The sequence below is a fragment of the Clostridium transplantifaecale genome, from assembly GCF_900626075.1.
Lineage (GTDB): Bacteria > Bacillota > Clostridia > Lachnospirales > Lachnospiraceae > Otoolea > Otoolea transplantifaecalis.
Window position 1 is genome coordinate 1,268,770 of the sequence record NZ_UYZY01000001.1, and the last position, 57,671, is coordinate 1,326,440.

Sequence of the window (57,671 nt, forward strand, 5' to 3'; positions counted from 1 at the left end):
CTTTAAATCGTAATCATGAATCACCACGGGAACCTTGTCCTTTGTCAGCTGGACATCCAGCTCAATCCCGTATCCGTTCTCGACCGCCTTCTCAAAGGCCGGCATCGTATTTTCCGGATGGCCGGATGCATTATCATGATATCCCCTGTGGGCAATATACTGCTTTTCAAACGCTTTCATCCTGTCTTTTCTGCTGACTTCCGGCATCATGCAGCAGTAGAACAGGGAGAGAAATGATACGGTTAATACTCCGGGTATTACTAAAACCAATTCTATCACCTTTCATTCTTTTCTTATGTTTCGTTGAGATGCGGGGACTTCTCCGCTCTCAATTAATTTTTCAGTGTTACATCTTTTTTACTATAGCACAAAAGAAAACGTGATTCCAGATGTACGGCTGCTTTTTTCTGAATTTATTTTGGCGGATGGAATGTGCTTCCCGTAAAGGCAGCATGCATCTTTTTTCATTAGTGAACGTGTCATCATTCCTCATTGATTTTGTAAATAATTCAAAGCCAAGACCCGCAGTCTGACCGCTGGTTTTGCTTCCATTCCTGCCGTATGGTATTGTCATTTTTCACAATTTTCATATCACAATCCATGCGTATAATCAACAAAGTTTTCTGTAAATACCTTTTTCTTCTTACGAAAATCTTTAAAAAATGATACAATTTCTTTAATAGCAACACAGATTTTTCATCTTAGTTTTAAGCTAAAACGAATCCTTATAAGGAATTTGGAAAGAGAGGTATGTAAAATGAAAAGAATAAAGGCGGCATGTATTACACAGACTCTGCATTTTATGCTAAAAGAAGATCTCGGGCATGACTATGCGGTGAAAATGGTCAGGGCTGACGTTGATAAGTACAAGGCTCACCTTGACAAAAGTGGGGCTAAATTTAAAATTCTGTCTGAAACGGTGGAGGAAGACGGCTCCGTTATGATGGAAGTTAAAAAGCAGTATAACGCATCACCAGTCGGCAGTTACCTGGACTGACCCGTTTTTTCCGGAACTGAGCTACAGCCTGAATCCGGACCAGGCCGTCTGTCCTGAACAGCGTCCGACAGCAGTGTAATGTACGAAAGTACGTTATGCTGCTTTTCTTTATATTAAGGAAAGTTCTGCAAACTCCCGCTCTCGTTCAGAGCCAATCCGGTCTTATAACCGGCCGCCTAACGGATCTTCGGCCGCTTCCGCGGCTTTTCCCGATAAAGGTACAAAGATTACCGTTCCAAAGATTGCCATTCCCCTCTTCATCTGCTATACTGAAATGGCATTTTATAAGCATTGTCTATATGGAAGATAACACCATTCAGGCAGATGCAATTCTGAATTATTTGGATCTTTAACTATGGATATCTTTATCCTTTAGAGAATTATGAACGGAGGTTGCTGCGTTGAAACATAGAAAAAGCTCAAAATGGTATCTTGTACTCCTCCCTGTTTTTTTGATTATTTCTGCCGTGTTAGTGTCCTATTTTTTGACGGTCCGCAAGGCAATGTATACGGAGAGTTCCGAGCATTTAAACGAAGTTTCCCAGCAGATGGCGACGTCTCTCAATAAACAGGCCCTGGACCAGTGGCGGCTGCTGGATATGATTTACCATGACTACAGGAACTCCTCTTCTCAAAATATGGAAGCATTCAGCAACACAATTCGGGAACAACAGGAAACCTGGGGTTTTGACAGTCTGTGTTTTGTAGACGAAAATGCAACGTACTATGACTCTGATAACCATTTTTCCCTGCTTTCCCAGGAGAATGTGACCGATAAACTTCTGATGCAGCAGAAGCCGGTCATTCTGGATAATGTCATTTTTGAAGACACACGGAAGTTAATTTTCCTGGAGCCCATCCCTGAAATGCAGCACGAAGATACGACATTCCGTGCAATCGGTTTTACCTACAACAGTGAAAACATCTTTGATATACTGAATATCGAAGCTTTTAACGGTCAGGCTTTACTGTATATCGTCCACGGTGACGGCGTTGTTCTGTTCCGCTCCGAGCAGGACGATCTGATCCGGGGATACAATCTATTCAACAGCCTGGCTGAAGATGCCTCCTTTCAACGCGGTTCCGTCCAGTTACTGCGTGATACCTTCAGTACGGAAAAACGTGCTCTGATGACGGTAAGTCTGAAAGGCAGTGAATACTACTTAAACCACACGCCGATCGGCGTGGACGACTGGCAGTTGATCATGCTGGTGCCGGTAGATGCGGTCAGCGGCCGTATCAAACAGGTGTCTGTCATCTCATTTGTCTGCCTGTCCCTGGTTGGAGGTCTTATAATCGCAGCATTTATCGTGATTCACACGACTTCTACCAAAAAAGTTCTGAAGGCCGAAGAGGAGGCCCGCATGGCCGCAGAGAGTGCAAACCTGGCAAAAAGCCAGTTTCTCTCCAACATGTCCCACGATATCCGCACGCCTATGAACGCAATTACCGGCATGGCGAAGATTGCAACCGATCATATCAATGAACCTGATGTGGTTACAGACTGCCTGAAAAAAATCAGCTTATCCGGCCGGCTTCTGGTGAACCTGATCAACGATATTCTGGATATGTCTAAAATCGAAAGCGGGAAAATGTCGCTGAACAACAGTACAGGTTCCCTGGCCGATGTCATCGATAATGTGGTGAGTATTACACAGCCGACGGTTCAGCAGAAAAACCAGGATTTTAATATCCGGGTGCATGACCTTGAGCACGAAAACCTGAGCTTTGACGCGCTGCGTCTGAACCAGGTGCTCATCAATCTTCTGGGCAACGCTGTGAAGTTTACCCCGGAGGGCGGCAGTATCAGCCTGGACGTGACGGAATGCCCGTCGGAACGTGAGGGCTTCGCCCACTTTGTATTCCGTGTTTCCGATACCGGTATTGGAATGTCACCGGAATTCTTAACACACCTGTTTGATTCCTTTTCCCGTGAGCGTGACAGACGGGTCGACAGGATTGAGGGCAGCGGCCTGGGTATGGCGATTACAAAAATGATTGTCACCATGATGGACGGTAACATCGCTGTAGAGAGCAAGCCGGATCATGGAAGTGTATTCACTATCGATCTGGATCTATGCGTGGCGGAGGAGCCCGACAAACTCAGCCTGCCTGCCATGAAAGTACTGGTAGCGGACGACGACCGGGATACCCGTATATCTGCCGTACAGTTCTTACAGGAGCTGGGTATTCATGTAGATACAGCCGACGATGGGGAAAGCGCCGTTCAAATGGCACTTGCCGCCCATGCTGCAGGAGCGGATTACCAGGTCATATTCCTGGATTGGAAGATGCCGGGACTGGACGGTGTAAGCGCAGCACGGGCAATACGGGAGCAGATTTGCGAGGAAATCCCTATCCTAATGGTCAGTGCATACGACTGGTCCAGTATCGAGTCCCAGGCCGCTGAGGCCTGCGTAAATGGTTTTGTCCAAAAGCCATTTTTTAAGTCGACACTTTACAATTGCATACAAAAGTATGTCCTGCATCAGAATGAGTCTGAGGATGAAGCTGAATCCTTTAAGCTTACCGGCAGGCATATTCTGCTGGCGGAAGACAATGAAATCAACCGGGAAATCGCAGTCACAGTTCTGGCTGATTTGGGGGCCGTCGTGGATGAGGCACAGAACGGGCTGGAAGCTGTAGAAGCGTTCAGGCATTCTGCCCCCGGTTACTACGATTTGATACTCATGGATTTACAAATGCCGGTTATGGATGGATGTGAAGCGGCCAGGACGATCCGAAGGCTCGACCGGGAAGACGCCGAATCCATCCCCATTTTTGCGGTTACCGCCGATGCTTTTACAGAAGATATTGAGTTGGTAAAGAAAGCCGGGATGAACAGCCACCTTGCAAAGCCCTTAAATGTTCCGGTCATGCTGAAGGAGATTCAAAAATATCTGCACCTATAGTGAGGTTATAAAAATGAAGAGACAAATACCGCGGTTTCTCGCTGGAGTTATATTATTGGTTTTTGCGGCTGTCCTGGGCGGCTGCGGCGGACCTAAAACGTCCACGGCAGATGAAAACCTGCTTGGCGCAGTTCCTGAGACCGTAGAGGATAAGGTGATTGTCACCGTAACAACCAGCGCCAGACTGGATCATTTTGCCGCCGCCGTAGAGGCAAAGTTCCCGGAGATTCATCTGGTACAGGACAGCTATATGGGGGAATTCCGTATCAATGAGCATATGGCCCGGGTCAGTAATCATGACTGTGGTGATTTGGTTATGATTATCGCCGGACTGGTTCCCAAGGTGGATTTGTCCGATCTGCTGATGGATCTGTCCACGCAGCCGTTCCCGTCCAGTTATAATTCCAACGCGCTGCAAATGGACACCGAGGGGCATATCTATCTGCTCCCCGGCCCACTCAACTTTAACTGTAATGTCTACAATAAAACCCTGTTTGATGAGAATGGCTGGGAAGTACCCGGCAGCTATGAAGAACTTATGGCATTATGCCAAACCATTGACAGAAGCGGTACCCGCGGATATCAATATGTCCTGCATGATATCGGAGGCCAGAGCTATCAAATCTATAATTACTGTGTACTCTCCGCCCTGGACACACTGACCCAGGTAGAAGGACAAACCTGGCATAATCAACTTATAGCCGGAAAATCTGTCTCGCTGGAGCCAATGGCAGTTTCTTTTCAAAATTTGCAGCGTTTGATTGACGCAGGGATGGTCCGTACGGAAGATTTGGAAGTCACGAATGATATTCGCATGCAGCGGATGGCCACCAGACAGGCCGCTATAACACCGGGAGCGGTAAGCCTGCTGCATCAGCTTGAAAATATGAGCACGGATGAGTACAGATTTATGCCACATTTCAGCATGACGGACGGAAACGGCTGGCTGTTGAACCTGGGTTACTATTTCGGAGCCAATCAGGAACTCCGGCAGGCCGGTAATGAAAAAAAGCTGGAGGCCGCAATGAAAATCCTGGAATTCGTTGCATCGGAAGAAGGACAGCAGGCGCTGATTGCGGATGAATTGGGTATAATACCGGCCACGCGCGGCACATCGACACTCAATGACCCTGAACTAAATGATATTAAGGTCCAGGCAGAAAGCGGACATTATGTTATGCGTCCCACCTATGAAATGTTTACCACCGTACTGGAGACGGAGATAGCCGCCTTCATTCGTGGTGAAACCACCAGCGATGCAATTTTGGCAAAGTGCCAGTCGCTCCTGGATGCAGGTACGCCTGCAAAACAAGCTGTTGCCCAGGCGTCATCCGATTTTACAGTCCTTCAGACAGGCCTGTTGAAAGCCGATGCCCTCCGAAGCGCTACAGGCGCAGATATTGCTTTGATAGGCATGGCAGAAGCAAATTGTTATGTCCCGGTGGGCGGTACCCGTTCAAGGCTCTACGAGGGGCCAATTACTGAGGATGACGTCATCCGGATTTCACAAATCTCACTCGGCGAGGCTCCGGCCTGCAGCCACGCATTCATGACCGGTGCGCAGCTGACGGCGCTTTTGGATTACGGGGCTTCCTCGGCGGAAGAACAGGCGGAAGGCCGGACAAGCCACTTTCACCCTTACGCGGTCTCCGGCCTTAAACTCAGTTATCAGTTAAACGGTGAGGCCGGACGGCACGTTTCCGATATCCAGCTGGAGAACGGGAAGCCGCTGGCCGCAGATACTGTTTATACGGTAGCTTTTCTGGAAGGAGCTGTTCCGGAAGAATATCTGTCAAATTTGCACAAGACCGAATATTCAATGACAGAAATATGTTTAGACTATATTAGAAAAAAACAGAATGTTACACCAGAGAAAAACCGCGTCAGTTTCAAATAAATAGGCTGTTTTCGCGGACAATTCACAGTTTACAGCCAGACGGCGGCTTTGGAAAATGGACAAAGCCGTCGTCTGGCTTTCTTTATTCTTTAATCCCTTCTTCCGCCGTCTGACAGCACGACATCTCCTTTTTAATCGTGTCAAACGGCATCGGCCGGTAACCGATGCGTTCCACGCAGGCGCAGAAGCTGTGGCCGGACTTGTCCCGGTACATCGGATTGCCGTGGACGTGGCCGAAAATATTGGCGTAGGGGCTATATGAACTGACATACATCGGCTCATGGGACAGCATGAAAAAGCCTTCGAGCACCACCGGCAGGGGATATACCTCCTCAAAGCCGATTTCCATCCACTCCCTGACTGAATAGTTCATGTCATGGTTTCCCTGAATCAGTATTTTCCTGCCGTTCAGTTTTCCCACAAGGATTTTCAGTTCCTCTTTCTCCATATTCCAGGCTACGTCACCGAGATGATAGACGGTATCCGCGCTGCCCACCGTCTCATTCCAGTTGCGAACCAGGGTCTCGTCCATCTCCCGTCCGCTTTTAAAGGGTCTTCCCTCGTATCTCATGATGGCTCCCTTATCTCCAAAATGGGTGTCTGATACCATAAATATTTCTGCCAATTTTCTCTCCCCCTCATATTTGAGTATTTAGCTTATCTGATTATCCGGCCTGTCTAATTATCCAGCTCCCAGCGGACAAAACTTCCCTTTTCATTCTTCTTCACCAGCAGCTTTCTATCAATCTGCTCTTTCAGCTCTGTCACGTGGGAAATGATTCCGACCAGTCTCCGGTCCCCGGCCAGTTCCTTCAGAATCCGGATCGCCTTTGTCCTCGATGCCTCATCCAGGGAACCGAATCCCTCATCCACAAACATCGCATCGATGCTGACCCTGCCCTCCGTATTCTGAATCACATCCGCCATCCCCAATGCCATAGCAAGCGCCGCCATAAAAGATTCTCCGCCCGACAGTGTCTTTACGTCGCGCGTCCGGTCCGTACTCATACTGTAGACGTCCAGATCAAGGCCTACCTCGCCTTTCATCCCCAGCGTCTCCATGTCACGGCACTGCAGAAGAAGCTGGTTGTCCGTCATAACGCGGAGCCTCTTATTGGCCGCATATATCATCTGTTTAAAATACTGTCTCTGGATATAAGTCTGGAAATCGATCTTTGCGGCTCCCGTCACTTTTCCGTCCGCCGTCGTATAGAGCGTCTCCATCTGCTGCTTTTCCGCCTTCAGTTTGCGGCGCGCCTCCATCAGCTTTTTAAGACTTCCGTATGCGGCCTCATTGCGGGTCCGTCTGGCCGACAAAAGGCCTGCCTCCCCGGACGCGTCGTTCTTCTCAGCCGTCAGCCGTTTGAGGTCTTCCAGGATGTTTGTCTCCTCCGCCCTCTCCTGTCCCTTTGTGTCCTCCCTGCGCTGCTGATAAATCGTGCCCGCCCGAAGAAGTTCATTGTTAAAATGCTCAAGCTCTGCGGCCAGTCTTTCCCTCTCCTCCTCCGGCAGGAAAGCGTCCCTGTACTCTTCTTCCGACTGGAATCCGGCTGCCTTAAGCGCCGTTTCCCACCGCTTTCTGCCCGCATCCACCTTTACTTTCAGAATTTCACGCCGCTCCTGCCCGGAGGACAGGTATGCCTCTTTCTGTGTAAATCCGCTTCTTAAGTCCGACGCGTTCTTCTCCGCCTGGTCAGCCGCCAGTTCAAGTTCTGCTTTCCCGGCATAAAGCCGGGCCAGTTCCCGCTCCGCCTCTTCGCGGCTGCTCCACAGAAGTTTTTTCTTCAGCTGTTCCGCTTCCAGATGGATTTGTCTGAGGTGTATTTCAGCCTCCTGAAGATTAGGCCGCAGTTCACGGAGCCTGTTTTCCAGCTTCTCCTTACGGTTTCCCAGTTCGGCCAGACGGCTCCTGTTTTCTTCCAGTGCTCTTACATCCTGTTCAAACTTCTTTCCGGCCACCGTAAGGTCCTGCACCCCCGCAAGGCATGTCTCTATCTCCAGGCGGACTCTCTCCGCCCTCCCCTCCTGTGCATAAGGCTCTGATCCGGCAGTCCGGTCTGCTTCAAACAGCTTTTTTTCCTGCTCTCTTATTTGCTGCTCTTTCTCTTCCCCCCGAACCAGGCATTTCTGGCTTTCCTCCGCCGCTCTGCGCAGGGAACGGTCTGCTTTTTCTCTCCTCTGCCTCGATTCTTCCACCTGACGTTCCGTCACATCCTCTGCCTTCAGTACGGCTTTTTGCGGATGGTGCAGGGAGCCGCATACCGGACATGGGACGCCCTCCGTAAGCTCCGATGCCATAATGCCTGCCTGTACGGAGATAAACAGGCGGTTTCTCCTTCCGTACTCCGCCTCCGCCTCGTCAAATGCACATTGGGCCGATATTACCAGTTCCTTATTACGGATAGAATTGTTTCTAAGTTCTTCTAATTGTAAAAGTCCTGACTGAAGCCGTCTTAATTCTTCAAGGCGCAGTTCCAGCGCCTCCTCCTGCCTGCGTACCTCCACAAGGGAGAGCGGGGCTTTTTCCAGCTCCTTTGCCTTTTTTTCCAGCTCTTTTGCCGTGTTCGCGTTCTGTCTAAGGAGTTCCTCCGTTTCCTGCAGTTCCCGTCCCAGTCTATCCGTCCTGTTCCGGGCCTTTCTCTCCTCGTCCAGTTTTTCGTCCAGCAGGCCATAGGACGGCATCGCTTCCTTGAGACGGCCGATGTCCACCTCCAGGGCAGGACGCTTTTGGGCCAGTTCCCGCCTTTTGTCCAGACAGAGCTTTTCCGACTGTTCAAGCGGCTCCCTCAGGGCCTGCAGCTCCTGTTTCAGTTTCTCCGTCTTCTCATCGGCCAGGGCCAGCTCCGCTTCATCCGCTTCACAGTTCTGCAGAAGCGGCCGGAGCGGCTCTGCGCGGCCGGCATTCTTAAGTTTTACAGCCATGCGGTCGTGCTCCGGAATTCTCTCCTTAAGCGATTGCAGCGTTCTTCCTGCCGCCTCGCATTCATCCAGGCGGCGGTTCTGTTCCTTCACAAGTTCCAGCTGCTGTGTGAGGACCGCCGTCTTTTCAATCAGCGCTTCGCTTTTTTCCACCGATATGCGTTCCTGCCGTCTGCTTTCCTGCGTGATATCTTTTAAAAGCCCAAGGATTTCATCGCCCTTTGTTTCCAGCTTTCCCGATATCTCCTGCCACTTCTGTGCCTGTCCGTCTCCGTCGTCGGGAACCGCTACCTGGGACAGTTCGTGAAAGCAGAGGGTTTCGTTGTCCTTCAGCCTGATATAAAGTTCATTGTTCCTGTCTTTTAATTTCTGCTGGATTTTCCAGTAAATGCCTGTATTGAATATGCGTGCAAAAATCTCTTTTCTCTCTTTTGAAGAGGCATGGAGCAGCTTCATGTATTCTCCCTGCGCGATCATGGCTATCTGGGCAAACTGGTTCCGGTCCACTCCCACGATCTCCCGGATCTTTTCATTGATGTCGCTAAGTCTGCCCGGATACTCACTTCCGTCAGGCAGATAAAAAGAGGCCTTTGCCGACACCGTCGTAATGGTGCGCTCGCCGTCCTTATTCCTGCGCTTGCTAATTCTCTGATAGGCGGGACTTCTCCTGACGCGGTATACTTCCCCCCGGTCGGAAAAGATAAGTTCCACCCAGGTTTCCTCCCCTTCTCCCGCATACTGGCTCCGCATCATTGTGCCGTCGCGGCTGTCGCTGCTTGTTTCACCGTAGAGGGCAAATGAAACCGCATCGAAAATCGTAGTCTTCCCCGCTCCCGTGTCACCGGTTATCAGAAAAAGGCCGTGACCGACCTTCTCAAAATCAATCTCCGTCACACCGGCATAAGAACTGAACGCAGACATTGTTATTTTTAATGGTTTCATCGTCTCACTCCTCTCATTCGGCCAAACGGCAGCCTCATTCTATCTCCTCCAGCACGCCGCGCAGAATCGTTTCCTGCTCCCCGGTCATGGGGCAGTGCCGGATTGCCTCATAGAACCTGCAAAATGCTTCAAAGGGGTCCGGAATCTTAATTTCCTCCCCGTCCTCCATCAGCTTTTTCCTGGTTCTCTCGTTATCAATCCTTATTTCCAGAATCCGGTCATATGCCTCCTGAAGCTGATCCTTCATATCGTATGCTTCCGTCTCGTCGGTCAGGGTAATGCTGACAAAATCTCCCCTTCCCTCCCCGTCGGACGCGGCCAGGACGTCCTCCAGGGGCCCCCTGATCCTGCGTACATCGGGACGGCATATCAGGGGCAGGCTCTCCGTCTTAAGCGTTCCCTTCTCCTCCAGCGTGACCATCATGACCGCCTTGTGATGATGCTCCTCGCTGACCGAATATTTGTAAGGCGTTCCGCTGTAGCGGAACCTCTCTTCCCCCACCTTCTGGGGGCCGTGCAGATGTCCCAGGGCCGCATAGTCGAATGCAGTCAGTGCGGATACATCGATCTGGTCAAGGCCGCCCGACGTCAACATGACGGACTCAGAGTCGCACAACGACGGATCACCGGTCCCCGATACAAAAAACTGGTGCGCCAGAAGCACATTTCTTTCCTCTTCCCTGATCTCCTCGCGCTCCAGCACGGCCCGGAATGCGCTGTCGTAACCCGTCACTTTTCCTTCTTCAAACAGATGGCGCACATAGCCTGGCTTGATAAAGGGAAAAAGATAAAAGTTCACCTTTCCCCACTCGTCCCCAAGCGTAATCTTTTTAAGCCTGTCCTCCGGCGAAGACGGCGGCAGGGCCGAGATATGGATCTGATGACGCCCTAAAAAAGAAGAGGCGTAGGAAAGCCTCTCCGGTGAATCATGATTGCCGGCTATAATCAGAACCGGCATGGACGGCCGGACGGCGGACAGACGGTTTAAAAATGAGTCAAATACCGTGTAGGCCTCGGCCGAAGGAACCGATTTATCGTAAATATCCCCGCAGATGAGGACGGCATCCGGCTTTTTGTCTGCCGCGTATTCAATAATCTGCGCCAGGGCGCTTTCCTGGCTGTCCTTTAAGCCGTATCCGTTCATCTGCCTGCCGATATGCAAATCCGATATGTGAAAAAATTTCAAACTTATGCCTCCTTAGCCGTTCAGCCGCTGTTTTTTGTAATATCAGTCCGGTTCTCCGTTTCGCTCTGACGTACGTTCTCCCGTCCTGATGCTACTTGTTTTCTTCCGTCATTGTTTCCTCTGTCACTGCTTCCCCTGTCCCGCTGCTCAGGGAATCCCCGCTCATACTGCCGGATGTCTCCGGTATCTGTCTGCCGGAAGGCAGAACTTCCAGCTGAATCACGCAGTCCGTCTCATTATCTCCGTAAAAGACAGGGATCCTGTATATTCCCGGCGTATTGAAATCGCACTCACTTAAATCATAGCTGAATTTAGCCGGATTCAGTTTGCCGTCGGGAAAAAACTTGGCGGCATTCAGAGCCGGTACATCTCCGGCCGTCGTCTTGGCATAGAGTGTAATCTCCGAATTCTTGTCATAAAGCGCGGCCTCCGCCCCGGTTCTCGTTTTGTAAATCATAATCAGCATGCCGGCCAGCACGATACCTCCGAACATACTGATCTGAAACCATCTTCTTCCCCCTTTTAAGCTCCCTTTCGTGCCTCCTGTCCTCTTTCTCATACCTGTCCCTTCTTCCAAATTCCATCCCAATTCCTTTGCTTTCAATAAAGCGGCATTTTCCAATATATTTAAAACAGGCCGCTGTACGTTACTGTGCAGCGGCCCGTCTGGCAGAAAGCTTCTATTCCCGCTTTCCGATATCAATCGTAAATAATCAACGCCATGAATACCAGATCCGTATCCCCCTTATTCGCCATGCCGTGGCTGTATCCGTTGGGGGTAAAAGTCCGATCTCCGGGTACCACTGTGCGGATCGTACCATTGTCATTGTACTCTCCCTCACCCCTTATAATGTAGTAAGTCTCGCTGTTGCCAACATGCTCGTGATATCCAAGGGAACATCCTGGTGCAATCGTCACTTCCGAAAACATCTTACCCTTGCCGTTCATCTCTTCTTCATTCAGAATATATTTTACCGAGATTTCTCCGTCCCCGCCGTTGGCATTCTTTTTGATTACCGTTTCCATCACTGTCTGCCTCCTCTTATAACTTTCCTTCTTATACTGTTTATTATACTTGTTCTTTTCAATCTTTTCAATCACAAACGCCGTCCGGTTTACTCATTTGTCAGCTTAAGTTTGTCCAGCACATGGAAAATCAGGCTCAGAATCATTCCGACCACACAGGCCAGGACCATTCCCGTCATCTGGATATTTCCGATGCTTAATTTGATACCCGAAAGACCGGTTACAAAGATAACCGACGTAAGGGCCAGATTTCTTGAGTTGCCGTAATCAACCCTTGAATCCACCAGAATGCGGAGTCCCGACGTACCGATCATACCGTAAAGCAGGAAAGAAATACCTCCGATAACCGGTCCGGGAATCGTGCTGATTAACATGGATAATTTGCCGATAAAGGAACAAACAACAGAAAGTACGGCCGCACCGGCAATAACCCGGACGCTGTAGACTCTCGTCACGGCCATGACTCCGATATTCTCTCCGTATGTGGTAGTCGGTACGGATCCGATAAAACCGGACAGCATCGTGGAAAAATTATCACCGAATAAGGAACGGTGAAGTCCCGGATCCTTTAAAAGGTCACGTCCCACAATCTTGCTGGTCACGACCTGATGGCCGATATGCTCCGACGTGATAACAAGGATGACCGGCAGAATAATCATAATCGCCTCCGGGTTAAATTTCGGGGAGGAGAAGTTGGGGATTGCAAAAATAGGAGCGTTAGCCACCGGGGCAAAATCCACCAGTCCGCAGGCAATGGCCGCCACATATCCCATAATGACTGCAATCAGGATTGGAATGACGGACAAAAATCCCCTGAACAAAATGGAGCCGAACACGGCAACACCCAGTGTTACGAGGAAAACAATCATCTTTTTCGGGTCGATCACTTCATCCAGAAGTCCCGCGTTGCTTGCCGCCGTTCCGGACAGTTCCAGGCCAATCAGAGCCACAACCGGGCCCATGGCCGCAGGAGGCAGCACGATGTCAATCCACTCCGAACCAAATTTGTAAATAATAAATGCAAGAATACAGCCGCAGAATCCGACCGCAACGAAACCGCCCAGCGCATAGGCATAGCCGAACTTCTCAATGACAATGCCGGCAGGAGCCAGAAATGCAAAGCTGGAACCCAGATAAGCGGGCGCTTTTCCTTTCGTCACCAGGATAAACAGCAGTGTTCCCACACCATTCATGAATAAAACGATAGCCGGATTGATACCGAACAGAAACGGAACCAGCACCGATGCGCCGAACATGGCGAACATGTGCTGGATGCTGAGGGGCACCAGCAGGTTAAACGGCACCTTCTCCTCAACCTGAATAATACGATGACTTTCCATTTTTACCTCCCATATTCTTTTGTAAGATTTAGTGCAGGAAAATAGCGCAGGAAGAAACCTGTAGCACGATACTTCGGCCACTGCATCCTCCTGCGCTTATTCTGCAAGTTTCTTCTACATATTATGCCATAGACGGTCATATTCGTAAAGATTTTTTTAGAAATGAACTTCGTATTATTTACGGCCGGTCAGTGACCTGATATACCGGTATCCTTCTTCCGCCGCATTCTTCGGAGGTTCGGGACGGTACTCAAACGCCAGGTAGCGCTCATAGCCAATCTCCTCCAGCGCCTGAATCAGCAGGGGATAATCGAATTTCGCTCCGTCCGGGCAGCTTCGATCTTCCCCGGACACGTCGACCTGGTAAATGAGATCCCCATATTTCAGAATCTGATGATAAATCTCTTCCTCTTCATACTTCATGTGCATCGTGTCAAGCTGAAGTTTCAGGCTGGGTGAGTTGACGTTTCGGATATAATTGGCCGTCTCCTCGATACTGATGTAGGCGTCCGTCTCAAAATGGTCATTTGCCTCCAGTATCGCCACAATTCCCTTTGATTCCGCATAGGCAACCAGCTCATCTATACTCCTATGAAGCTGCTCATAATAATCCTTCTTCGTCGGGGCATCTGAAGTCCATCCACGGATCGCACCGATAATGACCCTGGCGCCGCCCAGCTTCTTGGCCAGATCCACATGTTCCTTCATGCGTTTCACCGCCTGCCTGCGGCCTTCTTCCTCGCCGCATCCCAGGCTCAGTCCGTCCACGGTATATCCCCTTCCGGTTGCCAGGGCTGAAACCTTTACCCCGTAATGTGATGCGAGTTTCAGTATCCTGGACGGCTCCACCTCAGACGGGCGGTTCAGGGTCAGTTGAACCGCATCATATCCAATCTGGGCCGCCATCCGTATCGTCTCTTCATAGGAACCCTGCAGCGGAGCCGTCGCACATGGAAATGTGCCGTCCGCTATAATTACACTTGTTTTCATCATACCCTCCGATTCAATCAGATTTTCCGCCTGATTCCGAATGAGCCGCCCCGGCGTCCGATTCTTTCAGTCTTAAGATGATTGTACTTCAGCATGGCGTCACATTCCAATACTTCCTGTCTATCGGGGGGATAGAATCCTTCTATCCTGTTATCATTTTTTCATCTTCAGTTCCGAGTACGGTATCGTTACTTCCGGGAATCCTTCCGCATACGATGCGATTTCATACGGTGCATAATAGAAAACCACACCCTCCGGAGTGATATAAAAGTCCGAATCAAAGCTTACGTCGTCCGCGATTGTGTGCTCCAGATCTTCCGGGGATTCAAAGGCAAAGTTTGTCTTCTCCGCCAGCTCCCTGAATGCCCTGCCCACAATACTCTGGAGCTCTTCCACCGAATTATCAACAAGATCATTCAGCTTCATCTGCTCTCCCGTCTTACGGTCAAAGACAAAATAATCTCTGAAAGGCATACCGTGAGCTCCGCCCGAATATTCATAGCCGTCCGCCTCTACGCAGACCAGGTTATCATCGAGATAATTGATCGCCACAATCTCATAAGTAAGGGTAGACAGATGGAAATCGTCCCTGTAAGTCAGGGCTTCATCCAGGTAAGACGCCATCTCGTCACTATATGCCAACAGGGCGTCGCGGCGCCCCTCCATCGTGCGGTTCATCGCTTTTACCGCGTCACTGTCACCGTCAAATACCATTGTCTCAATATAAATTTCCATCGCCGTCGTCTCGCTGCCGGAGAACGGAATTTCTTTCTTCTCCGCCTCTACGTGGCCGAGTTCGCGGATTGATGACTGGTAGAGCGCCGGTTCCAGAAGTTCCTTCTCTTCCCCCGTGTCGAGGGCCGTCTTTCCGATATAAACACCGTAGTCCTTGAGCTCCTGACAGTAGATGGAATCCTCCGAGACAAAAAAGTTGCCGTCATAATCGTACATGTTGAGCGTTCCAGGTTCCGTATTGATGGAAGCGGCTTTTGTAACCTCACCGGTTTCCGCGTTCACCTTATAAAACCGGGTTCCCTCACTGACGGTCTGGTAAACCTTGCTGGTCAGATAATAGAGGTAGCCGTCCCTGTACTGAATCAGCTGCGGGTTGTCGGATGATGCAAAAAGAAGCGTCTTTTCAAGAGTTTTAGCATCATACCGGTAACACTGGGTATTTCCGCTGCCATCCTGGAACAGTACAAAAAAACCGTCTTTGTCAAACAGAACCGAGGAGGTGTTGGTTACCTCCGGCACTTCCTTCGCCCCGCTCCCATCGGCCCCGGCAATGACCAGACAACTGTCATTCTGCACCGGCATGTATCCATAGTGCTCCACCATAAAAGGCAGCATACCGCTGTAAAGCTCATGGCACCCTTCCGGGATGCGGCCGTACACGGTCTGATCCGAAGCCAGCTCTTCTCCGAGGCTGCCGTCCTCTTTCAGTGAAAATGCCTGATTCATATTATATCCCCGGATATAGAGGACGTCCTCCGATGCATAGATTCCGGAGGCCTGGTTCGCCAAAGCCGCCAGATGCGTCTCCTCCCCGGTCTCCAGATCCTTTTTATAGAGGCCGCATACAAAGGCTCCGTCCTCCCCATTTGCCGAACTTACGTCATAATACAGATTCCCCCGGTAAACCCAGAAGGAATCGTTCATCTCGCCCTCCTCAAATGTCTTTACCTGAGTCAGCTTGTCCGTCGCCTTGTCAAGGCTCCAGATAGAACCGTCATACTTAAAGAAAAGATGACGGCCGGATTCCACCATCGTCTCCGTGCTTCCCGTGGCCGTCAGTGTATCTTTCCTGATATCCACATCCTGAGCCTCCCCAGTCCCCGGCACGTTCTCCGTCTCTGCCGTAGCGGCCGTCACATCGACTTCCGCCTGCCGTTTGCAGCCGGTTACGGCAATCGGCATCAGCGCCGCCAGGGCCGTCACCGCGGCTGCGGCCGTATAGTTTTTAATTTTTCTTTTTATTTTTATTCTTCTCACGTTTATCTCCTTACTGGTTCAGTTACTTCTGATATTCTCCTGCTGCCATCCATTCTCTTCCAAATTCATGTTTGAATTTTCTCTTACGTCACTTACAATAAGTGTAACTTTTTTTCATCAGCTTGTCAAAGAATGGGATAAATATTAATAGAACAGTAAGGATTTTACGGTTCACAAATAATATCCCGCGAGATGTTTCCGCGCGCATTTTGCGTGAAAATCTCTCCGCTCTGTACGCATCCTGCCAGGAAGGCTTTTTAATATCACAGGAGCACTTTCCTATGATATCGAAAAACAGCCGGTTTGCAGCCGGGGCGGGAACCCTGACTGCAAACCGGCTGTCTCTCTTTATTCCGTCACTTTCATGACATTTCTCTTTACTGTCCTATCTAATTCCAGAAATCCGTCTCATCTTCAAGCTGAATATCAGCAGCCTTAAATACAGGATTCTTTCCTGCTTTTTTCTGCTGGATATAGTCGTTCATGCAGCGAACGGCCGGTTTTGCGAGAAGGATGATAACCGGGAGGTTAATGATTGCCATCAGGCCCATCAGAACGTCCGCCGTATCCCAGGCAACGCCGAATTCGATCGTTGCGCCGAAGCATACAATAATGGCAGCCAGAATACGGAATCCATGGAGCAGATTCTTGCCCGGTGTCTTATTACAGATGAAACCAAGCCCCATCTCTGCATAGTAGAAGTTTCCAATCAGTGTCGTAAATGCAAAGAGGCAGAGGGCTACCGTAATGAAAATCGTTCCGAAGCCGCCCAGTGAATTAGCTACTGCAGCCTGTACATAGCTCATACCTGCCATCTCTTTTGTCGGTGCAACACCCGAACAGAGAAGCATGAATGCGGTAGCGGTACAGATGACGATTGTATCGATATAAACAGAAAGCATCTGAACAAGGCCCTGTTTTACAGGATGGGAAACTCCGGCAGAAGCCGCAGCGTTAGGCGCGGAACCAACACCGGCCTCGTTGGAGAATAAACCTCTCTTGATACCCTGCATGATGGCGGAACCGGCAAAACCTCCGAAAATCGCCCTGAAATCAAAAGCGCCTTTTACGATGCTTGCAATCATTCCCGGAACCATGTTGATGTGGGTAATAACAATAAACAGTGAAACTGCGATATAGAATAATCCCATCACCGGTACGAGCACGCCCGTTACCTTAGAGATCTGTTTTCCGCCGCCGAAAATACAGAATAAGAAAGCAAGCGCCAGAACACCGCCCACAATCTTAGGTGTCAGTGACGGATCATAAAAGCTGTATGCTTTAAATGTATCTGCGATGTTGAATGCGGCTACCATGTTGAAACCGCCCATATAAGTTACGATTAAAACAACGGCAAACAAAATGCCGATCCAGCGTTTTTTCAGAACTGCCTGAATATAGTAAGCAGGTCCGCCGTAAGAACTTCCGTCATCTGCCCTTTTCTTGTAAATCTGAGCCAGGGTACTCTCCACAAATGCGGAGGCGCTGCCCAAAAGTGCGGTCAGCCACATCCAGAACATGGCACCCGGTCCGCCGATACAGAGGGCGGTGGAAATACCCGCGATATTGCCGGTACCGACACGCGATGCGGTGGAAACCATCAAAGCCTGGAAAGACGAGATCGATTTGTCATCATCTTTCGGCTCCATTACGACACGGATGGCCTCCTTCAAATAGCGGAACTGGATAAATTTCGTTTTCACGGTAAAATAAATTCCTGCTCCGAGCAGCAGTACAATCAGTATGTAGCTGTAAAGCCAGTTGCTGAGTAAACCAATAATTTTTGCGTACAATATATACACCTTCCCTTTCCTTTTTTCGCCCCATCATTCCCACTTTCCGCCAGAAACCCATTTCCCCGGAAAAGGTTATTCTGAAGCGTTCCCTACAGAGTGTCCTCGGCAAACATATGCAGCCGCAATTTCTCCGACAAATATTTTAACATATATCTGCCTGCAATGCTATTCCCTTTTTGATCCAGAGCGGGACCGTAGATTCCGATTCCCATCTTCTTTTCAACCACCGAAAGGATTCCCCCTCCCACTCCGCTCTTGGATGGAATTCCGACCTGCACGGCGAACTCCCCCGAACCGTCGTACATTCCACATGTCAGCATAATTGTCTTTACCACCCTCACTACATCTGCATCCAGCAGCCTTTCTCCCGTCTCCGGATGAATTCCGCCTCCGGCCAGGACCATTCCCAGTCCCGCCAGGCTTTCCGCCGTCACACTCAGGGAGCACATCTTCACATAGAGATCCAGGCTCTTTTCCACATCGCTGTCTATAATCCCTTTGCTTTCCAGCAGATAAGCGATGGCCCTGTTTCTCGCACTGTGCGTCATCTCCGAACGGCAGACTTTCTCATCCAGGACAATTCCCGGATCCAGACAGAGCTTTCTGGCAAATTGAAGCATTTCTTCAAAGCTGACCACCGGCATCAAATAGCTGGCCACAGCAATCGCGCCTGAATTAATCATCGGATTATATGGATAATTACTGGAAAGATCCAGCTTCACCAGGGAATTGAATGCGTCGCCGGAAGGCTCCATGCCCACTTTGGCAAACACCTTATCAAATCCGCAGACTTCCAGCGCCGCCGCCAGGGATATCACCTTTGATATACTCTGGATGGTAAAACGGATATCTGTGTCTCCTGCTTTGAATACTTCCCCTCCGGCAGTATAGATGCAGATTCCCAGATGATTTTTGTCCACATTGCCAAGCTCCGGTATGTAAGATGCCGTTTCTCCGTGGACAATTTCCTTCCTGCCTTCCTCCAATGCCTTTTCAAGCATTTCCTGAACCATTTCTTCTCCTCCTTTCTGCCCGATACCGGCCTGTTGATATAAATAATTATAACTCTTATTAACAAATTTGTATAATGCTAAATGAATATAACATTATAGCAAAAAGGTTGAACGGGGAGTGAAAAATGAGGACGCTGATGTAAGGATGGCGGACGGGTGGGAATGGTGGGGCTTCAGTCCCGGGGAGGTTGCCGCGTTCGGGGAAGAAGGGTGAAAATATTCCTACGGGGACTCGCTTGCGCTTGTGGAATGCACAGCGGATGCTAGCTTCGTGAGAAACCTCAGCAAGCACCGGCGGATTCCAAGGTCCCCTGCGGAATGTTTTCACCCTTCTTCCCCCTGTTACGTTGTGATAGGACTGAAGCCGGGGACGGATCGGCTTTGTCCGCCATCCTTACGTCGGCTGTATGTCTCAGTTTTCTGGGGGAGATGGAGTTAGGTTCTCTGTCCGGATTTTGTTTCAGGCCCTTGTCCAGAGAAGCTTGTTTTCTTCGAAGACGGCTGTGAGTTTGCCTGTGTCTTTTAGCCATGCGAGGTAGGATCGGACGGTGCTGCCTATGAGGACGTATTGTTCGAAGTTCATTGTCAGGCCGTAGGCTGTGAACAGGTTTTGCAGGAGGTCTTCGAAGGTGGTTGGGGTCTGGCAGAGGGAGATGATTTTTTCTGCGGTTTCCCAGACTTTGTCAATGTTGTATTGTGCGAGGGGTACGATGTTTTCTGTGGCTTCTGCATGGGCCGGGATGAAGATTTTGGCGGTCATGGTTTTGACTGTTTCGAGTGTTTTCAGGTAGGAGTCCACGTCATAGAGAAAGCTTATCTGGTATTTGTCCAGGGTCTGGCGGCTGGACAGGCAGTCGGCCAGGTAGACTGCGTCGTCCGGGGTCCGGAAGCCGACCATGTCGAAGTAGTGGCCGGGCAGCGGAATAATTTGAAAGCCGTCCGGCAGGGTTTCTTTTGTTAAATCGGCTGCGTCGCTCTCCTGGGCCATGAGGAATTTGTGGCGAAGATCTTTGGGCGGAAATCCGCCGTACAGGAATGCAGGTTCTAAAACCGGGTGTTTTGTGAATTCACAGTTGATGTCGGGCGCGTAGATTTTACAGCCGGTCTGTCCCTGCAGGTATTTATTGCCGCCGATGTGATCGGCGTTGGCATGTGTGTTGTAAATAGCGGTCAAATGCCAATTATGCGCTTCCAGAATCTGACGCACCTTGCGTCCCGCATCTTTGTCGCTGCCGCTGTCTATCAGGCAGACATCGTTCTCATTTAATTTGACGATTCCGATTTTAGACGGATTTTCAACATAGTAGCTCTGTTCCGTGGCTTGTATTAATTCGTACATACTGATTTCCTCCATTAACGGCTGGGATAAAATATCGTGTTGTAAATTGTGCAGGCTTGTTCAAATGGATTGTGATAGGAATGAGGGATGTCCGCATAAAAACGGACCGCCTGCTTTTCTTCTATAATAATTTCCTGCCCATTTAAAATAAGCTGCAGTTTCCCGGTTATTACAAAAACATGCTCTTCCACTCCATCATCGTGTTTATCGGAATGATGGAAGCAATCCGGGGCAAATTCAATGAAAAAGGTTTCGACATTGCGGATCGGATCGTAAGCAAACAGCGGATAGGCACGCATCTTTCCGTCCTCCTCCGTAACAGCCTCCACACCGTCAACGCCGACAACCGTGTATTCCACCTGCCTTTCTTCTAAAAAAGACGAAAGCGGCGTTTTCAGTCCCGTCGCAATTTTCCATAGCGTCGTAATTGTAGGAACCGACTGCCCACGCTCAATCTGCCCCAGCATAGGCTTACTGACTTTTGTCAGGAAAGACACTTCATCCAAACTCAACTTCTTCCTGGTCCGAATTTCCTTCAATTTTTCCCCGATTGTTGAAACTGGTGTAAGCATAAATCCTCCTTTCAGAAAAACCATATAGCATATTTTAATATACTATAACATATCTTCAATTACATTTCTACTCCCTTGCTTTTTTCACTTATCTTCATTTCCCACCCCCGCAAAGAAATAGAACACTTCGCAGGCCAAATGACGGCAAGGTGCCGCTCCCCTCCCGGCCAATATCCTCATTTCTCCCCACCCTATTTAAAACCCCCGCTCTTTGTGATATAATTGTCATAAAATGGCTATTGTATCTGCACATTCCGAAGTCATTGCAGGAGGGGTTTATTATGAATATGGATATCAACTTAAAGCACCTGGAATATTTCATCACCGTTGCCAGGCTTGGTTCTATCAACAAGGCCGCACAGAGTCTTTTTATCTCCCAGCCCTATCTCGGGAAGATTATCAAAGAGCTGGAGAATACGGTGGGCACCGTCCTTTTTCAGCGCACGAGAGGCGGCGTATCCCTGACCCCTGACGGGGAGGATTTTATGATACACGCCGAGAATATTATCCATGAGATGGAAAAGGTGGAAATGTTCCATGGCCCCGGAACCGATACCGACAGTTCACTTGTTGTGTCCATGACAAAATATTCCCACATTATGGAGAGCTTTATTGATGTCATCATAAAACACAGGGACAATCCCTCCTATATCCACAGGCTGAGTGAAGGAACCGCCGAGGAAGTAATAGAGGACGTTTATTCCGGCCAGGCTAATATCGGAGTCCTGCATTTTGACGGCAAACGCCACACGGAAGTGGCATCCAGACTTGCTTCCCAGTCTCTGGATTATAATTTTCTCTGCTATGTAAAACCCCATATCCTGATTTCCTGCAACCATCCCCTCCTTCAGGAGGGAAAGCCCGTCAATCTCCACACGCTGGCTCCCTATGGTTTTGCCAGATATCTCGGTCAGTGCGAGGATTTTACATACCGGATTTTCTCCCAGGATTCCCAATACAATTTAAATTACGGTTCCCGGATTGCCTATCTCACCAGCCGGGCGTCCTTGCTGCACCTGATTTCCAGCAGTGATTTCTATGGGATCGGAATCCACGATTTTACCACTCAGACTTCCGCCTATCAGGTGCTGTCCATCCCGATCGATGACTGCAACGACAGAATTGAATTCGGCTATATCCTTCCAAAGGGCGTTCCCGTTAATCCAATGACTCAGGAATTTATCGACGGGATTAAAAACCGGCTGAAAAATATAAAAGAGGCGTAGAGACACAATTTCCTATGAATTAAAAAAGAGTCCGCTCATTCAATCCATCAATGCAGCGAACTCTTTTACTATATTTCTTTTTTCTATTGTTCTTACGCAGTGCGAAACGGTGGATATCTGCTTATTCAACATGAAAATGGCTGATACCCTTCCCCTGTTTCAGACCGCGACAAGTCCCAGCCTGTAGGAATAAATATACCTTTCCTTCACGTTTTTCCCAAGCATCTGAGTCAGCGCTTTCTCATAATAATCAAGCTGTGTTTTGTAACGGCTGACCAAGACTCCTGTATTCTCCACATAATCTGTCTTATAATCGACCAGAACGAGGCCGTCTTCCTCCTCAAACCAGGCATCGATGATACCCTGCACCAGCACCAGTTCATCCGAGTCCCAGTCTCCCATTTCCCGGGCCGGAATTCCCATCACGAACTGTTTTTCCCGATACAGCTTTCCGGCTTTTGCCGCGGCGGCCATCCTTTTTCCAAGCTCCGTCGTGAAAAAGCGGTAGATATCGGGAGGCCATATCATCTCCCTGGCCTCCCGGGTCAGTTTTCCCGCCTCCGTAAAGCTGTCCAGCAGACTCCTCACATCACCCTCCGATGTGACTTTATCAAAAGGAAGAAGTTCCATAGCGCGGTGATATGCCGTACCTCTCGATGTGCCTCCCTCCCGCACCTCCTGCTCCTCCATAAAGACAGGCAATGTGGGAAGAAAAGCCATCTCTTCGTCTTCCTCCTCCATCCCTTCTTTTTTCAGTTCGGAGACAGACATCTTCGTATTCAGTGTGACATCGGCCTGACATGGATATTTGAAATAAAACGATGTTTCCAGGCGTCTGCGGTATGTCCTGTCGTAAACGCGGTCCGGATCCTGATTGAGCAGTTCCTCTTTGGAGCCTTTTCTGTAAAGTTGCTCCTCTATCTCGTGCACCAGCTGTTCCTGTGCTTTTACTTCGGCCACTCTGATCCGGCATCCTTCCCGGGAAATGCTCATCAGGATCCAGTCCAGGCAGGAACCCGCCATCGTCAGGATGGTAAAAGGTACCTGGCCGTGACAGAGGGAAATCTGCCTCCATTTTTCCAGCCTGTTTTCCAGGTTTTTATCTGAAGCCGTCATGATCAGCTTTTCCTTGGCCCTGGTCAGCGCCACATAGAGGACACGCAGTTCCTCCCCCAGCGCTTCCAGCTCCATTCTCCGCTTCATGACGTTCTTTTTGAGCGTGGGGCCTTTCAGGCGTTTTTCACTGTCCAGATAATCAGTTCCAATCCCAAATTCTGAATCGATCAGGATTTTCCCCCTCGTGTCCTGCCGGTTGAACATTTTCCCCATTCCGGCCACGAAGACAATAGGGAATTCCAGGCCCTTGCTCTTGTGGATACTCATGAGGCGCACCGTATTTCCCTGCTCGTTCACCGTAGCAGCCTCCCCGAAATCCGTATTGTATTTTTTCAGTTTCTCAATATATTTGATAAAATGGAACACGCCCCGGTAGCTTGTGGCCTCATAGGCGGATGCCTTTTCCACCAACATATCCAGGTTGGCTCTCCTCGTCTCCCCGGCCGGCATGGCCGATACATAATCATAATAACCCGTCACGTCAAAAATCCGGTAGAGAAGGCTGTGCATCGGCAGATAGACGGCCATTTTCCTGAGTTCCCCAAGAAGCTCCATCGTCTTTCTTAAAATCCCGCAGATTCGCTCATCGTCAAATGATTCACCGCCGCCTGACGGAACCGGAGCTGCATGTTCCGTCTCCCGCTCCGCCAGAAAATTTTTCACAGCCGGGTAGAGTCCTCTGTCGCGGCCCTTCTTTGCATTCTTTTTATAGTCCGCGACAATGTGGGCCAATTCCCTGTCCGTAATGCCGCAGAACGGCGCTTTTAAGACGGCAGCCAGCGGGATATCCTGTATCGGGTTGTCGATAACGGCCAAAAGGTTCAGCACCGTTTCCACCTCAACCGTGTCAAAATAGCCTGTCCTTGACTCTGCGAACGCCGGGATCCCCTGGGCCGCAAGGATTTCCGTAAAGCTCTCTGCCCAGCCGCTGACGCTCCTCAAAAGAATGACAATATCACCGTATTTTGCGCGGCGGTAACCATTTTCATCCTTGTCCCAGATCATCATACCGTTCTCTTCGTCCGTCAGCTCCCTGATCTTTCCTGCGACCATCCCGGCCTCCAGCTCCCTGGCCGTGTAATCCGAGATATCCTCATCCAGGGTTTCCAGTTCGCTTCCGGCCGTATTAATCAGAAGAAGCTCCGTATCCAGTTCTCCCGGTCCCCGTCCGTCGAGGGGTTCGAAGGACGCCCCCGCATGCAGGGCCGTCTCCTCGGTATATTCAATATTTCCGAGCTTTTCCGTCATAATCCTGAAAAAGATGTCGTTAATGCTTCCAAGAACCGTATCCCGGCTCCTGAAGTTCTGGTGCAGTTCAATTTTCTGATGCAGGCTCTCCTCAGCGGAATAGCTGTGGTATTTTTCCAGAAACAGCTCTGGGCGGGCCAGCCGGAATTTATAAATACTCTGTTTTACGTCCCCTACCATAAATACGTTCGGCGTTCCAAACCGTTCCCTGGAGACGCAGTGAATCAGGGTTTCCTGCACCAGATTACTGTCCTGGTACTCATCGACGAGAATTTCGTCAAACTGCCGGCTGAGTTCGTCGGCCACCGGACCCGGAATCCGGCCCTTATTTTCCCTTCCTTCGTCCCCGCCTCCCGCGGTGAGGACCTCCAGGGCAAAATGTTCCAGATCGCCGAAGTCCACGATGTTTTTCTCCCTTTTACGGGCGCGGAACCGCTCGCCGAATTCTTCTGCCAGGTGAAGGAGCGTCAAAATCGACTCCTTTCCCGCCTCCATATCCTCAAGTATTTTCTCCGGGGATTCAAACAGGTACTGATCCTTCAGCTTTTCCACTGATTTTTTAATTCTCTTCCTGCATTCGGCCACCGCTTCTTTTTTATCCGGATCCACCGTCACATTTTTCCCGCGTATGGCTGCCATCCTGGAAAATGTGAATTTCTCCGCCGCCTCGCTAAAGTCAAGGAAGGAGCCGGTGGACTGAATCAGTTCCCTGACATGGAGCAGATCCTCACTGATCATCGGAAGATAAGGCTCCGGCCCGTCTTCCTCCCTGCAAAGCTCCGAGGCCTCCATTAACTGCCTCTCCCATTCCTCCGCCTGCATTTTGACGTCATTTAAGAGAAACTGCATCCAGTCCGTGCCGTTCAGCTCCCCGAAACCGGTATTCTCAAGTTCTTTCCGGCACTGCTCAAACCATTCATCCGGCCACGGGTTACTCTGGGCAAATGTATACACCTGCAGAATATAATCCTCTATCCCTCCGTCTGCCTTTCCCGTGGAGTAGGTGTCCACAAAGCGTTCAAACGATTCCCCGCCGTTTGCATAGCTGTCTTCCATCAGCTCCTGCATGACGTCGGCGCGCATCAGAAGCATCTCTCCCTCGTCGCCGACTCGGAAAGCGGGATCGATATCCAGCCGGTCGAAATGCTCCCTGAGAATGTGGAGGCAGAAGCTGTCGATGGTCGTGATCTGTGCGAACTGCACCGTGACCGCCTGCTGCTGAAGATGTTCATTCTGAGGGTCTTCTCCCAGCTTTTTCTCAATTGCCGCCTGGATACGCTCCCGCATCTCGGCCGCCGCCGCCTTGGTAAATGTCATGACAAGCAGCCGGTCGATATCCGTCGGATTTTCATCCGTAATCATCCTGATAATGCGCTCAACTAAAACCGCCGTTTTACCGCTTCCCGCGGCTGCGGAGACGAGCAGATTTCTATTCCGGCTCTCAATTACCGCTTTCTGTTCCTTTGTCCAGTTCACCGCCATCTTCTGCTCCCCTCCCTTCTGCTCCGTATTTGTCAATTTCCTGCCACACTTCTTCCGGGCTTACCTTGTCAAGTCTCCGGTATCCGTACCCGTCTGTCTTAAGATCAAACCCGCAGACGCTGTGGTAGGGGCAATAATCACAGGCCGTCCTGTTGCCGCTCTTATACGGCGCAATCGAAACACGGCCGTCCAGAATCTCACGCCCCATGCTTTTCAGTTTCCGGTTGACAAATGCCCCCAGGGCCTCGAACCGCTTTTCGCCGGCCACCGATGACTTTCTGGCAATTTCATCGTTTTTCACCGAAACGGGAACCACCGTGGAATCCTCTCCTTTCGGCGACGAGAAATCCAGCCGGTTGTCCAGATGCACGATTGCCTCCGGCCTTCCGTTTACCAGTCCGTTCATGCGCAGCTCGCCGAGTATCGCCTGTTTCGTCTCCTCCTCGCCCATGCCTTTCTGTCTGTCCACCATCGGATCCGCAATATTATAGTAAAAAATCCCGGCCGGAACCACCTTTTTGTCGGGGTGTTTTCTCTGTTCCTTCTCCAGGGCGGCATCCATATAAACCACCAGCTGAAGCTGAAGCCCATAGTAGGCTTCCATCAGATCAAACTTTGTCTTTCCCGTTTTGTAGTCGATAATTTTCAGGTAGAGCAGATCCCCGTCCTCACAGAGATCGACGCGGTCTATCCTTCCCTTTAAATGGATTGCCTCTTCCCTGGACACCGGGATTTTCATCGCCCTCAGGTTATCTGCGGGGCTGAAGGTCACCTCAAAACCGGACGGCTCGAAGTCTCCCTTTTTAAGCTGCTCCGTCAATGCCCAGATTGTCCGGTCCGTGATGCGGTGGACCTTGCGCTCCAGATACTGGTTTCTCGCGCTGCTGGACATGATGGTATTGCCATAGTCCCTGGTTACACTTAAAACGCACTCGCCGACCAGCTTTTTTCTGTCTTCATCCGATATTTCGCGGAAGGAGCGGTTTTCTTCCTTCATCCTCTTAAAATAAAGATCAATGGAATTGTGGAACAGGTTCCCGATGTCCGCGGCAGCCAGTTCATAGACGGGACGTTCCGTAAGCTCCAGGCCATAGGCCAGGAAATGGGCATAAGCGCAGGATGCGTATTGCTCCATTCTGGTCACGCTGCCGTGGAGGATTGCGCTGTAAATCTCCTTTGCCGCCGTCCTGCCAATCCCGTGATCCTCATACGTATAAAACGACGCCTCGACCAGCTGTTTCATCGCTTCCCTGTGGTCCTCCGACTGTGAGAAAAAGCGGAACAGCTCCATAAAACGGCCGTCCTCCCTGTTTTTGCCGTAATCTTTTAATCCCTCTATCACCCGGCGTTTTCCAAGGGGCAGAGACCAGGCGGCCATCTGCCTTTCATCGGCCGACATCACATGCTTGTCGGGAAACATTTTTAAGACCTGGCCAATCAGGCCGGATGGGCGCAGGCTTTTTCCGTCGCAGGAGGATAAAGCGTAGGACAGATAGAGGCGATTAGACGGTTTTGTCATCACCAGGTACAGGTACAGTCTCTGCAGAAATCCCTCTTCCCTGGCAGTCGGGGCCAGTTCTATCTGATGCTTTTTAAGATTCCCTCGCTCGGCCTCCGTAAGGATTCCTCCGCGTCCCGTCACCGCGGGAATAATTCCGTCATTTACTCCTGCGAAAAAGAGAACCTTGATATGGGAAAGTCTCGTTCTGGTGATATCTCCGACTACAACGCGATCTACAACAGCCGGAATGAGGCCGACTTTTATCTCCTCAAATCCGGCATCCAATATGTCCGAATACTCTTTTTTCCCCACGGTTTCATCGCCCAGAAGCGCCGTGATTCTGTCAAACAGTTCGATGACAAGGCCGTAAACCTGGCTGTATTCCTTCTCCAGGCTCACCTCTCCGGCAGCGCCGAATTCCTTCTCATATCCTTTGAGCTTTTCTTCAATATGAAGCGCCTCCAGAAAATACACAAGAGCCGCAGTCTTATCCTTCACCGTAGATTTTCTGTCCCCGAACACCTCTTTTAACGGGCGAAGGGGTGCCAATACTTCCTCCCTGAACAAATTCAGCTCGTCCAGATTAATAAGCTCCGCACCTCTGTAAACAGACTCCCAGGGCGAATCCCACCGCTTATAGCTGCGGATTCCAAGAGCCAGCACGTAATTTTCCAGGCGGCTCACCATCTCCTGGTCCTCCGTCACAAGACCCGTTTTTAAATACCGGAACACCGTCTCATAGGAGAAGTTTTTCTCCATAAGTTCCAGCGCCGCACGGAGAAGCTCAACCATCGGATTTCCCATGATGTTTTTCTTAAAATCAATAAACGCCGGGATCCGGTTTGCCTCAAACTGGCGTACCACCTCCCTGGAATAAGTGTCCAGGGCTCCCGTGACTACGGCGATGTCACGGTAACGGTAGCCTTCCAGTTTGATGAGGCGCTCGATTTCTCCGGCAATCATTTCCACTTCTTTTAAAGGAGTGTCGGACTGGAATAATACGATTCCCGGATTCTTTGCGGCTTTTCCGGCCGTCTCCTCCGTTTTCCCGTCTTTTTCAGCGGCGTATTTCCGGCCGTGATACCGGAACAGCTCCTTTTCGATAAATTGAAGCTCCGGACTGTTTTTAAACCGCCAGGCGGGATATTCTTTCAGGAGGATATCCTCCTCCCGGCCCGCTCCGGTCTGTACCGCCAGATCCGTCAGCTTGCAGACCGTATGTTTGCTCATGTGGAAGAGATGCTGCGGTCCGCTCTCCTTATAAGGATTCTCCTCAGGATCCATTGTGATGGTCACAACGACTCTCTTACAGTAAGTAAGAAGCAGCTCTAAAAGCCGGTACTGGACCGGGGTAAAACCGGTATAGCCGTCCAGTGTCACCACACTGTCTTTGATAAGCTCCGACTGGGGCAGAACCCTGCACAAAAGCTCCAGGATTTCTTCCTTGACAATGCATTTTTTGTCTTCCGTATATTCCTTGAACGCCCGGTGCAGAACCGTCATGTCATTCAGTTTCTGCCTGAGCATGGCGCTCCAGTTTTCCTTCTCAGCCTCCACCAGCAGGCCGTCCAGGATCTCGGCCGTAATTCCGTACTGGAAGAACTCCGACAGCATGGATTTCAGCTCGCCGATAAAACCGATCTTTTCCAGGTGGCCTCCGAACAGCTTTAATTCTTTTTTCCTGCCTGCTGCCACTTTACGCAGAACCATGGATTTACCCATGTCATCCAGGACTGCCAGGTTCTCCACCGCCAGCTCTTCGAATATTCTGTATGCCAGCCTCTCAAAGCTGACGATATCGATGTTCATCACACCGTGGCAGGGGTGCAGCGTCACAATGTCTTTCTGGGTCTGCATGGTGAACTGCTCGGGGACGACGGCAAAATAGCGGCCGTCCGGATCATTTCCGGCCTGCCGGATTAAATCCTCGTACAGGCGGCGTGTCTTACCGGAACCGGAACCGCCGATGATAAATTGTAATGACATTTATGTTCTCCTCCGGTTATCATATGCCTGAAATCGTTATCATTTCTGTAATTATGAGGATACTGAATAGTTCCTCTTTTCTTTAGATTTTTTCAACAGTTTTTATAAATGTTTTATCCCCTGCACATATTTTAGTCACATATTTCCTGTATCATTATAAATGAACAAGGCAAGAGCCTTAGACAGACTTTTTCATACTCCGGCCAGCAGGTTTTACCTGCTGGCCCTCCCCCTTTTCAGGGCTATTACCGTTACTGTTCACTCCGTTCCCGGTAATGCATTACAACGTATTCTTACGTTCGAATACCTTTCTTCCTGACGCATCGGCGATTCCGATGGCCTCCCTGTACTTCGCTACCGTTCTCCTCGATATCGAGAATCCGGCCTCCCCCAGTTTTTCCGCTAATATCCTGTCGCTGTAGGGCTTCTTTTTGTCTTCGCCCGCGACAATAATTCTGATCTGCTCCTTCACCGCTTCCGCTCCCGCGCCTGCTCCGCCGTCGTTTCCGCCCGCCTCACGGCTCATGGCTCCGGTACTGTTCTCCTGGCCCTGCTTTCTCTTTGCGTCCACCGGGATACTTCCCCGGGAGAAGAAAAACTGCAGCGGGAAGATTCCCCACTGGCATTGCAGGTATTTTTCCCGGACGGCACGGCTGATGGTGGATTCATTTAATTCCAGTTTTTCCGCCACGCTCCTCTGGGTCAGGGCGGTAAGTTTTCCCCTGCCCTCTTCAAAAAAGGCAAGCTGCGCCTTTAAAATTTCCCGTACCAGCAGATAGAGTGTCCTGTTCCTCTGTTCTACACAGTGGCATACCCACTCCGCCTGTTTTACTTTATTTTTAACGTATCCTGCCGCTTCTCCCGAATTCTCCCCCTTCATCAGGGTCAGATAATAGGGATTGATCGAAAGCTGTGGATATGTCTCATCATTCATAATAATCTCAAAGTGTCCCTCCGTCTTGACAACCAGCACGTCAGGGACAAGGTATTTCTGGTATTTTCCGCTCCCGTATCCGCTTCCCGGCCTCGGGTTTAACGCCCGGATCCGGTCGCTGGCGGAAAGAACCTGGTCAATGCTGCATTTCAGCTTTCTGGCAATGACCTCCATTCTGTTTTTCCCCAATTCCTCCAGATAATCTTCAATAATCCGTCGGGCCAGCTTCTCCTCGTCGCTGTCTCCCTCCAACTGGATTAAGAGGCACTCCCTGAGGTTTCTGGCTCCCGCTCCTTTGGGCTCCAGCCTCCAGAGAACTTTCAGCAGACGCTCCCCCTCTTCTTCCGTGATCTTAAGTTCCCGGCACAAAAGAGGCAGCTCTTCGGTCAGATAACCATTGTCATCCAGATTTAAAATCATGTACTCTAAAATGCGGAACTCTTCTTTTGATATTTTCATATAAAGAATCTGTTCCAGCAGGGATTCCTTCAAATCCATCTCCTGCCGTTCAGCCGGTTCAAAACGGCTGGCTTCATCCTGTTCGTCCTGATAATACTGGCGGTTTTGAGCGTCTAAGCTCTGAAGTTCCTCCAGTTTCCTGATAAAGTCCTCGGTACTCTCCCCCTTGTCGTCCGACGTCTTCTCAGTGCGGCGCATTGCGTCGAGATCCACCACCGGATTCTCCAGCGCCAGATCTTCCAGATACTCCTTTAATTCCAGCTGCCCCATCTGCAGTATCTCCGTAGATTGGAGCATGTTCTGCGACAAAGTCTGTTTTAGCTTCTGTTCCTGTCTGAGTTCCACTGTAACCACCCCTTCTATCTTCTGTCTGCCGTCAGGCCACATCCACTGCGGATGTACACGCTGCATGCGCGAAGAAAGCGGCCTCAGGCGGCCGCGCTCCGGCGCAGAAGTTCCAAAAACGGAACTCTTTATTCCGGCAGTATATCCCTCCATTATCCCCATCTGTCTCTTTTAAAATGTTGGATTGCCCGAAAACAGGCTTTTCACATTTTTCCATATTCCCTATGAATTAAAAAGACTCTCTCGGCACAGTGCAGAGAGAGCCCATTTTTGATTGGCGGTGAAAAAAGATGTAAATACAGTTTCCACCGTTTACTTTAATCGTCTAATTCGTCTTCTCCGACTACTTCATCGTACTCCTGCTCGTCTAACAGTTCATCGAAGGCATCGGCAACGATCTCGTACTCATCGTCGTCTTCAATGTTTTCCAGATTCGGCTGTCCGTTCTCGTCTTCTGAGTAACGGTAAAGATATACTTCTCCCTCTTCTGATTCGTCATCCGCGTCCTCCATCGGAAGGAGAGCGATATATTCCTTATCTCCTGCCGGAAAGATAGTAAGTACGACGCACTCCAGCTCTTTCCCGTCATCCAGGGTAAGGGTTACTGTCATCTCCTCCTGGTTGTCCGTCTCTTCCGGAGTCATATTCTTTTTATCTTCCATTTCAACCTCTTTCTTCTGCCCGCTTGGCAGGCAATCATAATAATGGCGATGAAAGCCGTATCAACCGTGCTTTCCATCGTTTTGCAACAGCAGCTTGTCCCTGCTAATTGTTTCCAACTCCACTTTATCAGAGGCCGTAAGAAAAATCAAGGATAATTTCACCTTATTTAGCACCTTATTTGTAATTATAGAACTGGACGGACTGCCAGAATATGCCTGATTTTTATTTCCCGCCATCCTCTTCCGATAAATTCTGCTGTTCTCTGTCTTCCGGATTTCCGTTTCCTGCCGTCGGCTCCTCTTCCTCCGCCTCCCCGTTTGAGGCCGCTTCTTCCGAATAAGGGTTCTTATATTCGGCCATCCGCTCCAGCGTCCCCGTCGGAACGCCTCTCACAAGGTGCATCTCCCCTTCCCGGTTCAGCCTGATTACGGTAGACGCCGTCCTGTTAAACAGGATGTAAATACAGAAGATTGCCTCACAAAATTCCATGACACAGGCCGTTGTCAGCGTAAAAATAAGGGAATATGGAAGCCAGAAGGACATCTGAAGAATTGAAACGCCTCCCGACACAATGCTGAATCCCCTTAAGCAGAGCATCAAGACGGCAATTCCCTTTCCCGCCTTCAGCATCCATGAATACCACAGGTAAAACACGAACGCACTGAATATCGTAAACAGCCCCTGCACAAACGACAGGCCGTAAACAATCGTAATCATAAGGTAATAAAGGCCGTACAGAACCCTCAAACCGGTAAAAATCTTAACTATTGTAGTCAATTTCAGGTTTTCATTCAAATAGCCCGGATACTGTCTTTCTATCTCCTGCCTGAAAGCCTCTCTCTCCTGCGCCGTCACCACCCTGGCGGGGGTTTTGCTCCTTGCGCCTTTCATCCTTTGTCCTCCTGTCCGGTTACTGCGCCGCCTTGCCGGCCGCGCAGACAGCGGACGCCATATCCGCTGTTAATGATGCAATCTGGTACTAATATTCAATTCCTTTTCTCGCAGCTACCCCATCGTCAAATGGATGCCGGATTTTTCGTATCTCCGATATATAATCCGCACGTTCTACAAATTCCGGTAAAGGGTCCCTGCCCGTCATCACAATTTCCAGGTTCCCAGGACAGTCATCCAGAAATTTAAGAATCTGCTCCTTCTCAAGCAGCCCGCTTCGGACGGCGGCGCAGACCTCATCCATCACAAAAAGAGTCTGCCCTTCTTTCGCACACCGAAGCGCCGTGTCGGACGCCTCTTTAAAAAGCTCCCGGTAAAAATCCGCGGCCTCCCGTTTCTGTCCCTCCGTCATCTGCCAGGTAAAACCGAATGTTTTCCTGCATGGAATTACCGTGATGCCTTTTATTTGCCTTAATGCGTCCACTTCGCCCGAATCGTCGTTCTTCAGGAAGCGGACGAGGACTGCGCGTCCTCCGCAGCCTGCCATTCTGACGGCCAGGCCGATGGCGGCCGTTGTCTTGCCTTTTCCGTCGCCGCAGTAGATGTGGGTGTATGACATAATGTTTTTGCTCCTTTTAATTGAAAAATGAGGACGATGGTGTGGGAATGGCGGGCGGGGTAGGGAGGGGATCGCTGGGGCTTCGGTCCTGGCCTTAGTCTTATCCTAAATATTCCTCCACAAATCGTGATATTTCGACTTTTTTGTGGTATCTCTCTTTGACCGCGTACACATGCAGGCGCTCTTTGGCTCTGGTCATGGCGACGTAGAAGAGGCGTCTCTCCTCCTCGATATCTTCGTCCAGCGCCGCTTTGCTGTGGGGCGTTACTCCCTCGTTGGCGTCTAGAATATAGACGATTTTGAATTCCAGCCCTTTTGAGCCGTGCATCGTAGCCAGAGTGACCGCATCTTCTTCCGATGCCTTTCCGGCCGATGCCTGGCGTTTCAGTTCTTCCGCATAGTCCTCGATATGGCGGAACCATTCTTCATATGTCTTGTATCCGGCGGCGCTCTCTTTGAGCTGATCCGCCGTCTCCAAAAGTTCCTCCGGCTTCATTCTTCGGAAACCGGCATACTCCTCCAGAAAACCGTCGTATCCGATTCCCTGGCGTATGTAATTCACCGCCGCCAGAGGCGACATGCGGCTCACTGCTTTCAGATCGTATTCCAGATTCTCGATCCGATCCACCATCCAGTCTTTTTCACCGTACCAGCTTTTCAGCTCTCCAAAATCCACCGTCTGGTTACGCAGGCTGTCGCGGCTGATATACCGGTTGGGACGGTTGATTATCTGAAGAAAGTCGGATCTTTCCCGGCTTCCCAGGGCAATTTTTATATAGGTCAGTATATTTCTTGATATCCAGTGCTCATAGAGGTTTGGCACAGTGTCTTTTGCCCTGAAGGGAAGATTGTATTCCATGAGTTTTTCCATCAGGAGCCTGGGGCCTGAGTTGGTCCTGTAGAGAACTGCTATATCACTGTATTGATACCCGGCAGCCAGGTATTGCTTTATCTCCCCTGCAATCCGGTTGTTTTCTTCAAAGCTGTCCTGCCAGACCCTGGTGATAATATTTTTTCCCCTTGCGCCTGCGGTCTTTATGTTCTTTTTGAAACGTTTTTCATTATTCTCAATCAGGCGCAGGGAGGGACCAGCAATCTCTGCCGTACATCTGTAGTTCACATCCAGAAGAATGCGTTCCGCATTTTTATAATCTCTCTCAAATCCCAGCATGATCTCCGGCCTGGCGCCGCGGAAACGGTAGATAGACTGGTCGTCGTCACCGACGATGAAGAGGTTGTTGTCCGGTTTTGCAATGAGACGGATGATTTCATACTGCAGACGGTTAATATCCTGAAACTCGTCAATCAGGATGTAGCGGTACCGCTTTTGCCACGCCGCCAGAATATCCTTTCTTTCCCGGAACAACTGCCAGCACATAACCATCATATCGTCAAAATCAATGAGTCCCGACCGTCTCATCTGTTCCTCATATCCGCTGAAAATCCTGCGAAAGGTTTCATCCGGACAATTTTTGGAGTAATAATGCCTCAAATCGATCATTTCTCCCTTTACGGAGCTGATCTCACTTAAAACAGAGGTGACGAATTCATTCTCGTCCTCCAGTTCCAGCTCTTCTTTCCCTGCCAGTTCCCTGATGAACTGCATCTGCTGTTCCGTCCGCACAATGTTCTGCGCCGTATAACGGTAAGCCAGCTTCAGTATCTGAAAAAAGATTGAATGGAACGTGCCGAAGGAAACTCCCCGCGCCGCTCCGGTCAGACGCACATAGCGCTCCTTCATCTCCTCAGCGGCGGCCCTGGTAAACGTGATAACGAGAATATCCGACGGGTTGATTCTGCAGTCCTCCGTCAGATATTTGATCCTGTGTGTAATTACCGTGGTCTTTCCGGAACCTGGCCCCGCCAGTACCATCATCGGCCCGTCTCTGTGGCGTATCGCCTGTTCCTGTGTTCTGCCAAATTCCATTTACTGTTATCCTATCCTGTTTCTTTATCTGGTTTTTCCAGTTCTTTCATTACTTTAAATATGTTTCTTTATCTGTTCTTCTATCTGTCTTTCACCCACGTCTTATAGTTCAAAAGGAGTGCTCAAACTCCCCAGCACTCCTTTTGCAGCTATCTATTGATCACGGCAGCCTGAATGCGGAGCATACAGGTTACCATCTATGGCGGTGAAAAACGTTTAACATGTTTTCATCACTTTGATAAGAGTTCAATTCCTTTTCTGATTCTCTTAAGGGATTCTTCCTTGCCGAGGACTTCCATGATCTCTGTGGCTCCGGCCGGTGTCATCTGCTTGCCGGATACGGCTGTACGGATAGGCCACATTACGAATCCGGTCTTAACTCCCTTTTCTGCCACATAAGCGGAAAGGACAGCAAAAAGGCCGTCGTTGCTGTAGTCTTCCTGCGCCTCCAAAACAGGGAGAAGCTCCTTCAGCACCTCGAGGGAAGTTTCTTTCGTTGTCTTCATCTTCTTGTGGACGTACATCTCGGTGTCGTATTCCGGAAGCTCTTCAAAGAAATCAATATGGCCTTCAATCTCCGGGAGGACTTCAACTCTTGTCTTAACCATGGAGGCAATCTTTCTGAGATCCAGATCTTTGCTGATTACTTTCTTAATATAAGGCTCCGCTATGCCGTAGAAACGGTCGAAGTCCATTGCCTTGATATATTCTCCGTTCATCCATTTTAATTTGACCATGTCAAATACGGCCGGAGATTTGCTGATATTCTTATAATTGAATTCCTTCACCAGCTCGTCCAGGGAGAAAATCTCCTGGTTGTTCTCAGGGGACCAGCCTAAAAGGGCTACAAAGTTAACAACAGCCTCTGAAATAAATCCCTGATCAATCAGATCCTGATAGGAAGAATGGCCGCTTCTCTTACTCAGCTTCTTGTGCTCCTCATTGGTGATGGTCGGACAGTGCACGTATACCGGAACCTCCCAGCCGAATGCCTCATAGAGACGGTTATATTTCGGGGACGAGGACAGGTACTCATTGCCGCGGACGACGTGGGTGATCTCCTGAAGGTGGTCGTCGACAACGTTGGCAAAGTTGTAGGTCGGATATCCGTCGGATTTGATAAGAACCATATCATCCAGCTCCGAATTGTCTACCGAGATATCTCCGTAGATTTCATCGTGGAAGGTTGTCTTTCCTTCTCTGGGGTTGTTCTGGCGGATTACATAAGGTTTGCCTGCCTTTAAATTTGCCTCAATCTCCTCTTTTGACAAATGGAGGCAATGCTTGTCATAGGTCATAATCTCTTCGCCGTTTACAGTCCTTTTAAGGCTGTTCAAACGTTCCTGGTCACAGAAGCAGTAATATGCCTCGCCCTTGTCCAGAAGCACCTTCGCATAGTCCGTATAAATACCGGCTTTCTGGCGTTCGCTCTGCACGTAAGGACCGTACTCTCCTCCGAGATCAGGACCTTCGTCATGCTGCAGGCCCGTGTCCTTCAGGGTGTTGTAGATAATCTCTGTCGCACCCTCGACAAAACGTTCCTGGTCTGTATCCTCAATACGGAGAAGATAATCTCCATCCTCATGTTTTGCGATTAAATAAGCATATAGTGCTGTTCTCAAATTTCCGACGTGCATCTTGCCGGTCGGGCTCGGGGCATATCTTGTTCTGATCTTCGTCATAGTTTCACACTCCTAATCTTTGATAGAGTCCATTATATAACGAAGAGGGAAAATTTACAAGCAGGGGATTTTATTGAAAAATCAGGGGAAGGGCAGCTGCAGCTTTACGGAATGGGGAGAGGAAGGGGAGTGAGTCTTCAGTCCCGGATTGGGGGGATCGCGGGCGGGGAAGCAGGAAGAAAGAAATCTCCTGCGGGGACCGCTTGCGCTTATGGAGTGCGCAGCGGATTCTAGGCTCGTGTGAAACCTCGCCAAGAACCGGCGGACTCCAACATCCCCTTCGGAGATTTTTTCTTCCTGCTTCCCCTTTGCGAAGGGTGTTGGCCGGGACTGAAGACGCGAAGGTTTTTCGCCGCATCCCGGCCCCGGGTGAGGAATGATTGCCTTTCTTTTTCAAAGGGGGAGGGTATTGTCGAGGCCACTACTTGTTGCCGGGAGTGTTTTCGTTCGGAACCTGAAAGGTTTGGGTGAATTGAGGACTGGAATTTTTTTTGTGGGGGCTGGGAGCTGGCCGTTTGGCGGGCGGCTAATTTCCGGTCAGTTTGTTTAGTTTTAGTATGTTGTTCCGGTTCTTTTTATTGGTGAAGAGGTACAGGTTTCCTTCTGCGTCTCCCGTCAGGCCGTGGACATGCATTGGGGAACCTTCCCAGCCGAATCTGGCGACTGGTTTGCAGTTCATGTCTATTATTGTTACCGCCCCGTCCAGTTCTCCGATGTAGACGTACTGGCCGTCGGTGTAAAGGCCGCCGACGCGGAGCATTCCGTCGATTACGGCCAGGAGTTCACCGCCGGAGGTGAATAACTGGACACGGGAGTTTTCGCGGTCGGCTACCCAGATTCGGTCCATTGGGTCGATACAGAGAGCGTGTACAAGACGGAACTCTCCCGGCAATTTTCCCGGATTTCCCCAGGAGAAGGCGTAGGTGCCGTCGGCATTAAATTTGTGCACCGCCGAATTCCCGTATCCGTCTGCGGCAAAATACTCGCCTGTATGGTTCATTGCCATCATGCACGGGCGGCAGAACGGCATCCCGCGCCTGCGGATACTGTCCAGGCGCGCATTGGCTGCCGCCCTTAAATTCCAGGCCGGATCGGCGGGCACCCTGTTTTCACGTTCTAAAACTTCCAGGTAGTTTTTATCATAACCACTGTCTCCCGGCTGATGGAGGGTTCCAAAGTCACGGACCAGCTCCCCGCGGACGGTAATCTCTCTGATTACATGGAAGCTGTCACTGGAATCCGCACAGAGAATTGTATTTTGCGGAGTGATAAAAATACTGTGCGCCTTCTTAAACAGGCCTGTCCCGATGGAGCGGAGATAATTTCCATCCCTATCAAACACCACCACCGGGTGCTCTGCATCGTCGGTCGCCGCATACAGCCGCCCCACTCCATCAAAGTCACCATTCAGCACATGAATCCCGGACAGCTCCCCCGGCCATTTGGCCCAGGTGAAATCGGCCCGATATATAAAATTGCCGCTTCCCAGAACCTGGGCAAATTCTTCCCATTCTATTTTTCCACAACTAATCTGTTTCATCATCCATTCTCCTTTTGGAACTTAATCGGACTTTTAAAAAAGAATCCGGTTCTTTTAAAACTCATCCAGACACGGCACTGCGTCGGTAAACAGCATCCAGACCGGCGTTGGAGTCTCCAGTACCCGTCCGCTGTCTGTCAGGCGACCTGTCTCCTTGTCAATCGTAAACGATGTGATCGTGTCGCTCGACTGGTTTCCGCAGAACAGGAAATTCCCGCCCGGTTCTATCGCAAAGAAACGCGGTTTTTTGCCCCCGCAGGGAATCCAGTGTATCGGTGATAGCCGCCCTGTCTCCTGGTCAATCGCAAATGCACCAATACTTTCATGTCCCCGGTTCGATAGATAGAGGAATTTTCCGTCCGGATGCACTGCCAGCTCCGATGTCATATTTTTCACATCAAAGTAGTCGTCGGGTAATGCCGGAACTACCTGAAACGGCTCCAAAATCCCGCTTTCCTCATCATACCGGCAGGCTATGATAGTCGAGGTATACTCTGTATTGACATAGGCCCACCTCCGGTTTGGATGGAACCAGACATGGCGCGGACAGGACGCCCCGTGGCATTTAAGCGCCTGCACCGGTATCAGCATTCCTCTTTCCCGATCTAGCTGATAACTGTGTACCAGATCAAGCCCCTTATCCGCCATCAGCACAAAACGGCCGTCCGGTGAAAAAGGTACGTGATGAGGTCTGGACCATGGCTGGATTTTCTCATTTAACGGGCCCTTTTCTCCCGGAAGGATAAAACTCTGTGTTTTTTCGCCGATGCTTCCATCCTCATTAATACGGAATAAATTAATAATTCCTTTGTGATCTCCCGTCACCAGCCATTCTCCGGCCGGATCAACGGAAGCAATCATCACGTTGCTTCCATCTGTATCCGCATGGTTCAGAGGAATGAGCGTCCCGTTCTCCCTGACTCTTTTATAGGAAGAAACCTGACCGCTGTTGCTGTTGACGCAGTATATGTATTTCTTTTCTTTTCCGAAGGCCAGAACTGCAGGATTTAACGCAGGTATCTCCTGAAGCCTCGACCACTTCCCGCTTTTCCTGTCCACGCTGTAAACATAAATTCCGACGCCGTGGGCGTTTCTGTTATTTTTCTTATTTTCTGTTGTATAGGTACCGATGTATACGTATAATGGCTCCATATTTATGGTAAATCCTTTCTGATGTATATTATGGTAATGCCGCCGCTCTAAAAACAAGTAACGGCAAGGCAAGTGTCAAAGCCGGATTTTAAAAGCCGCTTTTTTCACATGCGTTACTTCTTTGTCCGCCAGCTTCGACATATGGACGTCCTGGGGGAAGAGTACCATAAAGAAACCTTCCGGCACCAGAATTTTTTCTCCCGTTCCCTGATGGATAATCTGATCTTTGCCTTCCTGCCTTACCGAAGATTCCATACGTTCCACATGGTTATAACCAATCCTCTCACTGCCCTTTATCATGTACTGGACATCCGTAAACTCTATGTGGGACTCCCACCTTCTCTCTGCGTCAATGGTATCGTACTCCAGAAATTTAATCTGTACACAGTCTGTCAATTTTGTAATTCCCGGCGGTTGAGCTGCCAGTTCTGCCTTGTGGGCCAGCAGATAACGCAGCGCACAGGCGAGATTTTCACTGATTCCATAATACAACGGCGCATTTTCCAGTTTATCAAGTATCATCACATAACCCCTTTCTCCGCCGCCTCTATAGCACGGTCTACCCAATCCCTGTTTCCCGGCTCATCTTCCATGATCCGTTTCTGTTCCCCCTCAAATTTCTTCTTCGCCCGCGAAAGCAGATCTTTGGCAAATTCCGCAGGTATAATGGCGATTCCGTCCCTGTCGCCGACGAGAATATCCCCGGGACAGATTACACGGCCTGCACAGCACACCGGGACATTAATTTCCCCCGGACCGCTTTTATACGGTCCCTGTGGAGTAATTCCTTTTGCGTATACGGGAAATGGAAGCGCCTCTATGGCATCAAAATCCCGCATGCAGCCATTGATGACAAAACCTCCCAGCTTTCTCCTTATGGCATGGCGGATCATCAGTTCGCCGGCCAGGGCATGCTCCATATCTCCTTCCCCATCGACTACTATAATGTCTCCCGGCAGGGCCAGATCAAGGGCCTTATGAAACATCAGGTTATCGCCCTGGGGTACCTTTACCGTAAAGGCCGGGCCGCAGAGGGAAAGCCCGTTTAAAGCCCTGATACTGCTGTTGGTATTGTAAAGCCGCCCCATATTATCGGCGATATTGCTGCTGGGAAGTCCCCTGAAAGCCTCTGTTAATTCCCGGTCCGGTCTCGGACAGTCTAAAATTCTAAGTCCCGCTCTGTTTATCATTTCTATTTTCCTTCTTTCTGTTCTATAATTTAACCAATCGGCACAATTCCGATGATTACGGCCGTCACCAGTTCACAGATATATAAAAGAGTTAAAACCGGAAGGCCCTTTTTGAATATGTCTTTCATCTCCACGCCGACCATTCCTGCCGCCATCCACGCCGTAGCCTGTACCGGACGGATCAGGGAGACGGCATCAGCTCCCATCAGGAGAACATAAGTCAGTGATTCCTGGCTGAATCCGTATGACTGTCCCGCCTTGATCAAAAGGGGCATCATCCCGTAGTGGAATCCGTCGGCTCCCAGAACCAGGCTGAAAATGAAGCTTAGCGGCGCACATACGAAATTATACATGGGAGCCATAAAGGCCGGTATGGTTCCCGTAATGACGTTCGCCATCTCAGTCAGCATTGCGCTGTTTGTAAGAATTCCTGCAAATGCTCCGACAAAAAACATGGTGAGAGTGATCCTGAGACTGTTTTTCGCATATTTATCGACAACCGCATTCCATTCTTTGACGGAACGGTAGTTGATAATCAGGGCGCCAGCCAGACCAAACATAAAGTTTATGTACCCGGCAAAAATACCTTTGAATACCAGGAACAGAATGAAAAGAGTCCAGGCCACATTTACCCAGTATCTTGCGTTCACTTTTGTTTCCCTGTTTTCTTCCACGTGAAGGGAACCGTCCGCCTCCATATCCTCACCGTGATCCACAATTCCTCTGTTTATTTTGGCCTGCGCTTTTTTACCGTATAAATAAGCGGTTACCAGGTTAAAAATCACGCCGACCGCCATACACGGCATAATCGCACTGGAAATCGCGCTGGGATCCATACCCGTAACTGCCGCCGATCGAAGGACGCCGCCTCCCCACGGAAGCATATTCACAACCGCAACCGCCTGCACAATTTCAAGCAGGAGATATTTGCGGTCAATTCCCACTCTTTTAAAAATCGGAAGCATGGCCGGAACTGTTACTAAAAGTGTACTGGTTGTACCGGAGTCCATGTGCGAAAAGTGGGCCACCAGAGATGCGATAATCGTGATTGCCGCCACACTGTTTCCAGCTTTTTTTACAAGGAACTCCACTATCGGATCAAAAAGTCCGTTCTCCGTCATAATACTGAAAAACAGTATGGACAGCATCGCCATAATGGAAGTTCCCATCGCGCTGCTGACGCCCGCCTTAATGAAATCATTGATATCACTCAGGGAATATCCCGCCAGTAAAGCAAATACCGGTGGTATCACAATAAAACCTACCATCGGATTTACTTTGTTCTTCAGCAGTAAAACAACGATTACCGCTATCATTACATAACCTAGAATTGCGTAGCTCATACTCTACCTCCTAAATACATCGTTTTTCTTTTGCATCACATCTTCGGGCGCTGCCGGCATGATCGATCCTGAAATTGCCATGCCTATAACCAGAATTCACAAAGGAAACCTCCTTATTTTCTCCAGGTTTTCCTTTATAGCGCCGGAAAGCAGCGTCTCATCCTTGCCGATCAGGAAGCATCTCACTCCCATGGCTGCCAGTTCTGCAATCCGTGCTTCGCTGTCCGCCGCAATCGTTGGAATTTTTCCATATTCCAGCGCCTTGCGGATAATTCGGTTCTCCGCCTCTATCACATCAGGATGGTTCTTCTTCCCCGGCACTCCCAGTTCCTGGGAAAGGTCAGCGCGGCCCGTTGCAACCATATCGATCCCCTCCACCGAAAGAATTTCATCAATATGGAGAAGCCCTTCCCGGCTTTCAATCTGAACTATGACATCCATTGTCCTATTGGCATACTCCATATATTCCTCACGTTTCATCCCGCCGCAGCGCATGTGCCTGGCACTTCCGTCCATCCCCCGGCGGCCGCAGGGAGCAAATTTACAGCAGTCCACAGCAGTTTGGGCCTCCTCCCGGCTTTCCACATGCGGTATCATGATACCCGCAGGCTCCTGTCCTAACAGCGCCGTGATATTTGCCAGATCCGGTGTCCGGATCTGGCAGGGTATACCAAGGAGGCGGGCGGCAGCCATAAGTTCCCTAATTTCCGGATAACTGAGAAGGGCATGCTCACAGTCAATTCTGATAAAATCATATCCGTGCAGGGCCGCCATTTCCACCACCGAAGGACAAGGCAGAAGCATGGACAGACCGTAGCTCATGAGGCAATTCCCCGCACGGCTCCGAATTCTTTTGTCATCATCTATTTTTGTAAAACCGTTTCTCATTTTACTTCCCTTCCTCTACTCTACCCGGAACGGGGTGCAGACAAATGTCTTCTCAATTTCGCTCTTTACCGCCACATGAGGCGCCAGCGTCTCCAGATGTCTCTCAAAAACAGAAGGCGCGCTGCTTCCTTTCGGATAATGGGTGGGAATTACCACCTCCGGACCCGCATAGGAAACGGCATATGCCGCCTCTCGCGGAGCCATGTCGCAGGGCGGGTAGGGCTCTTTAAATTTCCATATTCCAACTGCCATTACATGCGGATGATATAATTCACGGTACAATTTCATGTCGCTAAACAGACAGGTGTCACCGGCATGATAGTAAGTGATTCCCGGTTCAATATCCACAATAAAGCCGAAAGCAGGCGCGGAGGCCGTCACGCCGCTTTTCGTTGTCTTAGAATGATGGATTGCAGTGACCGTATGGAGTTTTGTCACGCCATCTATCTCCCTCTCATCTCCATACATCGTCCCAATCCGCCGTTCCCTCGGCACCTCAAACACTTCTCCAATCCGGCGCACGACATCGCTTCCGCTGATCAGCGTTGCCCGGCTGTTCATCATCAGCTCCTCCGCATCCCCATAATGATCATTGGCATTGTGGGTCACAAACACATAATCCACATCGTAAAACCGGCTGACCGGTACTTCCGTCTGTGGGTTTTTGCTGATATACGGATCAAACAGCAGCTTTTTTCCATCGCTGCGCTCCACCAGCACACACATTCCTCCGTAATACGTAAATTTTACTCCCATCTTGTTTCTTTCCTTTCCTTTTTTTGCAATTTTTAATCTTCTATGCTATACTAATCGGTACATTTTATCGACCGTAAGCAGCCATTTGAAAAGAGGAGGTTTTTCCATGCAGACAGATAATTCCATTGCTGTCGTTGTCCGCCGCAAATATCACTATGACCAGATTATGGAGGTTTTCATCCGTCACGGTTACCCCTATATGGTCCACCAGGTCAGCGATGACTGGGATATCTCCTTAAAACAGATATCCGATATTGTAGAACAGGGAGCCCAGGTCCTCATTGCAGGCGATTTTTCAGCTAGAAAGCTGTTCAAGCATGTACAGGCCCCATTAATTCCGATTCACCGCAGTAAAATACCTTTTTCTGAGGCAATCCATGAGGCCCTGACTGTCTCCAAACGCGCGGCCATCCTGTGGTCCGGCGATTCCAGTGATCTTCCAAAGGCGGAAAGCGAAGTCGGGCGCTATCCCGGCCTGGTGCAGCTCGCAACTTATTCCCGCCCGGAGGAACTGCCGGACATCATGGAGAAACTTTCTGCCGAAGGCATCGGCGCCGTGATTGGCACCTCCATCATCAATTCCGACGCCAGTGAACACAATCTGCTGGTTGTTAATATCACCTACGATGAAGATGATATCCTGACCGCAGTGCGCATTGCCAGGCATACGCTCCAGGCTCTTATCAAGCAGCAGCAGTATACGGAAACACTCAGGATTATCCAGAATAAAATCAGTGAAGGCGTGATCGCAATTGACGGCAGCGGCAATATTTCCATTGTTAATGAGATTGCTGCCGGTCTGCTTAACCAGCCGGAGGAAAAATTACTAGGGCTCAGTATCCGCCGGACAGAGCTTTCCTGCCACGAGCTGAGCCGTCTTCTCACCGATGCCGCCGCGTTTTCAGGTAAAATCCTCACTGTGGGAGGAACGACCGTTACCGTCAGCGGCCAGCCGATTATGGTCCATGAACACCATACCTCCTCCATCCTGATGATCCGTTCTATCGAACAGCTGCAGCAGATGGAGCAGAAGGTCCGCTCCCAGTTATATGCCCGCGGTCTGATCGCCACCAAAACCTTTGAAGATATCGTCGGCACAAGCCCGGCCACCGTTCAGACAATTGAATTTGCCAGGCGCTTTGCGGCCACCGACTGCTCTATCCTGGTGACCGGGGAGACGGGCGTGGGTAAGGAAATCTTCGTCCAGAGCATCCACAATGCCAGCGCCCGGAAGAATAAGCCGTTCGTCGTAGTGAACTGTGCCGCCCTCCCGGAAAACCTGATTGAGAGCGAGCTGTTTGGTTACGAAAAAGGATCCTTTACCGGCGCATTGAGCAGTGGGAAACAGGGGCTTTTCGAACGCGGCCACGGCGGCACCGTTTTTCTAGATGAAATCGGGGAACTGCCTTACCACATTCAGGCCAGACTGCTGCGCGTCCTGCAGGAACGGGAAGTCACCCCCATAGGCTCCGGCCGCACCATTCCAATCAACATCCGCGTCATTGCCGCCACCAACCGAGATTTAATAGCTATGGTCCACGAGAACAAATTCCGTGAAGATCTCTACTACCGGCTGAATGTATTGACGCTTCACATTCCTCCCCTCAGAGCCCGCCGGGACGATATTCCGCTTCTGGCCCGTTCCTTTATAGAGGCCCGTCAGTCCACACTCGGCGTCGGAATCCGCGAGATCGAAGAGGATGCCTTAAACTATCTGGCTTCCCTCTCTTATCCCGGAAATATCCGCCAGCTGATAAATCTGGTGGAGAGAACGATTGCCCTTTCCGACAACGGTATCTTCAGTCTGGCAGCCGTACAGCTTGCCAGCCGGCCCGTTTGCTGGGAAGAACAGCATAAAGAGAATGAATCTGATTTTAGCGATGATTATGAATCGAAAATCCACACCGTACGGGCCGAACAACTTCGTACCGTTTTAAAGGAATGTGACGGCAACCGCAAGCTGGCGGCCGAAAAGCTTCAAATCAGCATCAGCACTCTCTATCGGCGGATGAGGGAACTGGGAATTTAAAGAACGCCAACATGCAAACACCGGCTTACTGTATTCACCCGCTGCCTTTTTTAACAGCAAGTTATATGCCAGATTTTACAAATACGGCCATTCCTTGCTGTTACTGCATTTTTCATATTAACCAAACCGGTATTCTTTCATTGTTATGTCAAAAATGACACAATTTTTATGTATTCTTTTCAATTTTGATTCTGTTTTATTTTGTTTTTTATGAAAAGCCAAAAAAGATTTGAGCGCCTTTCGTTTTCAATTAACTAAAATAAGCCGGCCTTCCAAAGAATCACTCTTCAGAAGGCCGGCTTGTCTATATCCGGTCACCATATTAATTTTAATCTCTCACAGCATCCCCAGCAGGCGGCTGGCCAGCTGGAAATAAATCATAAGGCTGCATGCATCCACGATCGTGGTAATCATCGGTGCGGCCATGATAGCCGGATCCAGGTGGATTACTTTTGCCAGGATCGGCAAGGTGCAGCCGATGGTTTTTGCAATGATTACGGTAAAGAAAATGCTCAGTACAACAGTCAGACAAATCAGCGTCTTTCCGGGGTACTGTATCATCAGTCTGACAAAGTTGACAAGCGCCAGGCTGACGCCGCAGAGCACTCCCACGCGAAGCTCTTTCCATACTACCTGGAGAATATCGGCAGGTTCCACCTCACCGACTGCCATACCACGGATGATCATCGTGCTGGCCTGGCTTCCGGAGTTACCGCCCGTGTCCATCAGCATAGGAACAAAGGTTACCAGCAGCGGAATTGCGGCAAAAGCATTCTCGTATTTTAACAGAATTCCTCCTGTCACCATGCTGCTGACCATCAGGATCATCAGCCAGGGAATACGGTTCTTTGCAAGCTGGAACACGCTGGTTTTCAAATACGGCTTCTCACTGGGGAGCATGGCGGCCATCTTCTCGAAGTCCTCCGTCGCCTCCTGTTCCATGACATCCATGACGTCATCGACCGTGATAATACCTACCAGACGGTTTTCCTTGTCCACAACGGGAAGGCTCAGAAGTCCGTACTCGTTGAACGTGTCCACCACTTCCTCCCGGTCCTCCGTCGTATACGCCTTCATGACATGGACATCCATGATATCTCCCAGAACTGTGTCATACGGGTTCATCAGAAGATCTTTAACCGTCACGACGCCCTCAAGCTGTCTCTTTTCATCCATAACATAGCAGGTGTAGATCGTCTCCTTGTCCACACCGTATTTTCGAATATAAGCAAACGCCTCTTCTACCGTCATCTGCTTTTTCAGGCCTACATACTCGGCCGTCATAACGCTTCCGGCGCTGTTCTCCGGATAATTTAAAAACTGGTTGATGAGCTTTCTCGTATCAGGGCTCGAATTCTGCAGAACACGTTTGACAATACTGGCGGGAAGTTCCTCCACCATGTCAACCGCATCATCCACATAGAGGTCGTCAATGATGCCCCTCAGCTCATAATCGGTAATACTTGTAATAATATGCTGCTGCTTGTCGACCGGCAGGCAGGCAAAAACCTCCGTTGCCAGTTCCTTCGACAGCATTCGGAAAACAACCACCGTCTTCTCCGAATCGAGTTCCTCAATAAATGAGGCGATATCCACCTCATTCATCTCCACAAGCTGCGCTTTTAAGTCTCTGTACTTTTTATCGGCAGCCAGCTTCAGGAGCCCTTCAATTTTTTCTTCTATTTTGATCTCTTCATCTAACATGATCTTCCCCTTCCAAAATTTGTAACTGTTCAGTGCCTTCACAGTTACTGAATTTAATCTTTACTCATTTTGGAAACAGAAAAAACAACCTAAGAACGGCAGTGCCCACAACGAAAAAACGAAGTACGCTCTGCCTTCGGTTCAGGGTGGCTGCCATCTGATTCCGTCTTATGACTTCGGCCTTCCATTATGTTCACTCCTTTCATTTTTAACGAAATTTTTACACTTGCCAATGTCCTTTCTCATTATATAGATTCATCGGAAAAATAGCAACGTTTTTTCGTGAAAAATCTTTGTAAAATGGGGATTTGGTTGAGAAATGAGGACACCGCCGTCAGGCCAGGGGCCGGGGTGGTGAGGGGGATCGATGAGTCTTTCGTCCCGGGCGTCAGGGTGTCGCGAGCGGGGAATCCGGGCAGAAAAAGTTCCTGCGGGAAACGCTTGCGCTCGTTGGAGTACATAATGGTACTAACCTCGAAAAGACCTCGGTAAGTACCAATGAACTCCCAGGTTCCCTCCGGAATCTTTTTCTCCCTTCTTCCCCGCAGGAAGGTTATGACCGGGACGAAAGACTCCGCCAAGACGGCTGCCCGGCCCCTGGCCTGCGGCGCCTGATCTGTCCTATTCCTTCAATGGGGGAGGCGCTTGTCGCTGCCACTACGTTTCTCAGGGTGCCTAAGGATGCCTAAAAACTATATCCTGTTCACTATGAAACTGTGTAATCTTATAATCTTAGACTGTTTATTCTGATACTCTTTTTATACAGCCCGGGATGCCGTCAGAATGTAAAAGAATCATGACTACATAGTGGCCGCGACAATACCTCTCTCACACTTGACGAAAGAGACAATCAGCCCCTGAAGCCGGCGGACGGGGCAACAACCTTCGCTGAGTCTTGAGTCCCGCCGACAACCAGGATAGAGAATGATAGACATACCTGCTGCTGGATACAGGATGTATTCCGCGAGGTGTTTTTTGTGAGTGAAGCGTAGCGTAAGTCACAGAAAACCCGAGGGTAACGGCGCGAAACGGTGTTATTTACCGTTTCTGTGCATCGCGAAGCGTGTTACCGGGTACGGAGTACGCGGTAACTAACTTTCCGAAGGGTGACCTTGAAGCCCGCCGGTGCTTAGCGAGGTACTTTCGAGCTTAGCATCCGCTGTGCGCTTCACAAGCGGGAGCGTGTCCCCGCAGGAATTTTTTTCTCCGGATTCCCCCTCACCACACCCTACCAACCGGGACTGAAGACTCATACACACCCCTCACCACCCCGTCCGCCATCTTACAGAGGCGTCCTCGCATCTCAACTAAACCCTCACATAATAAGATAATAGTACGGCAGGAAAAACCGCCTCAGCACCCCCAACACCGGTACAAAAACCGACAAATCCGCAAACACCGGACACACAATCAAACTGCCCAGGATAAAGAACGGAATCAGCCCTGCTATGATCAGCGGACTTTTCACGATGACCAGCAGCAGATAGGAAAAGAGCAGCACCAATATTCCGTACAGGATAAGCGGCACCAACTCCCGCCCTGCTGTGCGCAGGCTGCCTGAAAGAGCCAGACAGGCGTAGGCGGAAAGGCATGACAGAAAAACCGGGGCCGCGAGCTGTACCAGCATGCAGCCTCTTTTTCTGCCCGCCGTCATGGAGGAATACAGTCCTCTCGTCTCATCCTCACCGGCCGTTACCGCAGCGGCAAGGCCCATGACAAAGATGAAAACTGCGCAGATGCCTCTTACGGGAAATACGGCCGTTACTGCATTTTCCCTGATTGCTCCCGCTCCGGCCGTCCTGTATTCGAATGCAAATGTGCTTCCGTTTTCCAGGTACTGATCGTAAAGAGGTTCCAGTTCCTTCCATACAAGCTCCGGTTCCATGTCCTTCCGGCCTTCCGCCCTGGCAGTCTCGAATGCCGTGCCCGTGGAGGCGTACTCTTCTAAGAGCTCTCTGCCGAAAATATCAAACAGCCCGGCAAATACCACCTCTGAGGAAAGCTTGTCGGCCACGGTGGAGGGTGATACATAGAGCCTTACCGAACGCTTATATTTACCGTCCCTTAAGAGCTCCCTGAAACCGGCGGGAAATGAATAGCCGCACTCCGCTTTCTTAGATGCCACATCGTCCTGCAGTTCTTTCAGTGTTTCACACTGGTAAAATTCAAAGGAATGCTCTCCTTCTGTCAGTGTCTCCGCTATCTCCTGATTCCATTCGTCCCCGTCTGTGAAAAGTGCAATTGCAATTTTTCCCGGACTCTTTTCCTCCGCCCGGTGGAACATCCACATCCCGGCCGGGAGAACCAGAAGCAGAATCAGGAAAAATGCTTTTTTAAGCTGCCTTTTGCAGGATAGAAGGAACCATAAAAAAAGTTTATTCATAATCATATTCCTTCCTTCTCACTACTGCAGACAGCCCGAATACCGCCGTTTCCATCAGGATCAGTTTTAAAACCGGCATAATTCCATCGCCGTTCACCATCCATCTAACGCCGTCAAACAGGAAGGACACGGGCATCCATTTGCCTAGTCTGCCGACTGCCTCCGGTAAAAATACGGCCGGGATAATTCCGCCTGAAATGAATATCATCACCGCCGTGGAAAAGAACAGGAGCAGAATCGCCGCCGTCGTGTTCCCGCACAGTTCATAGATAAACAGAATCCAGCCTGCCGCAGCAAGGCAGACAAAAAACCAGCCGCAGAACGCCGGCAATGCACTGCCGAGATAGCCTTTTTTCAGCATGAAAAGCAGCGGAATCAGCGATGCAAGGAGAAGAAGCAAGGTCAGGGATGCCGTCCGCACGGCCGTTCTTTTCACTCTTCCAATCCCGCAGAGAGCCAGCTTCTGCTCCACGGAAATCTTATAGGGCCTTACAATAGGCGCCGCCGGGATTCCAAGCAGCAGAAGGATCAGGACCGAGGCTGATATGCCGTAAAATACCACGGTTGACACATCACCGGACGCACTGACTTTCTCGGTCCTGAAATAGGCCTCCCTCACCAGCGCATAACGCATGAAAATTGTATTCAGATCTTTCTCCGCCTGCCCGATGGAGCTTTCCATCTGATGGTTAATCAGAAGGTCGTCCGTCGCATAGATGGCGGCCTGCGCCGTGCTTAAGATGGAGGTTCCCGCCTCGGTCAGCTCCCTGAATATTGCTCCCTCCAGGCCTGCATTCTCCGTAAACGTGATGGTGACCGGAATATTGCTTCCGTCCATGATTCCCTCTAAAAGCCCCTGCGGAAGTTCCATCAGGGCAAAGATTTCACCGCGGTTTAAAAGTTTATTTCCTTCCTCACCGTCCACGTAGATAAATTCGCAGAGACTCCCCACACTGTCCAGAGACGCCACCATATTTATGGCCATCGATGCCAGCCTGTCGTTCTCGGGCACCACAACCCCCACATGAATCTTTCCGACTGCCTGTTCTCCATACAGCATCTTACTTGCAGAAAAAGCAATTGTGCCAGCCAGTAACACCAGCACAATTGCTCCTGCAAGAAAATATGGAATACTTTTTAACGTCCTCTTCAATTCCAGTTTAAAATATGTCAAAAATGTACGCATATAGTTCCTTTTATCTTATTGACGGCGGTGAAAGCCGAAAGACCGGACTCTCACCGCCTGTGGCCCTGCTCCGCCTACTGATAGAATTTCATCATCAGGCTGAACGCATTGCCCATAATTTCAGTGGATACATTGTTGTAATCATCCTCGGTAGCCGCAAGAATGTCAAACTTGTCGCCTGCCGGAGCTTCTACTGTCTGCTCCAGAGGACCGGCCGCATATTTGCCGGAAAGTTCAATGTACTCGTTTGCTCCCGTAATCATCGGTGATTCCAGTTTGAGGGAAGACATCTCCAGATCAAAGGACTCTCCTTTTACCAGATCGGTAAACATACCGCTCGAAGTAATTGTAACCTGGCTGTCTTCTCCGCTCAGTAAATCGAGAGAGAGATTGTAATCCTTCGTCTCAGCATTGTAATCGCCTGTGTAAACAAAACCGTAGGACTCTGTTCCATTGCCCATGGTTCCCTTCAGAGTGCCTGCCCATACTTTATCTTTCTCATATGTACCTGTCTTGTCTGCGGAGATTGTAACAACTTCGCCGTCATCCGACTCGATGTTGAGCACTGCGTTTACATTGGACATCATGCTGTAACCGCCGCCGAAAGATACGTCGCCGTAAAGCTTAACATTCTCATCCTCAATCACTGCGGTTGTCTCATAGCTGAATCCTGCCATCTTGCCGTCTTTTCTTACATATACATCCATTGTGAGATCACCCATGGACTCTTTTAACTGTGCAATCACAGCGTCAAGCTGTGTCTCGGCCTCGGTCCAAAGCTGCTGCTGCATCTCCTCGCCTGTCTGTGCATAAGGGTTGGACATCATAGCCATGGTTCCCTGAAGCTCGTTCATCAGATTCATATACTCAATAAAATCATTCTTCAATGTCTCATCATTCAGGAAGAATTCTTTTGTTGTTGTGACAAACTGAACCAGAGCATCTTTTGTGATCGTGGTGTGATATCCGTCACAATTTACTTCCTTGCCGTCGATGGTGAACGATTTCTTATCTGCTTTTTCCACCGTCATGGCGGCCTTCAGATCATCGATTGCCTTGCTGCCTTCTTTATAGCGTTTCCAGAGTTCCTGAATATTGAATAATTCCGTGTCGCCGGACGCCAGTTCCGTACATTTTGCAAGGTAATTGTTGAGACCCGTCAGATCCATACCGGCCTCACTTAAGATAGGTCCTACGTATGGGGAGTTTGCAACCTGTCCTTCCAGATCATCGGCATAATTGAGTGAAAATGCCTTGGAAGACAGTTCCGGAATTGCCATGATCATTTCTTTCTGATCCAGGTAAATTTCCAGGTTTGCCAGGTTCATATCGGCATAGCCTAAGCCCATAGCAACAAACATCTTATTGTTCTCAACGTCATTGAGGGTTGTAAATCCAATTTTTCCTGATACAAGCTGATTCAGGGTTTCATCAGAAGAGCCTTCCACGGTCATTTCCATATTAACTTCGCTGGATTCCTTGTTCAGCTTCTCTCCCATTGCGGTTAAACCGAAAATTTCCTCGGCCGGATTGGTCTGGCCCTCGGCCACAATGCTCTTGAACGCACCAATTACAACGTCTTTTGGATTCTTCCGTGATGTCATCGCAAATGCGCCGGCTGCAATGGCAATTACAGCCAGAATTGCAACGGGAAGGATCCATTTTTTCCTGCTCTTCTGCTCTCCGCCTTCCGGGGCAGGCGCTGCCTCAGCCTGTGCCGTCTCTGTCTGGACAGCCGGCTGTGCTTCTGCCGTCTCCGCCGGTGCGGCAGTCTCTTCTGCCGGAGTTTCTTCCGTCTTTACTTCTTCGTTCTGTTTATCTGCTTCTGTTGCAGGCTCTGCTGTAGCCTGGCCGTCAGCCTCTGCGCCGGAAGCATCTTCTTTAACACCATTCTCTGCCTGTGGTTCTGCTGCCGGTGTATCATTCAATGATTTTCCACAAAATACACAAAATTGGCTGTCATCATTGATTTCCTGGTTGCAATGCGGGCATTTCATATTTTTCTCCTCCATTTTTCTTATTTTTTCAAATAATTAACACATTAAGTATAGCACAACTTTAACAAAGAACCACTAGAAGTACAGATTTTGTAAGATTTTGTCTATAATCTTAAGATTTTTCTTTTAAAGCGTGTTTCAAACAGGCTCTAGAACAGCTCAACCAGTTCCCCGGCCGATATTTTTTCCGGTACCGGCATCAGAGTCCCGCTCTTCATCACATAAAGCTGCGTACACACGGACAGTTCCCCTATCTCATGGGAAGTCAGTATTACGGTGCCGCCTCTCTTCAGATAATTCCGGATATAGGTAAGTATCTCTTCTTTTGCGCCCAAATCAAGAGCCGCTCCCGGTTCGTCCATGATCAGAAGGGATGCCTGATTGGAAAGTGCGGACGCAATACTGAGCCTTTTCTTCTGGCCGCCCGAAAGTTTTCCGGCCGGTGTGTCCAGAAACTCCGAGAGGCGTAAAAATTTACCGACGCCCTCTTCCAGATCGCGTTCCATCTCCTTTTTATCCCCTTTAAACCACAGCCTGTAATTATCCCGCGCCGTCAGCTCCGGTATCAGCGGGTTGTCCTGCGGCACGTATGCGGCATTCCTTTCAAACACTTTTCTGTTGCCCACCGCTTCCACACCGTCGAAAAGGATGCTCCCCTTATCCGGCTGGTTCACTCCCGCCAGTATAGACAGGAGCGTCGTCTTGCCGCAGCCGTTTCCGCCCGCGATACCGATACACTGTCCCGGCTCTGCTTTCAGTGAAATTCCGTTGAGTATCTGTTTCTTTTTATAATGTTTAAATATTTCCCGTACTTCCAGCATCGTCATTCTCCTGTCTCAAGTGATCTGTATGTCGTTTTGTAACTATAATGGTACTGCATTGTTATATGGTTTTGTAATAAAAAGAAAGCTGCTGCAAAAACCTGGTGGTTCCGTTCTGCAGCAGCTTTTCTATTCCCGGAAATTATTCCGCTTTATCTTCTTTTTTGTCAGCCTTTGGAGCCAGATCGCCCGGTTTCATGCTGAGGTTGATTCTTCCCATCTTGTCAACTTCGATTACCTTAACGGTAACTTCATCGCCGATGTTTACAACATCTTCCACTTTTCCGACTCTCTTATCGGACAGCTTGGAAATATGGACCATACCGTCTTTGTTCGGTGCCAGCTCTACGAAAGCGCCGAAGTTCATGATGCGGACAACAGTTCCCTGCATAACCTGGCCAGGTTCGATCTCTGTGACAATGCTCTTAATAATATGAAGAGCTTTATCAATCATCTCTTTGTCTGTGCCGCAAACGGAAACAGTTCCTTCATCGTTGATGTCAATCTTAACGCCGGTCTGCTCGATAATCTTGTTGATTACTTTGCCCTGCTTGCCGACTACATCGCCAATCTTCTGAGGATCGATGGAAATCTGCTCGATCTTCGGAGCGTACTTGCTTAATTCTTTTCTCGGCTCAGCAATGACTGGTTTCATTACATCGTCAAGGATATGAAGTCTTGCTTCTCTTGTCTTGGCAATAGCTTCCTCGATAATCGGGCGTGTCAGTCCGTGGATCTTGATATCCATCTGGATAGCAGTGATACCCTTATGAGTACCGCCTACCTTAAAGTCCATATCGCCGAAGAAATCTTCCAGACCCTGGATATCGGTTAAAACAACGTAATCGTCGTCTGTATCGCCTGTCACAAGGCCGCAGGAAATACCGGCTACCGGCGCTTTAATCGGAACGCCTGCCGCCATCAGGGACAGTGTGGAAGCACAGATACTTGCCTGGGATGTGGAACCGTTGGATTCCATCGTCTCGGATACAGTACGGATTGCGTATGGGAACTCCTCTTCGCTTGGAAGTACCGGAATAAGAGCTCTCTCTGCCAGCGCGCCATGGCCGATTTCACGGCGTCCCGGTCCTCTGGACGGTTTTGTCTCGCCTACGGAGTAGGACGGGAAATTGTAGTGGTGCATATATCTCTTTAATTTCTCGTTCTCATCAAGTCCGTCTAACTTCTGCTGCTCGGAAAGAGGAGCCAGTGTACAGATATTTAAAATCTGAGTCTGTCCACGTGTAAACATACCGGAACCGTGTACTCTCGGGAGCATGTCAATCTCTGCTGCAAGGTGGCGGATCTGTGTAAGCTCACGGCCGTCGGGACGCTTATGATCTTTTAAAATCATCTTGCGGACCGTCTTCTTCTGGTACTGGTAAACAGCCTCACCCAGAACCTCAAGCCACTCTTCGTTGTCGGCAAATGCCTCTTCCAGACGTTCTGTGATAGCTCTGATGTTAGCCTCACGTTTCTGCTTCTCGTCTGTAAATACGGCCTCTTCCATCTCTGCCGGAGGAACGATCTCTTTGATTGCCTCAAAAAGTTCTGCCGGAACTGCGCAGCTCTCATAAGTGTGTTTTTCTTTGCCGCACTCTGCTACGATTGTATCGATAAATTTAATAATTTCCTGGTTTACTTCATGAGCTTTGAAGATCGCCTTAATCATGATGTCTTCCGGAACCTCATTGGCTCCTGCCTCGATCATGATGACTTTCTCTCTGGTGGAAGCCACCGTAAGAGCCATATCGGAAACCTTCTTCTGTAAATTGGTCGGGTTTACGATCAGTTCACCGTCGATCATTCCAATCTGGGTTGTCGCACATGGGCCGTCGAACGGGATGTCGGAGATGCAGGTTGCGATTGCGGAACCCAGCATTGCCGTGTACTCCGGGCTGCAGTCCGGATCTACGGACAGAACCAGGTTGTTCAGCGTTACGTCGTTTCTGTAATCCTTCGGGAACAGAGGACGCATCGGACGGTCGATTACACGTGATGTCAGCACGGAATTCTCGGATGCCTTACCCTCACGCTTGTTGAAACCTCCCGGGATCTTGCCTACGGAATATAATTTCTCCTCGAACTCTACGCTCAGAGGGAAGAAATCGATGCCCTCCCTTGGCTTGTCGGAGGATGTCGCTGTTGATAATACGGTTGTCTCACCGTAATGCATAAATGCTGCTCCATTTGCCTGTGCAGCTACTCTGCCGACGTCAACTGTCAGTGTACGTCCGGCTAATTCCATTGAAAAACTCTTATACATATTGTATCTCCTTTTTTAATAATAAACCTATTATTTCATTGCGGTTGTTTTGCAGAAGATACCGAAACTACTGATCTGCACGCAATTATTTGTGTGCACATCAGCGGTCTCGGATAAGTTCTTCCACATAAACAACTAGGGTGGATTGCTCCACCCTAAATTCTGTCATTACTTTCTGATGCCTAATTTTTCAATTAAAGCACGGTATCCTTCCAGATCTGTCTTCTTTAAGTAATCAAGAAGACCACGTCTCTGTCCAACCATCTTTAAAAGGCCACGTCTGGAATGATGATCCTTCTGATTAACCTTTAAATGCTCTGTCAGCTCAGTGATCCTTGCTGTTAAAATAGCGATCTGAACTTCTGGTGAACCTGTGTCTCCAGCTTTTCTTCCGTATTCTGCGATAATGGCAGCTTTCTTTTCCTTTGAAATCATTGTGATTTCCTCCTTAATATAGAATATTCTCACCAGGTGCCAGGCTTATGTCGGAGTCCTCAAAAAACCGGGCAGCGGCGTATCTCATACCGATTCAGTATAGCACAATCTTTTTTTAATGTAAACTATTTTTTTATTTCAAATGTATCTGAGATTGCAAAGCGGAGTCCTTCCTCGGGAGCCACCTGAATTTCCAGTTTATAGGTGCCATCCCCTCTCGTCTCAAACGCGCCTTTCCATGGCACGGTCAGCTCTTTTTCCTGCCCTTCCAGGCGGTCGCTGACGCCGCAGAATCCGGCAATACTCTCCAGCATAACCCAGGAATCGCCTTCTTTTTTATAGAAAATAGGCGAGAGGATGTAATCAATCGTCTTTCCCGTATCGTTTTCCAGTGTAAAGGTGAGAGCCTGATCCTCTTCGGTGTGGACGCTGTCGTTCATCCTGATCCCTATCTGATCCCCGTACCGGCTCCAGCCGTCTATCGTGCTGAACAGTTTCCAGACTGCATCGAGACTGTTCTCCTTAAACGTTCCAAACCAGGAGGTGCCGACGACGCAGCTTTCCCCCTGCTGTCCGATGTGCATGGTCTGCACCGTGCCGTCCTGCCCGGTCAGGGTCAGGGTTCCGGCATAGTTTCCCGTCGGACTTGAGAGGAAATCATTCTGTGGGGTGACATTCTTAAGGATCTCCTGCAGCCGCTCGATATCCTCCCTGTTGCCCAGCGTCTCTTCCCTGATTTCCCCGTGGATATCAATTGATAGGGCCGCTTTTACAAAAGAGGAAAGCTCCGGCGCGCCGCTTTCGTATCCGCACCGTTCCTTGGCAAGCTCCACCATCTCCTGCGTAGCCGGGGGAACGGCGTCCGTCCAGAGTTTCTGCACATCCTCCCTGCTCTCACAAAGAAGCAGCGTTCCGGCCGTTCCCTCTTCCACAACGGCCTGTGTGCCGGCCTTCAGCGCGGCATATTCGTCCTGTGTAACT

The 57,671-nt window shown here is 49.7% G+C and carries 42 protein-coding genes (2 of these 42 only partly in view); 5 read left to right on the forward strand and 37 right to left on the reverse strand.

Going from position 1 to position 57,671, the window contains the following annotated elements:
• Nucleotides 1-270: the 5' portion of a glycerophosphodiester phosphodiesterase family protein gene (locus EJL91_RS05425; RefSeq protein ID WP_341466950.1), read on the reverse strand. It extends 588 nt beyond the left edge of the window; the window shows 270 of its 858 coding nt (coding positions 1-270); its start codon is at nt 268-270; its stop codon lies beyond the left edge, outside the window.
• Between the two features lie 487 nt (nt 271-757).
• Here EJL91_RS05425 and EJL91_RS05430 point away from each other — a divergent pair, with 487 nt between their 5' ends.
• The 3 genes from EJL91_RS05430 to EJL91_RS05440 all read left to right on the forward strand — a co-directional run bounded on the left by EJL91_RS05430 (nt 758) and on the right by EJL91_RS05440 (nt 5,806).
• On the forward strand, nt 758-997 hold the full coding sequence (locus EJL91_RS05430) for a hypothetical protein (RefSeq protein ID WP_125140909.1): 240 nt from the start codon (nt 758-760) through the stop codon (nt 995-997).
• Between the two features lie 401 nt (nt 998-1,398).
• Nucleotides 1,399-3,909 (forward strand): hybrid sensor histidine kinase/response regulator, encoded by a 2,511-nt coding sequence (locus tag EJL91_RS05435; RefSeq protein ID WP_243125237.1) that lies wholly within the window; start codon nt 1,399-1,401, stop codon nt 3,907-3,909.
• A 13-nt stretch (nt 3,910-3,922) separates the two neighbouring features.
• Complete coding sequence (locus EJL91_RS05440; protein WP_125140910.1) at nt 3,923-5,806, forward strand: extracellular solute-binding protein; 1,884 nt, start codon at nt 3,923-3,925, stop codon at nt 5,804-5,806.
• Nucleotides 5,807-5,888: 82 nt separating this feature from the next.
• Here EJL91_RS05440 and EJL91_RS05445 read toward each other — a convergent pair whose 3' ends face one another.
• The 12 genes from EJL91_RS05445 to EJL91_RS05500 form a co-directional block, all read right to left on the reverse strand.
• Entirely contained in the window at nt 5,889-6,431 is a 543-nt protein-coding gene (locus EJL91_RS05445) for a metallophosphoesterase (protein ID WP_125140911.1), read from the reverse strand.
• A 53-nt stretch (nt 6,432-6,484) separates the two neighbouring features.
• A complete protein-coding gene (locus tag EJL91_RS05450; protein ID WP_125140912.1) occupies nt 6,485-9,667 on the reverse strand; it encodes an AAA family ATPase in 3,183 nt (1,060 codons plus the stop codon).
• 34 nt (nt 9,668-9,701) lie between these two features.
• A complete protein-coding gene (locus EJL91_RS05455) occupies nt 9,702-10,853 on the reverse strand; it encodes an exonuclease SbcCD subunit D (RefSeq protein ID WP_125140913.1) in 1,152 nt (383 codons plus the stop codon).
• Between the two features lie 91 nt (nt 10,854-10,944).
• The gene (locus EJL91_RS05460) at nt 10,945-11,412 is read right to left on the reverse strand and encodes a hypothetical protein (protein ID WP_243125238.1); all 468 of its coding nucleotides are present in this window, start codon (nt 11,410-11,412) and stop codon (nt 10,945-10,947) included.
• Nucleotides 11,413-11,552: 140 nt separating this feature from the next.
• Nucleotides 11,553-11,879 (reverse strand): cupin domain-containing protein, encoded by a 327-nt coding sequence (locus EJL91_RS05465; RefSeq protein ID WP_125140914.1) that lies wholly within the window; start codon nt 11,877-11,879, stop codon nt 11,553-11,555.
• Between the two features lie 89 nt (nt 11,880-11,968).
• Nucleotides 11,969-13,219 (reverse strand): uracil permease, encoded by a 1,251-nt coding sequence (uraA, locus tag EJL91_RS05470; protein ID WP_125140915.1) that lies wholly within the window; start codon nt 13,217-13,219, stop codon nt 11,969-11,971.
• Between the two features lie 174 nt (nt 13,220-13,393).
• Nucleotides 13,394-14,212, reverse strand: a complete 819-nt coding sequence (locus EJL91_RS05475; protein ID WP_125140916.1) for a sugar phosphate isomerase/epimerase family protein — start codon at nt 14,210-14,212, stop codon at nt 13,394-13,396.
• Nucleotides 14,213-14,362: 150 nt separating this feature from the next.
• Nucleotides 14,363-16,201, reverse strand: a complete 1,839-nt coding sequence (locus tag EJL91_RS05480) for a DUF3298 and DUF4163 domain-containing protein (protein ID WP_243125239.1) — start codon at nt 16,199-16,201, stop codon at nt 14,363-14,365.
• A 389-nt stretch (nt 16,202-16,590) separates the two neighbouring features.
• The gene (locus EJL91_RS05485) at nt 16,591-18,003 is read right to left on the reverse strand and encodes an alanine/glycine:cation symporter family protein (protein ID WP_341466951.1); all 1,413 of its coding nucleotides are present in this window, start codon (nt 18,001-18,003) and stop codon (nt 16,591-16,593) included.
• Nucleotides 18,004-18,086: 83 nt separating this feature from the next.
• Entirely contained in the window at nt 18,087-19,010 is a 924-nt protein-coding gene (gene glsA, locus EJL91_RS05490; RefSeq protein WP_125140918.1) for a glutaminase A, read from the reverse strand.
• Nucleotides 19,011-19,470: 460 nt separating this feature from the next.
• On the reverse strand, nt 19,471-20,349 hold the full coding sequence (locus EJL91_RS05495) for an MBL fold metallo-hydrolase (RefSeq protein WP_125140919.1): 879 nt from the start codon (nt 20,347-20,349) through the stop codon (nt 19,471-19,473).
• Between the two features lie 14 nt (nt 20,350-20,363).
• Nucleotides 20,364-20,921 (reverse strand): helix-turn-helix domain-containing protein, encoded by a 558-nt coding sequence (locus tag EJL91_RS05500; RefSeq protein ID WP_125140920.1) that lies wholly within the window; start codon nt 20,919-20,921, stop codon nt 20,364-20,366.
• Between the two features lie 281 nt (nt 20,922-21,202).
• Between EJL91_RS05500 and EJL91_RS05505 the strand changes: the two genes are divergently transcribed.
• On the forward strand, nt 21,203-22,147 hold the full coding sequence (locus EJL91_RS05505; protein WP_125140921.1) for a LysR family transcriptional regulator: 945 nt from the start codon (nt 21,203-21,205) through the stop codon (nt 22,145-22,147).
• 159 nt (nt 22,148-22,306) lie between these two features.
• Here EJL91_RS05505 and addA read toward each other — a convergent pair whose 3' ends face one another.
• The 15 genes from addA to EJL91_RS05580 form a co-directional block, all read right to left on the reverse strand.
• Nucleotides 22,307-25,993, reverse strand: coding sequence for a helicase-exonuclease AddAB subunit AddA (gene addA, locus EJL91_RS05510; RefSeq protein ID WP_125140922.1), 3,687 nt, complete (start codon nt 25,991-25,993; stop codon nt 22,307-22,309).
• Nucleotides 25,953-29,480 carry a helicase-exonuclease AddAB subunit AddB gene (gene addB, locus EJL91_RS05515; RefSeq protein ID WP_125140923.1) on the reverse strand — a complete coding sequence of 1,176 codons (3,528 nt, stop codon included), beginning with the start codon at nt 29,478-29,480 and terminating at the stop codon, nt 25,953-25,955. Before addB ends, addA begins: the two co-directional genes overlap by 41 nt.
• A 280-nt stretch (nt 29,481-29,760) precedes the next feature.
• Nucleotides 29,761-31,380 carry an RNA polymerase factor sigma-54 gene (gene rpoN, locus EJL91_RS05520; RefSeq protein ID WP_243125240.1) on the reverse strand — a complete coding sequence of 540 codons (1,620 nt, stop codon included), beginning with the start codon at nt 31,378-31,380 and terminating at the stop codon, nt 29,761-29,763.
• Nucleotides 31,381-31,535: 155 nt separating this feature from the next.
• Nucleotides 31,536-31,880, reverse strand: coding sequence for a DUF1292 domain-containing protein (locus tag EJL91_RS05525; protein ID WP_125140924.1), 345 nt, complete (start codon nt 31,878-31,880; stop codon nt 31,536-31,538).
• Nucleotides 31,881-32,103: 223 nt separating this feature from the next.
• A complete protein-coding gene (locus tag EJL91_RS05530) occupies nt 32,104-32,772 on the reverse strand; it encodes a hypothetical protein (RefSeq protein ID WP_243125241.1) in 669 nt (222 codons plus the stop codon).
• A gap of 88 nt (nt 32,773-32,860) precedes the next feature.
• Nucleotides 32,861-33,391 carry a cob(I)yrinic acid a,c-diamide adenosyltransferase gene (locus EJL91_RS05535; protein ID WP_125140925.1) on the reverse strand — a complete coding sequence of 177 codons (531 nt, stop codon included), beginning with the start codon at nt 33,389-33,391 and terminating at the stop codon, nt 32,861-32,863.
• A gap of 100 nt (nt 33,392-33,491) precedes the next feature.
• A complete protein-coding gene (locus EJL91_RS05540) occupies nt 33,492-35,318 on the reverse strand; it encodes an ATP-dependent helicase (RefSeq protein WP_125140926.1) in 1,827 nt (608 codons plus the stop codon).
• A 230-nt stretch (nt 35,319-35,548) separates the two neighbouring features.
• A complete protein-coding gene (gene gltX, locus EJL91_RS05545; protein WP_125140927.1) occupies nt 35,549-37,000 on the reverse strand; it encodes a glutamate--tRNA ligase in 1,452 nt (483 codons plus the stop codon).
• A gap of 526 nt (nt 37,001-37,526) precedes the next feature.
• Complete coding sequence (locus tag EJL91_RS05550) at nt 37,527-38,543, reverse strand: NHL repeat-containing protein (protein ID WP_125140928.1); 1,017 nt, start codon at nt 38,541-38,543, stop codon at nt 37,527-37,529.
• A gap of 51 nt (nt 38,544-38,594) precedes the next feature.
• Entirely contained in the window at nt 38,595-39,692 is a 1,098-nt protein-coding gene (locus EJL91_RS05555; RefSeq protein WP_125140929.1) for a lactonase family protein, read from the reverse strand.
• Between the two features lie 75 nt (nt 39,693-39,767).
• A complete protein-coding gene (locus tag EJL91_RS05560) occupies nt 39,768-40,214 on the reverse strand; it encodes a NanQ anomerase/TabA/YiaL family protein (RefSeq protein ID WP_125140930.1) in 447 nt (148 codons plus the stop codon).
• Nucleotides 40,214-40,882: an RraA family protein gene (locus EJL91_RS05565; protein WP_125140931.1), complete on the reverse strand. Its 669-nt coding sequence runs from the start codon at nt 40,880-40,882 to the stop codon at nt 40,214-40,216. The genes EJL91_RS05560 and EJL91_RS05565 overlap by 1 nt, the downstream gene beginning before the upstream one ends.
• Nucleotides 40,883-40,911: 29 nt before the next feature.
• Nucleotides 40,912-42,225: an SLC13 family permease gene (locus tag EJL91_RS05570; protein WP_125140932.1), complete on the reverse strand. Its 1,314-nt coding sequence runs from the start codon at nt 42,223-42,225 to the stop codon at nt 40,912-40,914.
• Between the two features lie 96 nt (nt 42,226-42,321).
• Nucleotides 42,322-43,113, reverse strand: a complete 792-nt coding sequence (locus EJL91_RS05575) for an HpcH/HpaI aldolase family protein (RefSeq protein ID WP_125140933.1) — start codon at nt 43,111-43,113, stop codon at nt 42,322-42,324.
• A gap of 15 nt (nt 43,114-43,128) precedes the next feature.
• The gene (locus tag EJL91_RS05580; protein ID WP_125140934.1) at nt 43,129-43,869 is read right to left on the reverse strand and encodes an MBL fold metallo-hydrolase; all 741 of its coding nucleotides are present in this window, start codon (nt 43,867-43,869) and stop codon (nt 43,129-43,131) included.
• Between the two features lie 106 nt (nt 43,870-43,975).
• Between EJL91_RS05580 and EJL91_RS05585 the strand changes: the two genes are divergently transcribed.
• Nucleotides 43,976-45,898, forward strand: coding sequence for a sigma 54-interacting transcriptional regulator (locus EJL91_RS05585; protein WP_125140935.1), 1,923 nt, complete (start codon nt 43,976-43,978; stop codon nt 45,896-45,898).
• A gap of 336 nt (nt 45,899-46,234) precedes the next feature.
• On the opposite strand, the gene mgtE is transcribed toward EJL91_RS05585, so the two are convergent.
• The 9 genes from mgtE to EJL91_RS05630 all read right to left on the reverse strand — a co-directional run.
• Nucleotides 46,235-47,602, reverse strand: coding sequence for a magnesium transporter (gene mgtE / locus EJL91_RS05590; protein WP_125140936.1), 1,368 nt, complete (start codon nt 47,600-47,602; stop codon nt 46,235-46,237).
• A gap of 245 nt (nt 47,603-47,847) precedes the next feature.
• The gene (locus tag EJL91_RS05595; RefSeq protein ID WP_125140937.1) at nt 47,848-48,063 is read right to left on the reverse strand and encodes a hypothetical protein; all 216 of its coding nucleotides are present in this window, start codon (nt 48,061-48,063) and stop codon (nt 47,848-47,850) included.
• 854 nt (nt 48,064-48,917) lie between these two features.
• Nucleotides 48,918-49,985 carry an ABC transporter permease gene (locus tag EJL91_RS05600; RefSeq protein WP_125140938.1) on the reverse strand — a complete coding sequence of 356 codons (1,068 nt, stop codon included), beginning with the start codon at nt 49,983-49,985 and terminating at the stop codon, nt 48,918-48,920.
• Nucleotides 49,978-51,171, reverse strand: coding sequence for an ABC transporter permease (locus EJL91_RS05605; protein WP_125140939.1), 1,194 nt, complete (start codon nt 51,169-51,171; stop codon nt 49,978-49,980). Before EJL91_RS05605 ends, EJL91_RS05600 begins: the two co-directional genes overlap by 8 nt.
• A 74-nt stretch (nt 51,172-51,245) precedes the next feature.
• Nucleotides 51,246-53,168, reverse strand: coding sequence for a zinc ribbon domain-containing protein (locus EJL91_RS05610; RefSeq protein ID WP_125140940.1), 1,923 nt, complete (start codon nt 53,166-53,168; stop codon nt 51,246-51,248).
• A 149-nt stretch (nt 53,169-53,317) separates the two neighbouring features.
• Complete coding sequence (gene ccmA / locus EJL91_RS05615; protein ID WP_125140941.1) at nt 53,318-53,989, reverse strand: heme ABC exporter ATP-binding protein CcmA; 672 nt, start codon at nt 53,987-53,989, stop codon at nt 53,318-53,320.
• Nucleotides 53,990-54,131: 142 nt separating this feature from the next.
• Nucleotides 54,132-56,255 carry a polyribonucleotide nucleotidyltransferase gene (locus EJL91_RS05620; RefSeq protein ID WP_125140942.1) on the reverse strand — a complete coding sequence of 708 codons (2,124 nt, stop codon included), beginning with the start codon at nt 56,253-56,255 and terminating at the stop codon, nt 54,132-54,134.
• Between the two features lie 168 nt (nt 56,256-56,423).
• Nucleotides 56,424-56,690 (reverse strand): 30S ribosomal protein S15, encoded by a 267-nt coding sequence (gene rpsO, locus EJL91_RS05625; protein WP_125140943.1) that lies wholly within the window; start codon nt 56,688-56,690, stop codon nt 56,424-56,426.
• 125 nt (nt 56,691-56,815) lie between these two features.
• Nucleotides 56,816-57,671 carry the 3' portion of a hypothetical protein gene (locus EJL91_RS05630; protein WP_125140944.1) on the reverse strand. 674 nt of this gene lie beyond the right edge of the window, so only the last 856 of its 1,530 coding nucleotides appear in the window; its start codon lies off the right edge, out of view — the gene reads right to left on this strand; it ends in the stop codon at nt 56,816-56,818.

Excerpts from the sequence above, each read along its gene's own strand:
- EJL91_RS05430 (WP_125140909.1), top strand. The coding sequence starts at position 758 with ATGAAAAGAATAAAGGCGGCATGTATTACACAGACTCTGCATTTTATG.
- EJL91_RS05440 (WP_125140910.1), top strand. The coding sequence starts at position 3,923 with ATGAAGAGACAAATACCGCGGTTTCTCGCTGGAGTTATATTATTGGTT.
- EJL91_RS05450 (WP_125140912.1), bottom strand. The coding sequence starts at position 9,667 with ATGAAACCATTAAAAATAACAATGTCTGCGTTCAGTTCTTATGCCGGT.
- EJL91_RS05460 (WP_243125238.1), bottom strand. The coding sequence starts at position 11,412 with ATGAGAAAGAGGACAGGAGGCACGAAAGGGAGCTTAAAAGGGGGAAGA.
- EJL91_RS05465 (WP_125140914.1), bottom strand. The coding sequence starts at position 11,879 with ATGGAAACGGTAATCAAAAAGAATGCCAACGGCGGGGACGGAGAAATC.
- uraA (WP_125140915.1), bottom strand. The coding sequence starts at position 13,219 with ATGGAAAGTCATCGTATTATTCAGGTTGAGGAGAAGGTGCCGTTTAAC.
- EJL91_RS05475 (WP_125140916.1), bottom strand. The coding sequence starts at position 14,212 with ATGATGAAAACAAGTGTAATTATAGCGGACGGCACATTTCCATGTGCG.
- glsA (WP_125140918.1), bottom strand. The coding sequence starts at position 19,010 with ATGGTTCAGGAAATGCTTGAAAAGGCATTGGAGGAAGGCAGGAAGGAA.
- EJL91_RS05495 (WP_125140919.1), bottom strand. The coding sequence starts at position 20,349 with ATGTACGAATTAATACAAGCCACGGAACAGAGCTACTATGTTGAAAAT.
- EJL91_RS05500 (WP_125140920.1), bottom strand. The coding sequence starts at position 20,921 with ATGCTTACACCAGTTTCAACAATCGGGGAAAAATTGAAGGAAATTCGG.
- EJL91_RS05505 (WP_125140921.1), top strand. The coding sequence starts at position 21,203 with ATGAATATGGATATCAACTTAAAGCACCTGGAATATTTCATCACCGTT.
- addA (WP_125140922.1), bottom strand. The coding sequence starts at position 25,993 with ATGGCGGTGAACTGGACAAAGGAACAGAAAGCGGTAATTGAGAGCCGG.
- addB (WP_125140923.1), bottom strand. The coding sequence starts at position 29,480 with ATGTCATTACAATTTATCATCGGCGGTTCCGGTTCCGGTAAGACACGC.
- rpoN (WP_243125240.1), bottom strand. The coding sequence starts at position 31,380 with ATGGGGATAATGGAGGGATATACTGCCGGAATAAAGAGTTCCGTTTTT.
- EJL91_RS05525 (WP_125140924.1), bottom strand. The coding sequence starts at position 31,880 with ATGGAAGATAAAAAGAATATGACTCCGGAAGAGACGGACAACCAGGAG.
- EJL91_RS05530 (WP_243125241.1), bottom strand. The coding sequence starts at position 32,772 with ATGAAAGGCGCAAGGAGCAAAACCCCCGCCAGGGTGGTGACGGCGCAG.
- EJL91_RS05535 (WP_125140925.1), bottom strand. The coding sequence starts at position 33,391 with ATGTCATACACCCACATCTACTGCGGCGACGGAAAAGGCAAGACAACG.
- EJL91_RS05540 (WP_125140926.1), bottom strand. The coding sequence starts at position 35,318 with ATGGAATTTGGCAGAACACAGGAACAGGCGATACGCCACAGAGACGGG.
- gltX (WP_125140927.1), bottom strand. The coding sequence starts at position 37,000 with ATGACGAAGATCAGAACAAGATATGCCCCGAGCCCGACCGGCAAGATG.
- EJL91_RS05550 (WP_125140928.1), bottom strand. The coding sequence starts at position 38,543 with ATGATGAAACAGATTAGTTGTGGAAAAATAGAATGGGAAGAATTTGCC.
- EJL91_RS05555 (WP_125140929.1), bottom strand. The coding sequence starts at position 39,692 with ATGGAGCCATTATACGTATACATCGGTACCTATACAACAGAAAATAAG.
- EJL91_RS05560 (WP_125140930.1), bottom strand. The coding sequence starts at position 40,214 with ATGATACTTGATAAACTGGAAAATGCGCCGTTGTATTATGGAATCAGT.
- EJL91_RS05565 (WP_125140931.1), bottom strand. The coding sequence starts at position 40,882 with ATGATAAACAGAGCGGGACTTAGAATTTTAGACTGTCCGAGACCGGAC.
- EJL91_RS05570 (WP_125140932.1), bottom strand. The coding sequence starts at position 42,225 with ATGAGCTACGCAATTCTAGGTTATGTAATGATAGCGGTAATCGTTGTT.
- EJL91_RS05575 (WP_125140933.1), bottom strand. The coding sequence starts at position 43,113 with ATGAGAAACGGTTTTACAAAAATAGATGATGACAAAAGAATTCGGAGC.
- EJL91_RS05580 (WP_125140934.1), bottom strand. The coding sequence starts at position 43,869 with ATGGGAGTAAAATTTACGTATTACGGAGGAATGTGTGTGCTGGTGGAG.
- EJL91_RS05585 (WP_125140935.1), top strand. The coding sequence starts at position 43,976 with ATGCAGACAGATAATTCCATTGCTGTCGTTGTCCGCCGCAAATATCAC.
- mgtE (WP_125140936.1), bottom strand. The coding sequence starts at position 47,602 with ATGTTAGATGAAGAGATCAAAATAGAAGAAAAAATTGAAGGGCTCCTG.
- EJL91_RS05595 (WP_125140937.1), bottom strand. The coding sequence starts at position 48,063 with ATGTACTCCAACGAGCGCAAGCGTTTCCCGCAGGAACTTTTTCTGCCC.
- EJL91_RS05600 (WP_125140938.1), bottom strand. The coding sequence starts at position 49,985 with ATGAATAAACTTTTTTTATGGTTCCTTCTATCCTGCAAAAGGCAGCTT.
- EJL91_RS05605 (WP_125140939.1), bottom strand. The coding sequence starts at position 51,171 with ATGCGTACATTTTTGACATATTTTAAACTGGAATTGAAGAGGACGTTA.
- EJL91_RS05610 (WP_125140940.1), bottom strand. The coding sequence starts at position 53,168 with ATGAAATGCCCGCATTGCAACCAGGAAATCAATGATGACAGCCAATTT.
- ccmA (WP_125140941.1), bottom strand. The coding sequence starts at position 53,989 with ATGCTGGAAGTACGGGAAATATTTAAACATTATAAAAAGAAACAGATA.
- EJL91_RS05620 (WP_125140942.1), bottom strand. The coding sequence starts at position 56,255 with ATGTATAAGAGTTTTTCAATGGAATTAGCCGGACGTACACTGACAGTT.
- rpsO (WP_125140943.1), bottom strand. The coding sequence starts at position 56,690 with ATGATTTCAAAGGAAAAGAAAGCTGCCATTATCGCAGAATACGGAAGA.